The following is a 57,671-nucleotide window of genomic DNA, read 5'->3' as shown; positions in this document are numbered from 1 at the left end:
ATTAAGGAATCTTTATTGAGCGTTCCTGAAAAACTTTGAGAACCGTTACGAAAGAATCTTATGTTTTCTAATTTAGCGTTTTTTATCAAAAAAACTGGTTCTTGATTCCCATACCCAAAAGGTTCTAACTTGTTTATATCTTCAAACATCGTTTCCCATATTCCTTCTATTTCCATATCCACATCAATTTGAGATGTTAATTTTTTATCTCCATATAACTCCTTGTAAACCTCGTTAATCTCCTTTCTCAAAGCTTCTATATTTTTAGAAAGAATGGAAAAACCTGCAGCAAACTTATGACCGCCGAACTCTTCAAAAATCCCTCTTTCATTGACTTTGAGAAGGAGCTCCATTAAATCTATGCCCTGAGGACTTCTTCCTGAACCTTTACCCATTTCTTGATTTTTTGATATCATCAAAACGGGTTTATTGAATTGATTTGATAGTTTGGAAGCCACTATCCCAAGAACTCCCATATGCCAGTCTTCGCCGCTTAATACCAATACCGGATCCTTTTTGTATTCAGGGTACAAATCTAACAAACTTAAAGAGTACAGATAGATTTCCTTTTCAGTACTTTGTCTTTTTGAATTTAGTCGGAGTAATTCTGAAACCGCCTTTTTTAATTTTTCTTCATCTTTCTCAATCAACAAATTAAACGCAGACCGTGCGTCTGACATTCTTCCAGCAGCGTTTATCTTCGGAGCAACTTTAAAAGTGATGGTGCGCGAATTTATCTCAGAATCAACTATTTTCAATTCATCGAGCAAATATTTTAAGCCTTTGGTTGGATTAGTCTTTAACTTGTTCAATCCTATCTTAACCAAGTATCGATTTTCCGAAGTTATCGATACTATGTCAGCGATAGTACCCACTGCCACCAGATCTATATATTCAAAGGGGTCTAAAGAATTATCGTAACTTTTGTATAAGGCTTGTAGCAATTTAAAAGTTACGCCTACTCCTGCCAGGTCTTTGAAAGGATATTTATCGTCTTCCCTCTTTGGATTCAATATTGCATCAGCTTTTGGGAGATTTTCTTGGGGTAAATGATGATCGGTAACTATAACTTTCATTCCAAGACTTTTCGCATACTCAATTTCTTGTATGGATGTTGTACCACAATCAACAGTAATAATATTATTATAATTTTTACTTTTTAACTCTTCTATAGCTTTAACGTTTAGGCTGTAACCTTCTTCTATTCTAGATGGAATGTAAGAAGTTACATCGTAACCTATTTTTTTTAAGCCAAGATACAAAACTGAAGTTGCAGTTACCCCATCAACGTCGTAATCACCGAAGATCGCCACTTTTTCCTTTTTTTCTTTAATTTGTTTGAGAATTTCTACGGCTTTTGACATATCCTTCATCAAATAAGGGTCAAAGCTTTCCAATTCTAAATGGTTCAAAAACTTATCTCCTTCTTCGGGTGTTTCAATATTTCTAGATACTAATAATTTTGCCAAAAAGTCGGAAATTCCCAAAGCACTAGATAAGGTTTTTGCAACTTTATCTTTTTGTTGATAATAAGAAGCCTTTGGGTCCCAAAAAACCTTCCATTTACTCTCCATATTAAATTTCTCCCTTCTCTTATTTTTTTCTTTATAAATATTATACATTATTAGTACTAAAATATTAAAGAAAGATTTGTAAAGATTCAAAAAAGCTAAATTGTTGTATAATATTGAAGACTGGATGAATCCAATTAGAAGAGGTGCAAGTTAAGTGAAAAATATATTATTGATAATTCTTCTTTCTACTCTATCTATTTTTTCATGGGCTTTAACTCTCGATGAAATAGAAAATCTTTCAAAAAACCCCGCAACTCTGGAATTGTCATGGGAATATTTTTTAGAGTACATTATAGAAAATCCCAGTGATGCTAGAATTACAGATACAGGTTCATTGATATCAGCTAAAATCTCTTTGTTTAACAAATATAGAAATTATAATTTTGCCAACTTTATTATTTCTGAAGATCTAAAAAATTTTTGCATTAACTTGGGAGTAATAGGCACCAATTTTTCCATTCCAGAAGATGATACCAATAAAATTTTATTCATCTTTCCTGAAATTGTCCCTATTTTGAATAACATATTTAACACAGGGAATTTTGAAGAATCTTATTATAAATATTTGTATAAATTAGAAGGATTGAAAGAACATTTACAAGTAAATTCCTATGAAACCTTCATCAAAACAACTATAAGTAATTCTCTTTCTTCTCCAATTTATTTCGATGAAGACGTTGAAAAGTTTATTGAAGTTTTTGTACCAGCTAATAATTATATCTTGTTTGAAAAGTTTATTTCTGAATCCAAATATCTAGTCGATGAAGATAAGTACCTAGGAGCATATAAACTACTGACATTTTTAAACAAGCACAACTCAATAAATGAATCTATATTTACATATTCTCAACTTAAAAATTATTTTTCTTTGAAACAGAAATTAACTTCATTAAACGACCAGGTTTTCTTTGTCGAAAAACAAGAACTGTCTTCTTTTATATCTGAAGTGTACAAAGTTGGAGAGGATTTAAAGGCACTTACTATAGAAAAAAATTTACTTTACAACATATTTTTGCCGTTATTAAAAGCTTTGAATTCTAAATTAGAAAATATACAAGAAAAAGTACCTGTCGTTGATGAAAACTTTGAAAACTTGTCATTCTCTTTCAATGAACAAATAAATGCCGAGATTTTGAAACTGCAAATGCATATTACGAGAATAGAAAACTTGCCCATTGTGGTAGAAAGTGACAAAGCAACTTTGGTAGAACAACCAACAGACTCACAAGAAGCATCAGCAAGAAGAATCTTTGTTTATTTTTTGCTTTCCATTTTAGGTACCTTTATTGTAATTTTCTTGTATTTTGAATTGTACCCCTCTTATTCAAAAATCAACTTTTTATGTACATTGAAATTAGGGAGATATGCTGCTCATTTGGCGGAAAAACTCATTTTAAAAAATCCGGAAGATTACAAGGCGTTTCTAATTTTGGCAAAATCATATGAAGTTGCAGGGAAGTATAACGCATCAATCAACGCATACAAAACTGCCTTAAAATTAAAAGACAAAACAAAAGAAGGTGAATAAGTTGAATTTTTTAGTAATTTCAACTACTCTAAAAAATATACTCGTTGTATTAAAAGATGAAAAGAATAATATTTATTCAAGGACTTTGACTGAGAATAAATCCGGTAATTACCTTGCTAACGCGATCAAGGAAGTAGCAGAAGAATCAAAAACAAATATAAAAAATATAGATGAATTTGGTATAGATATAGGTCCCGGATCTTTCACCGGGATCAGAGTAGCTATTTCTACTTTACAAGGGCTTTTAATAGATAACCCAGAAAAAGAAGTTTATACCTTTTTCTCTTCTGATGTTTTGTACCGTTCCGCTGTGAATAACAATCCCAATCTTAAGGAAAAAAAGTTGGCTGTCTTGAAAAGAGCCCGAGAAAATGCCGCATATGCATCTATATACAAAAACGGGAAAAGAATCTTTGGCCCACAAATGGTCTTTGGAGAGTTTTTAAGAGATTCTTTGAACAATTGTATTTTGATAAATGAAGAAGCAGAATATTTTAAAAACAAATACAAACTGGAAAATGAAGTACTTTATTCAAACATTGATGAAAAGTCTCTAATTGAAGAAGTTATCAAAGGAAAGAGAGTAAAAATAAAAAACTTGGAACCTCTTTATCTTCAAAAACCTTTAGCGGTTGAAAATTTAGAAAAGCAAAAAAACAAAATAGGTCAATGATGAATATCTGTTTGCCTATTTTGTTTTAAAATCCTTATCTAAAATAATATGCAATGAGAAACCTACAAAATAACTCAAACTGTAAAGTATGTTTATAGGGGTTCTATATTTTAAATTAAGTAAGTAAATAAGGAAAGAGAGTATACCACCCGTTAAAAATGAATGCCACAATCCTCTATGTTTCGATAGTTTGTTAAAAATTATTCCCAAAAGTAATCCAACTAAAGTGCCTAAAACTATTATAATAAAATTCGAAAGGTTATAAGGAAAAGGTAGATATTCTTTATACAAGAAATCATATTCAAAGAGATAGTATACACTTCCAAAGATTAAAAACAACCTTAATAATCTGTTTATAAAAGAGCTTTGGTGGTCAATATCTGGGAAATCACTCCCAACAACAAAGAGAAAATAAGAAATCACGATCTCAGTGGAAACATAATAAACCTCGTAAAACAAATGACTATAAACAATATTGAACAATAAAAAAAATACAGGAAATCCAAAAATACCGCTTAATATGTGAGTTTTAAAATTAGGCATTTTTTATATCTCTTATCTGCTCCTTTTCATCAAATGCTAGCACTTCTATAGGAAGCCTTTTTGTCCAAACTTCTATAATCCCGCCATTTTTAATATCTTTATAAAAAAGGACTTTTGGATCAAAAAAACTAATCGTTTTAGAAAGTGTTTTAAAAATGGGCCTGTTGTATTTTTTCAGTTGATTTAATGTTTTGGTGGTGAACTTATCTACAATTAAAGAATTGGCTCCTCCTTCAAACAAAAAATCAAAATAATCTGATATTTCTGTGATATTGATGTTTTTTATCTCACCGTGAGCTAAATTAAAAGTTCCGCAAGTAACAAATTCACCAACAAATTTATACAAAGGCGCTCCTTCCAATTGATAGTACTTTTCAAACCTTTTTAAAGCCTCAGGAGTAACAAATATAATTTTCCCTGTATACAGAATATTGTCACCATTTTTTAATTTTTTTAGCGTATCTAAAGAAACAGGATAATTTATGTTAAGCAAAACACATTAGCCTGCCACTGAAAACATAGACAAACATGCCTATATCCAGAAGTTTCCTGCTTCAACGTGTCCCGCCTCGATATATATCTACTACGGTTTGTTTGACACTCCACAGGCGTGAATTCCCGACTGGCCATCGGTACACATATGCAAAGCAATTTCAACAAGCTATCGCATATTCTTTGGCATTCTTCAGATTAATTGCTGCGTTCAAATCTCTATCTATTTTCGATCCACATTCTTCGCAAATGTAAACTCTGTCTGATAATCTTAGGTCTTTCTTGATATTACCACAATGAGAACATATTTTACTTGATGGATAAAATCTTGAAACTATCCTCAATTGAATTCCTAAATGTTTACATTTGTTTTCGAGTCTAATCTTGAAATAGTGGAAATTCTGTTTTGCAATTGCTTTTGATAAATGCCTATTCTTCATCATTCCTTTAACATTCAAATCTTCGATAGTGAAATATTCTGGTTTGGTTTTCACCAGTTCACAAACTACTTTATTCACATAGTCATGACGTTTGTTTTTAAGTTTTTGATGAAGTTTCTGGACCTTTAATACTTGTTTGTCTATATTTTTTGCAGAATTTGTGGCAGTACCTCCTTTCTTTTTATTTTCGTATTTTTTTGATAACCGTCTCTGCTCACGCTTAAGTTTTTTTTCGAGTTTTTTAATTTCTTTGCTTTTATTTATATTTTTCTTCTTAATACCGTTACTAGCTACTACAAATTCTCTTATACCTACATCGATACCAATCCCTTCGGAGAATGATATATTGTCTTGCTTTATTTCTTTTTCAACTGCCGTGAGGCTGTCTTCTTCTACAAGAACGCTAACATAATATCTACCTGCTTCAAAAGAAACTGAACCACTTCCAACTTTAGCATTTGTAGGGATGTAGCCTTTTTCTTTTATTCTGACAAATCCCAATGTTGGTATTTTTACTCTATGTCTTTCAATCGTCCAATCAGTTTTATTGTTTCTAGGGAAGTAGGCTTTAACGTCATTATTCTTTCTCTTTTTGAATCTAGGAAATTTCGATTTACCTTTAAAAAACTTTTTAAAAGCTCTTTCGCCATTCATAATTGATTGTTTAACAGCTTTACTCGATACATCTTTTATCCAATTGAATTCTTGATTGTTCGGTATAAACTCGTTATTTAACCATACTGAAAACTCCATACCCGAAACAAATCGTTTTTCTTTTTCATAAATCTCCTTGTTATGTGCAATGTAGAAATTGTATATAAACCTACAAGTACCTATCGTTTTGTTAATCTGTTGTTTTTGTTCAGGTGTAGGATTTATCTCTGTTTTGTAACTCTTTAGCAACTTCATCATCACCCTTTATTTGTTTTTCATATTTTCTCAGTCCATAGATTTTACACGAAAAAACATGAATAATTGATACTAAGTCATCTACTAATTCTTCCTGTGGTGATAGTTTCTCATTGTTTACTACAATAATTTCTACACCATTAGATTTTAAAAATCTTTCAAACCAATCATAACCAAAACGAATAAATCTATCTTTGTGTGCAATTAATATTGTTTTTACTAAACCTAACATACAATCTTTTATCAATTTATTCCACTTTTTACGATTCTAATTTAGTCCAGAGCCAATATCCTCAAGTATTTCATCAACAATAATTCCTTTTGCGTTAGCATATTGTTTTAAAAATTCCACTTGATTTTTTAAATCATCTTTCTAGTAATTTGTTGAAACTCTTGCATAAATTATCGTTTTCCCATGTTTAGAATTACTTTCACCTATATAATCTATGTATTGCTTGTGAGTATAATAACGTCTATTTGTTGGACTACGAAATGCCTTAAGTATCCCTTCTCTGTCCCATCTTTGCAATGTTTTTACCGATACACCAATCATTTCTGCAAATTCATGCGGTTTATATGTGTTCAGATACCATCACCTCTTATAGGTATATTTTACCACATATAAACACATTCGTCAGTATATTTTTTAACTATTTTCGCCCTCCTTATTGTTTTCCTACTACTTAATTGTACTCAGTTGAGAACACTTAGGCTTTCAAATATCGGATTTTAGTCGTATTTACTGACTATTTCATACGTTAATGTTTTAAGAGAAATAACAAAATCCACATTCTCAATAACAACACGATCGTCGGAGTTCAAAGTTACCGGAGCAAAATTCAATATTCCTTTCACACCGGCTTCTATCAATATATTTGCAACCTCTTGAGCCACATTTGACGGAACAGTTAATATCGCTATTTCAAAATCAAGATCATTGTTTTTATTTTTTAACTCTTTAATATGTTTTATGAGAATACCGGGTAACAAAACAGAATTGATTTTTCTTTTATCTACATCGTACGCCGCAACTATTTTAAACTTGTATTTTTCTAATTCAGGATAATGAGAGATAGCCTTACCAAGATTTCCCACCCCTATAATTGCAACATTCCAAATTCTTTCCGTCCCTAAAATCTTTTGAATCTTTAAACACAGATTTTCAACATCGTATCCTACTCCCCTCTTCCCAAACTCTCCAAAATAAGATAGATCTTTTCTAACTTGAGAGGCTTTTATGTTTAGAGCTTCAGCGATCTCATGAGAAGAGGTCTTTGGTATTCCATCCTCCCGTAACTCTCTTAAAAATCTATTGTACATGGCTAGTCTTTTTATTGTAGGTTTAGGCACTTTTGGTGATTTCATATTCATGAGAAAGTTCTCACCAACGTGTTAATGATATTTCATTTACAACCTGGTGAAAAACTTTTTTTCACCTCCTATTTGTTATTTCTTATTTGACCACTATGTTTATAATCTTTTTAGGAACGTAAATAATCTTTTCAATCTTTTTACCAGAGATATATTTTTGAACTTTATCATCTTCTATAGCATAACTTTTTACTTCCTCTTCGTTCAAATTGGCACCAACCGTTATCTGAGTTCTCAACTTCCCGTTTATTTGTACAGCTATAGTAATTTCTTCTGCTTTTAAAGCATCTTTATCGATCTTTGGCCAACTTGCTTTAAATATAAAATCATCTTTTCCAAAATTCTTCCATAATTCTTCGCTTATGTGGGGCGCAATAGGAGATAACATCAATACAAAATCTTCAGAAAATTCTTTTAGTAAGTTGAGGTTCCAATCTTTATCGTCCGTGTTATTTAGATATGAGTTTAATTCATTCAAAAGTTCCATAAGTGAACTTACAGCAGTGTTAAATTGAAAATTGCCTTCTATATCGCTCGTTATTTTCTCAATAGTTTGATGCAACTTTCTTCTTAAATCCTTTTCAGATTTATTTTTCAAAGGATAATTTGGCTTATTTTCAAGATGAATTATCTTGTCCTGTATTTTCATGTACGTATTCCAAACCTTATTCAAGAATCTATATGTCCCTTCTATGCCTGAATCATTCCATTCAGCATCCCTTTCGGGAGGAGCCATAAAAAGAATGTAAGTTCTCAAGGCATCAGTGCCATATTTTTCTATCATTTCTTCAGGAGACACAACGTTACCTTTTGATTTAGACATCTTAGCCCCGTTCCTGTATATCATACCCTGAGTGAAAAGATTTTTGAAGGGCTCATCAAAGCTAATATAGTCAAGATCTTTCAATACTTTGGTTATGAATCTTGAATAAAGTAAGTGTAATATTGCATGTTCGACTCCACCTATATACTGATCTACAGGTAACCAATTATCTACATCCTCTTTATTGAAAGGTTTATCTTCCAGTTTTGGATTCACATATCTTATATAGTACCATGAGCTATCCACAAAGGTATCCATAGTATCAACTTCTCTTTTAGCTTTCCCACCACATTTTGGACATGTTGTTTCTTTAAAATCGGGATGATCGATCAAAGGACTTTTGCCGGTTGGCTCAAATTCAACATCCCTAGGAAGTTTTACGGGCAAATCATTTTCAGGCACAGGAACTACCCCACATTTTTCACAATATACAATGGGAATAGGAGCTCCCCAATACCTTTGTCTTGATATGAGCCAATCTCTCAATTTGTACTGGGTGACAACTTTTCCGACCTTTTTGTCTTCTAACCATTGAGAGATTTTCTTAATAGCTGTTTGGTTATTTAATCCCGTAAATTCTTCAGAATTGACCAAAACACCTTCACCAACGTAGGCTTTTTCTAGAATTTCTTCAGTCAACTCATCATCTTCAGGCATAATAACAATTCTTATGGGAAGATCATATTTTTTCGCAAATTCAAAGTCCCTTTGATCATGTGCAGGAACAGCCATAATTGCTCCAGTACCGTATTCATACAAGATATAATTCGCAACGTAAACAGGAATCTTTTCTCCATTCACAGGATTTATTGCGTAACTTCCGGTGAAAACACCCTCCTTTTCAGCTCCCTCAGCGGTTCTTTTAAACCTATCTTGCAAACTTACTTTTTGCAAAAATTGATTTACTTTCTCACTATATTCTGGAGTTGTTAATTCCTCTACAAGAGGGGATTCGGGAGCCAATGCCATAAAGGTAACTCCCCACAAGGTGTCAGGTCTGGTAGTAAAAACTCTCAAGCTTCCTTTACCATTATCCAGCTTAAATTCTACTTCTGCTCCCACACTTTTACCTATCCAATTTTTCTGCATTGTTTTGACATTCTCAGGCCAGCCATTCAATTTTTCCAAATCATTTAGCAGCTTCTCAGCGTAGTCAGTTATTTTGAAATACCATTGTTCTAACTGTTTAATTTCCACAACCGTTCCGCATCTTTCACATCTTCCGTTCACAACTTGTTCATTAGCGAGAACCGTTTTACAGTTTGGACACCAATTAACAGGTGCTTTTTTCTTGTAGGCCAATCCATTTTTATACAATTGTAAAAAAATCCATTGTGTCCATTTGTAGTAATCTTCTTTACATGTTATAACTTCTCTTTCCCAATTATAGCTGATGCCTAACTTTTTAATTTGATTTCTGATGATATTGATGTTTTGCATAGTCCAATCTTCTGGATGAATGTTCCCCTTTTCTATAGCAGCATTTTCAGCGGGTAGCCCAAACGCATCAAATCCAAAGGGATGCATGACACTGTACCCTCTCATCCTTTTGTATCGAGCTATAACGTCACCAATAACATAGTTTTTTACATGGCCAACATGGAGGGTCCCGGAAGGGTAAGGAAACATTACCAAATCATAATATTTTTTTTGGTACTCATCATTCGACACTTTAAAAGCATCTTTTTCTTGCCAGTTTTTTTGCCATTTTCTTTCTATCTCTTGTGGGTTGTAAGTTTTTTCCATCTATAGTCATTCCTCCAATGCTATCTATGATTTCTCTTTTGTTAATTATACCACAATTGACTATTTTCCTGTAACCGTTGGAATATAGAGATTTAAATCTTCCATTATGTTTGAAATATCTTTGTCGGGATGTTTGATAAGTCTGTATTGACCAGGTTCTTTTATTAGAAAAAAGGTATTTTCAGGTACTCCGCTCCTAAATGAAGCGTTAAAAGGAAGTGTGTAGGTATATTGAGTTTCGATGGAAGGCTCTTTAAAAAAGTAAAATTTGTAGGGATTCAATCCTGGCTTTAAATTTCCTTGAAAGATGTATCTACCTTCTGGGTTTCTAAACGCCACCCACACATCGGAAGAACCTATAATATATATCTGAATGTAACCGGCATCTGATGGTTCATCTAAATTAGTGATAATTTTATCCAGATCGTTTAGATTTTTTTCTAAAAAGTTGTTTGAAACTATAAATTTTTCAACTACACCATCTGGTTCGAAATATCTATTGAGATCATTGATCTCTTTTTCCTGAGCCTCCAATTTTTCATTGACTGTTGAATTCAATCTATTGAATTGACTTTGCAGATCCTTTCTAAGTTCTATTACCCTAATCTCTGTGACAATGGATAAAACTATCGCTACTAAACTTACCACAAAGATAGTTATCTTAAATTTCATATTTACCTCCGAAAATCTCCGCTATATTATTGTATTCTTCTATATTTCTTGCGAAAATTTTTTTTATCTTCTGGATGGTGTTATCGACTTTTTTTGTATTTATTTCCATTTTATCCCCGATTTCTTGATATGAGTATCCATCTATCCATAATTCAACAATTTCCCTTTCGTTGCATTCGAGTTGTTCAAGACTCTTTGATAAAAAATATTCCTTGAGAAAATCCTTCTTTTCAGTATCAACGCTTTCTATATAATAATCGGCGTTTTCTGTAAATTCGTCGTCTGTGTTTTCCATACTTACAGCTTCTGTCAAAACTTTATGTTTATTTCTGTTCAAGTAGGTGACAAAAGACTTGATCTCCGAAGAGATATTCATATAGGCAAAGCTTGAAAATTTAGCGTTTGCATCTTTTCTGAAATTATATACTGCTTGAATTAAACCCACCAAACCTATTTGTAAAAAGTCTTCGAATTCCAGCCATGTTCCATAATATTTTCCAACAATCGATTTCACCATAGGTTCAAACTTTTCAAGAATTATGCCTAGGGCTTGGTTGTCTCCTATTTGTGCAAGTTCTATAAGTTTATCCAAATTCATTCCCCTTAGCCTATAGATATGCCTACTCATATTGCTCCTCACAGCTACTAGATATTTAATACCTTTAACAACCTGAAAGATTTATATTTATAGTCCTTTTGCTTAATTCATTACAAAATTCAACTTTATTGATTCTTTTCTATTATACTACATTCAGCAAAATACTTTCAAAAAAAAGGGCGCCAAGCGCCCTTTTTTATGATTGTCTAAACCTTTGTTTTTAAAACCCTATGGCAAAACTTGATTTGAATGTAAACCCGTTCAAATCAAAAATTTTTTCAAGATCCTTTGCAGTAAGGGATAACTCCGTTCTACTTTCAATAATTCTGCTATCTATTCCAAAACCTAAGAATGTACTCCAATAATCATGATAATTTTCAATACCAACTGTCAACGGGATAAAATTGAAAAGAGAAGTTTTAGCTTGTACACCCCAGTCGATCTCTTGAGTATCCACATAGAACTCACCATATGGAATGACATCAAGTAAAACTACCGGTATCCTAAAAAATCCAGTAACACTCATTGGATAAGCATATGTTTCATTTACAGATTCAACCTCAATAGGTGATGAACTACTGGAATCTTCACCAAAAAGACTAATCGTTTCTTGATAAGAGATCTTGTAAGAAACCTTTGCCGGTATAACCGTTATGTTTTTTACAGCGATCCCCACAACAGGATTTTTAATCTCTCCAAAGGTTACACCTGCATCTATGGAATGTCCTGCATCGGTTAAAAATTTATCTGTTATGGTGTTAAACGTTATACTGTCAAGCTCATCACTGTTAAAAGGAGAGAACAAATCAACGTTCATGTTCAACTGGGCCGTTATTGTTCCTTCCTCTGTATCTGTAGAAAACTCGTATCCAATATCTGATTCCTCGGTATAGACTATGGGCAAAAATAAGTTGTAAACCAACCCAACCGACATACCATCGAAATTATAAGAAGCGTACGCCCCTGCTTTAAAAGATGTATCCAAATTTAACAACATCGTACCTTCGTCAGGTGTATTTATTTCATTACCATTGGCGATAAGATCTATCAAATCGTTTGGTACCGTCAAATCGCTTTTTAAATCACCATTGAGTACAACCCCAACACCCAAATCAAAGATATTTACTACTAAGTGTCCTTCAACATTATCATTGGTTATAAAGAATAAATCATCCGCTCCTAAGGAGGCATATATATCGTCGAAATCAACGGTAAACTTTGTAGCGGTCAATATGGGTAAAAGGTCTGCTACTTTGTAAGCGTTTTGATAGACCATTATATCTGGAGAGAGCTCAATTTCAAAATAATTTCTTTTACCTATTGATTCTAACAAAAGCGGATTCAAACTACTATCAAAAGATCTCAATCCTTCTGAAAAAATGATCAAAGAAATCGAAGAAACTATTAGCAATATTATAAACAATTTTTTCATAGTCATCCCCTCCTTTATTGTGCCCTTATAGGAATCGGTATTGTTATGTCTGTACCAAGATCCAACCAGAGGCTAAGATCTAACCTACCATCCATATTCAAAGTTCCTGTCTCTGATTGTGGTAATATTACTGTGAACACCAAATTGAAAGGAACCGTATCTTTCATATCTTCGATAAGGCCTGTTAAATTAAATTCAACAGTTTTATCTTCACCGACCGTTATTACCTTCGTTTCAGGTTCTGAGGCAGTAGCTTGATTATTTTCAACATCCCACCCTTGAACTTCCATCTTTAAGGGCAAACCAGTCGTGTTGTCGTAATCCATGTGAAGTATTAATGATTCCATATCATCGAGTATATCGCTCAAAACATCAGAATCTTCACCAGATCTGCCAAAGATATCCTCTTGGGGTACTTCATCTTCATTTGTATACAGCTCTACATCGTCGGTTATTGTGAATTCAAAAGGAAAATCCACCAAGAGTGCTATTGTTGTCGTTGCATACGCTGTAGATTCACTAGCAAAAGTTATTGACATAGATTCCAAAATCAAATCATTTTCAACATTAAAAAGATCTGCCAAATCAGTTTTAACTCCTGATGTTAATTTTTTAGGGCTACCTCCTGAAGTCAATGTGGCGTCAACCGTTACCCCTGTTGCATTTGTTACTACAAGAGTGGCTGGAAGAGAGTCTAATTTAATATCCTCCAAGATCCCCAAATCAATTCCTGAAAAAGAGGCTAACGGTTCAGGAGAAGTTAGAAGAGTATATTCGTCCGCAGGAACCGAACTAAAATCAAACGGTGCTATTTTAACCAAAATTTCTTGTCCGTCGAATATTTTCAAATCTACCCCATAAGTCAAGGGATTATCAGACTTTTGTGTGACGGTGGCATCGGAACCAAAACTTTCACTTAAACTACTTACAATATCTTCAGTATCCACTAAATCGGACATTGTAATACTTTCTGTTGCAATAGGTGCTTGAATAGTTGGATCCATTTTTAACTCAATCTCTTCAAGTGCACAGGACGTAAACAAAAATATACTTACAACTAACAACAAAAATACATAATAAAACCTTTTCATTTTTCTCACCCCCAAATTTATTTTTTTTCGCTACCTTTAGAAACTTTAAAACCTGTTTTAGCAGTCTTTCATCTTACAACTAACCAGAAAGTACCTGTGTTTTTTTGAAAACCTAAAAATCTCTAATTTATTTAAAACATCAGATTATACCATATTTATCTAAAATTAGATTATTTTTTTTAACTTCCTAAATTAATTTGATAATACTTTCTTTCCAAATAAAAAGAAAATGCAAAATAATTTAATTTTTTCGAATACGAGCCTTAATAATAATTAGCTATAATAAAAATACCCATCCCCCCGAAACATCATGATTGATATTTCGGCCCATCCAATGAGGACGCGTTTGCGTCCTCATTGTTTTATTCCCCCCACTTATTTGCCTATGAAAAGTTCGATAAAAGTCTATTTCTTACCTCTTCCACATCTCCTAAGGATTTTATATCTCCAGGCTTAGGGACTTCTTCTATACTCCATGGTCCAAATTTGATTCTTTTCAATTCTATAACTTGATAACCTAAAGCCTTTATCATGAGTTTTATCTGCCTTTTTTTACCTTCGTTTAAACTGATTTGCAAAAGGGATAGATCTTTTTCTTTTTTCAAAATTTTCACCTTGGATTTCATGGTTTTATATCCGGTTTCAAGTGTGATACCTTCTTCCAACGTCTGCAATTCTTTTTTTGAAGGCGTACCTTTTACCAATACTTCATAAACTTTTGTGACTTTATTTTCAGGTCTTAACAGATAATTGGCTAACTCACCATCGTTTGTCAGAAGCAAAATGCCGCTTGAATCATAGTCAAGCCTACCTACGTAAAAAACTCTTTCTTCAATCTTTCCTTTCAGCAAATCATTTATTGTCTTTCTGCCGTATTGGTCTTTGAAAGTACACAAGACTCCTTTGGGTTTGTTCAAAAGGTAATAAACTTTGCTTTCAGCTTTCTTTTGTAGCTCGGAAAGATAATATTTTTTATTGTTAAATTCTATGAAATCATTTTCTTGTAATTCATACCACGGTTCTTTAACCAATTTACCGTTGACTTTCACGCCTTTAGTTAATATGTACTCTGAGGAATGTCTTCTACTCAGAGATATTATTTGAAGAGCCTTTTGTAGCTTCATTCTTTTTCATTTCCTCCAACTTTTTCAACGTTTTATCTGGTAAGAATTCGTAAAATTTTTCGGTAAGATGGTAGTATGTATGGTTTTTCTTTTTACTTTTTTTAACTAGATCGTATTCCATTAATTTCTTTAGTTGATAGTAACTATTTTTACCTCTGATTTTTTCCATTTCAACAACCCTGCTATCTCCATTCATAAATAGTATCGCTAATACTTCGAATTGAGTTTGTGTTAACTCAAATTTTCGAGGATTTGGAAAGATCATAGATTTTATTTCTGGCTTTATTTCAAATCGGTATTTGTTGCCATTTCTTATCAATTCGACACCATGTTGGTCACCAATATAATGCAGTTCTATTTCTTCTAAGTAATGCTTCAATTCTTCTTCTTTTATCTTTAAACGTTTGGAGATCTCTTTGAAAGATATACCGCTGGGCTTTGAGAATATTAATGCTTCTATCATTCGAATTTCTACATCTATTTTCTCTTTAGCCATTCAAATCACTTCCGAGATTTTGCGAGCTGAGTTTAATGAAGAGACCTTTTTCATATTTGAAAAAACCACGATTTACCAAAATTAGGGAAGCTAAAAACATTACCAAAAAATTCATCTTTTTATGTTGGGCATATTCGAAAAGATCTAGAATATTAAACTCGTCTTTTTTTTCGAGCATTCCTATTGCATCTTCTATACGATAACTTTCCCTGATAATCTCGAGCTTTTTTTGCTTTGTGATGTAATCATCGAAGAACTTTATCAGCTGATTTTCAACGATCTCTTTTTCTATTGATACCTTATTCTTAACTCCAACAGGTTTTTTCTTATCTTCACCAAAATCTTTTTTAATAACCTCTTGAGCTTTTTTGATAACATCGTAATTTTCAATGGTTTCGTATATGACCTCTCTATGTTTTCTAAATTCTTTGTCGTTATTAGAATTGGGAAGTAATTCTTTGGACTTCAAAAATGTCAAATAAGACGCTAATTCTAAAAATTCTCCTATGGAGTTTAAATCATTGAAGTTATCGTTGACGTAATCAACGAATATATCTGAGATGTAACTCACAGAGATTTTCCTAACAGGAATCTTTTTTTCTTTAATTAATTCAACGAGTTTAAAAAAAGGTCCAGAAAATATGTCTAATTTTATATCAACATAGTTAAAGTTAATTATGAGTTCCTCCTTACCACCTTAAATGTAAAGCCTCTCTAACCTCTTGCATAGTTTGTTTGGCAACCTTTCTTGCCTTTTCGTTCCCATCTTGGGCTATTTCTATTGCATCTTCTTCAGAAGTAGAAGATAATTTATCCCAAACTGGTTCAAGTCTTTCTTTCATGTTTTTGATCAACAACTTTTTACAGTCAACACACCCGATCCCGGCTGTGGTGCAACCATTCCATACCCAATCTTTTTCTTCTTGGGATTTGGTGAATGCCTTATGGTAATCCCATACTGGGCATTTTTCAGGATTTCCAGGATCTGTTCTTCTTATCCTAGCCGGATCGGTCATCATGGGTAGAATTTTCTCTTTCAATTCTTTCTCATTAGTTTCTATGTTTATAACGTTACCATAGCTTTTAGACATTTTCCTTCCATCTGTGCCTGGTAGTTTTGGCACTTTGGAAATGATCGGTTGTGGTTCAGGAAATATTTCTTTGTACTTCATATTAAACTTTCTTGCGATTTCTCGAGTGAATTCCAAATGGTATATTTGATCTTCCCCAACCGGCACACTATCTCCTTTATATATTAAAATATCAGCAGCTTGTAAAACAGGGTATCCTAAAAAGCCTAAGTTAGTTAAATCTCTAGTTGATATGTTGCTTATTTGTTCTTTATAGGTTGGTATTCTTTCTAATCGTGAAACAGATGCTATCATACTAAAAATTAAATAAAGTTCCGCGTGTTCTTTTATGGCGGATTGAACAAATAAAACACTTTTTTTAGGATCCAACCCTACCGCCACATAATGCCTTATTATGTCAAAAGTAGAAGGTTGTATTATCTCGGGTGTATCATAATGAGAGGTCAAGGCATGCCAATCAGCGACGAAGAAAAAATTTTTGTCTGATTTATTTTGAATCTCTACCCAATTTTCTAAGGTAACAAAGTTTCCTATGTGTAATTTACCAGTAGCTCTCATTCCACTTAGAACGGTCATCTTTTACCTCCGTTTATTATATGTTTTTTTCTGTTCTTAATTATTATAGCATAGATTTGCTGTTAAGGGGCTTTAAAATTATATAAAGAAGTTATTCTTTTCATAATTTTTATGGTATTTCCTTTAGGATACACAAACTTCCATAAAGAATTAATAAAATGAATCAATAGTATGACTGGGTTAATCGTTAAAGTTTTCTTAAGATAAGTCGATAATGAATAGGTGAGAAATAATACAAAGGAAGTGAAGACCATGGATAGTAACCCTTATGTTGGTACTTTTCAATTAACTGGTGCCGTTTCAGGAATGGATACACAAGCAATGGTCCAAAAATTAATGGAAGTAGAACAACAACCTTTAAATAGAGCTCAAGAAAAATTTAATACCCTTACCTACAAACAAAATCTTTGGATGCAAGTTGACAACAAGCTGGAGGATTTTTATGATTATCTGATCACTTTCAAATTGAAGAGTACTTTGATTCCAAAAAGCGCCATATCTTCTGACGAGAGCGTATTAACCGCTACTGCTCCTGCAGATGCTGATAATTCAACTTTTTATCTGAAAGTTAATTCATTGGCTTCACCTACCGTTCTTTTAGGGGAAAACATAGACTCAACGATTAAAAAAAGTTCAACTGTAGGAGAGGTTATAGGTACAACAGGGGATTCAACTTTTACCATAACAAAAGGAAGTGATTCTGATACTATAACCGTTTCAGACAGTGAAACTATTCAAAACCTTATAGACAAAATAAACGCTTCAACCTTGGGAGTAGAAGCAAAATTTGATGATGCAAACGGTAAATTTTTTATTCTCAACAAAGAAAATGGAAATGTTGATATTAACTTATCTGCCACTTCGGGCTCTAACGGTGAAACCTTAATTACAAAACTTAATTTAAATGGAACACCTGCAGCAGACAGCGATAATACTGTTAGGACCTTAGGGAGTTTGGGACAGGTTGAATTGTCTTTTGATGGGAGCATGACTATCACCACTTATGACGGCCTAACAGAAAACACTTTGAACGTTTTCGGTACAACGATCGATTTAAAATCAACCTCTAGTAGTTATGTGAAAATTTCTATTGAACAAGATATAGACAAGAGTGTTGAAAAGATAAAGGAATTTGTCGATAAGTACAACGAAACGATTAATTATGTTTATGATTTATTACATGAAGACCGAGTTACCGATAAGCCTACTGAAGAGATGACAGAAGAAGATTATATGAAAGGGATGCTAAAAGGGGATAATAACTTAGAGAAAATATTTTATAATTTAAGAAATATGGTTTACTCACCTGTAGATATAGAACAATCTGGTTCTCAATATAATGCGCTTTTTGATATTGGCATAACCTCAGGAGATTTAGGGGCTGGTTATGAGAATACAATGAAAGGACTATTGAGCGTTGATGAAGATAAACTTAGAGAGGCTTTGAATACTAATGCTGAAGATGTTTGGAAGTTGTTTGCAACAAACGATACAACTAATAAAGAATATGGTTACGCTCAATCTGTTCAGAATTATTTGTATGAGGTAACTAAGTTCAATGGCTATATAGATCAAATTGCCGGAACGAACGGCACCATAGGTAACGAGATGAGACGACTAGCAAATGAAATGACCAACCTATTAGACAGGCTTCACAGAAAAGAAGCACAATATTATGCACAGTTCTCAGCTATGGAACAAGCCATTCAACAATTGAACGCACAAGGATTGTACATACAAAACGCTTTTTCTAACCAATAGATAAATCAATAACCGGTACTGTTTTAAAACAGTACCGGTTATTTTATTTTGACTATTTTTATTTTTTTACCCAACAGATTTTTCTTGTGCAGCTTCAGCTTCTTTTTCAGGTTGAACAACTTCGTAATTTTGATCCGCGTACAACTTCAAACCTGTTCCTGCTGGGATAGGTTGTCCTACTATCACGTTTTCTTTTAATCCTTTCAACCTATCTACTTTACCTTCTATAGCTGCCTCTGTTAGTATTTGTACAGTTTGCTGGAATGATGCAGCTGAAAGCCATCCTTCCCTTTCTAAAGAAGCCTTTGTGATTCTTAACAACCTACGTTCATATTTTATCGTATCTTTTGGATTTATAAGATATTTTTTGGATGTGCCTACTAGATGAGTTTTACCATCTTCAGTTGTAATCTCTTTATATTCTTCATATACTTCAATCTCTTTAATGTTTGTTTCGATAATTTGGTTTAAAATTTCTTCAGTTATCTCTGTTCCTAGTTCAAAGATCTTATCTTCTTCCTCTTCTTCATCCTCGGCAGGAATTATAACCCTCTTTGCCAACTTTTTACCAACAACTAATTCTCTGTTTTCTGTTATATAGGAGTTTTCTTCCAATATTTCCTCGTTGATTTTCTGCACCTTACCATAACTTACTAAATCTCCCGGCATGAAGTCGGTATCTCCACCGTCTATAATCTCCACTTTGTTGATCATCTGTCTAATTATTATTTCAAAGTGTTTATCATGTATGTCAACACCTTGTTCAGCATATATTTTCTTTATTTCACTTAGCAAATAATTTGCCAAAGGTCCTACTCCCAATTCTTTGAGTATATTTCTGGGTTTTATATTCCCGGTTGTTAACCTTTGACCCGCTAGTACTTTATCTCCTTCTTCTACAACTGCTTTCGTCCTATAGTCAGCTTCATAACTTTCCAATTCTCCATCTGAATTTTCGATTATTATCTTTAATCTTCTTCCTCTCTTGTTTTCAGTATCTCTTTCAATAGCTCTTACTATGCCTTTTGTCTTCGAAAATTCACCTTCAGGTCCTTTTGTCTTTTTTCTTGCTTCAAACAATTCTTCAGCTCTCGGTAACCCTTGGGTTATATCCGAAGTAGTGGCTATACCACCAGTATGGAATGTTCTCATAGTTAACTGCGTACCTGGTTCACCTATGGATTGTGCAGCAATTATTCCTACAGCTTCTCCTCTATTGACTAATTTGTAATTCGAAAGATCCATTCCATAACACTTTGCACAAAGACCATTTTCAGACTCGCATGTAAGAGGCGATCTTATGAAAATAGATGGCCTAACAGTAACCGTTTTTATGCCATGTTTTTCGAGAACTTTAGAAACCTTTAAGTCTATTCTTTCTTGGTATTTAAGCAAAGTAACTGTTTTTCCATCAATTTCAACTTTAAGATCTTCTCCAGAGTAAACGTAGTCTACTGCAGTATATTCTTTAACATCCAATTTTTGTATACCGTGCAAGAATGCTTCTTCTATGGCTTCTTCTGTGATTTCTTCACCTTTTTTGATTAATACCTTACCTTCTACTTGTACGTCTTCTAATGATTCTAAGTAGGAATCTTTTGGCATATCTTCAATTTTTATAGTTTTTTCCTTCGATACAGAAATTTCTTTTACATAATTTGCCAAGAATTGGGCGTCTTTCTCTTTTAAGATTATTCCTTTTTCATATTTTTTATCTGCTTGGGGGTTATAAATTACTTCCTTTGTTTCAGGATCCAAAACATCTTTAGCTAAAACTCTACCAAATAAGAAGTCTGAAAGATTTTCAATTTTTGAATCGTCAGCCCAAAGCTCTCTTGCTTCAATACCTTTATCTGTTCCACAATCTTCTTCTGTGATAGTTATGCTTTGAGCAACATCTACGAGTCTTCTAGTTAAGTAACCCGCTGTCGATGTTCTTAAAGCTGTATCAGCTGATCCCTTTCTTGAACCGTGTGTTGAGGTAAAAAATTCTAATTCTGATAACCCATTTTTAAAGTTTGAAGTGATAGGAACTTCAATTATTTTTCCAGATGGATCAGCCATCAATCCTCTCATACCTGCTAATTGTTTCAATTGATCTATGTTACCCCTTGCACCAGATTCGATCATCATCCAAATTGGATTGAAAGTGTATTTTCTATACGTTTTCGCTGTTTCTTCTGTAACTTTGGCAGTGGCGCTTTCCCAAATCTTAATTATTTCTTTGTATCTTTCATTATCCGTCAAATAACCTTCTTCATAAAGCGATTCGATTCTGAGAACTTCTCCTTTAGATTCTTCTATTAATTCCTCCCTTTTTGGAGAAACTAATACATCACGTATAGAAATAGTTAATCCGGATAATGTTGCATAATGGAAACCAAAATCTTTAATACTATCTAAAAGATCCGCGGTTCTATCTATTCCATGTTTTTCAAAAGTGTTAAATATCAGCTCTTTTAGATTCTTTTTATCCATTTTTTGTGTATAGTCTCTTAAATCCTCAGGTACTTCTTCGTTAAAAATTATTTTTCCGATAGTCGTTTTAAGAATACTACCATCTTTATATCTAAACGCAACTGGTTCATGAAGGGGTAAATCAGATTTTTTCCATATCAATTTTCCATCTTGAAGATATATATCTGAATCCACTATTTTTAGGTATTCATAAGCATATGTAGCTTCCAAATCTTCGGAGAATATGTGTTTTACATACCCATTCTTTCCCAATTCAGAAACTTTGGTAGGCACCTTTAGATTTTTGAACTTCTCATCTTCATGCATGGTTAAATAATACGCACCAGCAATTATATCTTTTCCTGGCATCGACAATGGTTTGCCGTTCGCAGGCGAGATAATATTATATCTTGATAACATTAAAAATTTTGACTCTGCTTGGGCTATATTGGAAAGGGGAATATGTATAGCCATTTGATCACCGTCAAAATCAGCATTAAACGGTGGACAAACCAAAGGATGTAACCTTATGGCGTTTCCTTCTATTAGTTTTGGAATAAAAGCTTGAATAGATACCCTATGTAGGGTAGGTGCCCTGTTTAGGAGAACAGGATGCCCTTTTATAACCTCTTCCAAAACTTCCCAAGCCTCAGGCATTTCCTTTTCTATTATAGTTTTTTTGAATTTTCTGGCACTTTTACTTGCCACGTTTGAATCTCTTAACAGCTCTGCAAGAACGAAAGGTTTAAATAGTTCTAAAGCCATCTTTTTTGGTAATCCACATTCATGAATCTTAAGATCAGGTCCAACAGCGATTACAGCTCTACCGGAGTAATCAACCCTTTTACCTAAAAGGTTCCTTCTAAATCTACCTTTTTTACCTTTCAACAAATCTGTGAGTGATCTTAATGGCCTTCTATTTCTGTCAGTCATTGGTTTACCAACACGTCCATTGTAGAAAAGTGAATCCACAGCTTGTTGAAGTATTCTTTTTTCGTTTCTTACGATAATTTCCGGTGCTTCCATTTCTAATAACTTTCTTAAACGGTTGTTTCTATTTATTACTTTTCTATATAAGTCGTTTAAATCAGTAGCAGCAAACCTTCCTCCATCAATTTGTATTAAAGGTCTCAAATCGGGTGGTATAACGGGTATAATATTTGTAATTAGCCATTCAGGTTGATTGCCAGATTTGATAAAATCCTTAACTAGTTTCAGTCTTCTTAATATTTTTACACTCTTCTGACTTTTTCTATCCAATTTTTCTAATTCGGATTCTAATCGAGCTTTTAATACTTCAAGATCGATCTTCGTTAATAATTTTTGAATAGCTTCAGCACCGTAACCATACTCAAATTTTTCATATCTATTTATTTGAAATATCTTTTCAGTTCCATCTTCTTCCTTTGCAACTAAATCTTTTACACCAAATTCTTGAAGTTCATTTAACACTTCTTGAGTGATCTTTGTTCCCTTTTCAAATTTCTTTTCGGGAAATTCGATTTCCGATACTAATTCTTTGTCAATTACGTTTTCTCTTTCTTCCTTAATCTTTGAGTTTAGTACCTTCATTACTTCTTCATAGGCTCTTGCTTCATCTTCTAGTAAAATATCTCCTATTTTTTTATCTATTCTCTTTGCAAATCTCTTATCTATGTCTGTGATAACTACAATCGGTGTATCCCGCTCAATATCTCTTTCAACTTCTATGGAACCTGGATAGTATTCTAAGAATAAGGAGTACTCCTTCTGGGTTAGATAATCTTCTTCAAACAAAAATCTATCTGCTAAAGGTGTTCCTTTTTCAACCTCTTGTCCATTCTCTACCATTATTGATGAACCTTCAAAAACGGGATACTTTCTTTCAACGCCGGTATCATCTCTTATTATTATCCAATTCAATTCTCTTTCCGTATGTGTTAGTTCTGATTTTATTTCTACCTTTCCATCTATATCGGCTACGGGCATACCCTTAACTGAAACTATTTTTACAGCAGGTTCTACCCTTAAATCTAAATATTCATCGTATATTTCATACTCTCTTTGATACAATATTTCTCCAGGTAAATATCCCAAATTTTCATTTTCAGGACCAGGAAGCGTTAAATAAGCTCTTTCAATAACTCTTTTTGAACCGTAGTAAATGATATTTTCTAAATCTTTCACACCAATGTTTAGAATGATGGAAAGAATAGATGGAGAAGACTTTAAATACCAAATATGAGAAATAGGTGTTGCCAATTCTATATGACCTATCTTTCTTCTCCTAGCTTCTTTGGATTCAACCTTTACACCACATCTTTCACATACTGTTCCTTCATACTTTTTCCCTTTATACTTGCCACAAGCACATTCGTAATCTTTTACGGGACCAAATATCTTTTCGCAGAATAAACCATCTTTTTCAGGTTTACCTGTTCTGTGATTTAAAGTTTCTGGTTTTTTAACTTCACCATTTGATGCTTCCAATATACTTTGAGGAGAAGCTATACCTATTTTTATCTTAGCAATCTTTCTTTGAAAGGAAGAAACATTTGCCAATTGAAATCCCTCCTTGAGGGTACATTTTTATTTTACTCTCCGTCAACGTTGAAACTTAGATTCAAGTTATCAATTAGAGTCTGTCAACATCTAGCTCATTCCCATCTTCATCGTAAAGTTTTATATCCAACATTAGTCCTTGTAATTCTTTTGTTAAAACTTTAAAACTTTCAGGAATCCCCGGTTCGGGAAGATTTTCTCCTTTTAATATTGCTTTGTAAACTTCATTCCTACCTTTAATATCATCAGATTTATAAGTTAACATTTCGTTTAGGGTATGAGCAGCTCCATGCGCTTCTAGAGCCCATACCTCCATTTCCCCAAATCTCTGTCCACCAAAATGGGCTTTACCACCTAATGGTTGTTGGTGAATTAATGAATACGGACCCGTCGATCTTGCATGAATTTTATCTTTTGCTATATGGGACAATTTCAACATATACATGGATCCTACCGCCACTGGAAAATCGAATGGTTCACCTGTTCGACCATCTCTAAGAACAATTTTACCGTTGGGCTGATCAGGATCATCGCCTAAATATAACTCGTGTTCTTCTCTTACTTTAGATAATTCATCCATGATTTCAGATTCAGTCGCACCATCAAAAATAGGTGTGGCGTAGTAGTCGTTTGTTAACATAGAAAGCCACCCTAAATGAAGTTCCAAAACTTGTCCTATATTCATCCTTGACGGAACTCCTAGAGGTGAAAGCAACATTTGCAAAGGTGTTCCATCTGGTAGGAATGGCATATCTTCTTTGTTCAAAATGGTTGAAATAACACCTTTGTTTCCATGCCTACCCGCTAATTTATCTCCAACTTGTAGTGTCTTTTTTGTTGCTATGAAAACTTTAACGTATTTATTTACACCGATTTCCAAAGAAGGAATATCTTTCCTGTCAAAGATCTGAACGTCTATAACCCTTCCCTCAATTCCATGAGGAACCGTTAGAGATGAATCTTTAATGTCTCTACCTTTATCACCAAATACGGATTTAATAAGCTTTTCTTCGGGAGTAGTATCTGATTCTCCTCTTGGGGTAACTTTTCCTACCAGGATATCCCCAGAAGATACGTAAGAACCAATTTTAACTATACCTTCTTCATCTAAATTCCTTAAAAGTTCTTTTTTGACATTTGGAATATCTGCAGTTATTTCTTCGGGACCCAATTGAGTATCCATAGCTTTCGTTTCAAAAACTTCTATGTGTATCGATGTAAAGGCATCGTTTTCTAATAATTCTTGACTAACTACTATTGCGTCTTCAAAGTTGTATCCTTCCCACGGAAGAAAACCAATGAAAATATTTCTCCCAAGAGCTAGCTCTCCCATATCCATGGAAGGGCCATCCGCTATGGCTTGCCCTTTTGTCACTACATCTCCAACGTTAACAATAGGAACTTGGTTTATACACATGTCTTGGTTCGATCTAACATATTTTAATAAAGTGTATTCATCTTTTAAGGGTTCGTCATTGGAATCTTTTAGAATGTTATTCTCTTCGTCCAATCTAGTGATTACAATTTTTCTTCCATCCACATAATCAACAATACCTTTATGTTTTGCCATTATCAAATAGCCTGAGTCTCTCGCTGCTAACCATTCTACTCCTGTACCAACAAAAGGAGCTTGAGGTCTAAGAAGAGGAACGGCCTGCCTTTGCATGTTTGACCCCATTAAAGCTCTGTTTGCATCATCGTGCTCTAAAAATGGAATAAGAGCAGCTGATACAGAGGCAATCTGTTTTGGGGTGACTGATATATATTCAATCTCATCTTTATGGAATAAACTGACTTTTCCTAAATATCTAGCTTCGATGTACTCTTCTACTAAAGAACCATCTTCCCCAATTTCGGCGGAAGCAGGGGCAATTCTATAAAGTTCTTCCTCGTCAGCACTCAAATATACTATATTGTTTAAATCAACTTTTGCATGCTTTACCCTGTAATAAGGAGTTTTCAAAAATCCATATTCATCGACTTTAGCTAAAATTGCCATAGAAGTGATTAATCCAATATTCGCACCTTCAGGGGTCTCGATAGGACACATCCTTCCATAATGAGAATGGTGGACATCCCTTACTTCAAATTTAGCATGTTCTCTTTTCAAACCTCCAGGACCTATTGCCGATAGCCTTCTCTTATGAGTTAGCTCAGCTAAAGGATTCACCTGATCTAAGAATTGCGATAATTGACTAGATGCAAAGAATTGGTGAAAGGCAGTCATTATTGATCTGGAATTTATAAGGGATTGAGGACTTATTTTATTAATTGATTGAACACCTGCAAGTTTTTCAGGAGCATGCTGAATCATTTTAGAAAAAGCTCGTTCAAATTCGATTTGCATGAGTTCTCCAACCGATCTCACTCTTTTATTACCCAAATGATCTCTTGTGTCAAGTCCTTCAATATTTTCTTTAACATGCAGCAAGTATCTGGCGGACAAGATGATGTCTAACTTGTCAACAGCAAAAGTTTTAATAGGATATTTTATTTTGTCTTCCATATCTTCAGAAATATCCTTTTTTTCAACCTCTCGTAAATAATCAATATAAGCTTTTCTCAATTTTACCTGAATTTTCTGTCTTCCAATCTGCGAAAAATCGAATTTATCAGGATTGAAGTACATATCTTCTATTTCTTCTTTGGCCTTCTGCGCCCTTGGAATTTCAGTAGGTTTTAATTTCGAAAAAATTTCTTTGTAAGCTTCTAGAGAAGTCAATCTTTCTTCTTTTTCATATCTTTTTTTCATCTTTTCTAACGTTATTTCTGCGACCAGATGAGCTACTGTTACACTCTTAATTTCATATTTTTTCAGCAGTTCCAAGACTTCGTATAATTTCATACCGTAAGTTGATTTTCTTGGGGGATCCATATCATCTAATTCCTGGAACGATAAGTCCGACAACACAGTACAATTGTTATAATTTGACAGTTCGACTTCATCATCTAAATCAATTTCCTTGGGGAATAATCGTAATATATCCAAATCATTCTCGTATCCCAATGCCCTTAAAAAAAGGAAAAAATTGAATTTTCTTTTTCTGTCTATTCTGACCTGAAGAACCTCTTTACCCGGATTAGGATTGTAAAGTATCTCCAACCAAGCCCCTTTAATGGGTAAAAAGTGAGCTATAAACATTTCTTTAGAAGTATCTGTCTCTTCTTCTTTTATAAAATACACCCCAGGGGATCTGACGAGTTGGTTAACTATTACCCTTTCTGCTCCATTGACAATAAATATACCTCTTTCAGTCATATAAGGGATGTTACACAAGAATATATCGTCTTTTTCTATCATTTCACCTGTTGCTGAATCAGTTATCCTAACTTTTAAATAAGCTTTACCAGCATAAGTTAATCCCTTGTCCCTACATTCATTCTCACTAAAAGACGAGTCTTCAAACTTTACATCCACAAAATCAATCAAAAATTCTTTGTTTTTCTTCCCACTCGCTTTAACGGGTATCTTTATTGGCATATATCTTTTAATGCTTTCCATAATCTTTTTATCTAAAAAATCCCTAAAAGAATCTTTTTGAATTTTCACTAAATCCTCGTATATTTCAGTTTTCTCTGGAACTTTCCCAAAAAACTTTCTTTCTCTCCTACCTACTTCTCTTACGACCGTATTCAAAGGAACCACCTCGGTATTTAGTCAAAATAGAATTGATGAAAAATAAGTGAAAAATCGCATTAGACAAAATGTCCAATGCGAACTAAATTATAACTTTTTTTCATGAAGAAGAGGTTAAAAAAAGACTTCAACTTAATTTCGAATTCGACTTATTTTAATTCTACTTCGGCTCCCGCTTCTTCAAGTTTTTTCTTAATTTCTTCGGCTTCTTCCTTTGGAACACCTTCTTTTATAACTGCGTCTGGGGTTCCAGCTTTTTCAACAAGATCTTTAGCTTCTTTTAAACCTAAATTTGTAATTTCTCTTACAACCTTTATTACACCGATTTTTTTGTCTCCAAAACCTTTCAAAACCACTTTAAAATCTGTTTTTTCTTCTTCTTGTTGTGCCGGAGAAACACCTGCTACACCTGGTACAGCTGCCATTACGGGAGCTGCTGCAGAAACTCCAAATTCATCCTCGAGCGCTTTCACTAGTTCAGCCAATTCTCCTACGGTCATATTTTTAATTTCGTTGATAAGTTCCTCTTTTGTCATATTCCTACACCTCCAAACTTATTTTTTTTCTTTAATTGCGTTTATTACGTACACCACTTTTCTTAAATTACCTGATAAAGCATTTACCAATCCTGAAATAGGACTATTAAGAGACCTTACAACAGTAGCGTAAAGTTCTTGTTTTGAAGGCAGTTTAGCATACTCTTCTGCTTTGGCTGCATCAAAAATCTTTCCTTCCAAAACCCCACCTTTTATAAAAGGTTTGTTATTATGAGATTCAGAAAATTTTTTTACAGCTTTTAAAACATCAACTGGATCTGACTCCTCAGCATATATAACTCCAGTACTACCTTCAAAAAATTTTTCAAAGTCTTCCAACTCTTTATTAGCTAATTTAACAGCTGTTTTTAACAAAGAAGTACGATAGACAGTGAAAACAACATCCTTTCCAAAATTCTTATATAGTTCTAACCTGAAGTCGTTAGACTCTAATACTGACATTCCAGAAAAATCAACGAACAAAATAACAGGCGAAGACTCCAAAGCATAAATAAAACTGTCTATTAAAGACTTTTTGCGTTCTTTTGTTAACAAAAAATAACACCTCCTTAAATAAAAAAGCCGCAATGGGTAGCGGCTAAAAGAAACAAAAATTATTCCTTTATCCGCGTACCTCGGTAGGCGAGATTTCGCCTCTTTAACCCATTAAAGACCTACTTTCATTGGCACGCAATCTGTTATTACTTTTAAATACTTTCTTTTAAGCAACTGATGATAAAGATAAGGAGCTTAAATCGATATTAATACCGGGTCCCATTGTGGAAGCTATAACAGCTTTTCTAATAAATTTTCCCTTTGAATTTTCTGGCTTCATCTTCGTTAACTGGTCAAAAGCGGAAATTAAGTTTTCTTTTAAATCATCTTTATCGAAAGAAACCTTACCTATAGGAATGTGTATGTTTCCTGTTCTGTCATTTCTAACTTCAACCTTACCGGCTTTAAATTCTTTAACCGCTTGCGCTACGTCGTCGGTTACCGTTCCTGCTTTTGGAGATGGCATAAGACCTCGTGGACCTAGCACTTTTCCAAGTCTTCCTATTTTCCTCATGATATCGGGAGTAGCAATTGCCACATCAAAATCGGTCCAGCCTTCGTTGTTTATTTTTTCAATTAAATCATCGGAGCCAACAAAATCAGCGCCTGCTTGCTTAGCCTGAGCAGCTTTTTCTCCCTCTGCAAAAACTAAAACTCTCACATTTTTACCTGTTCCTTTAGGCAGAGAAACCGTACCTCTAACGTTTTGATCTCCTTTTTTTGGATCTATTCCTAAAAGCACATGGAGTTCCACAGTACCATCAAATTTTGTGTAAGAAGTCTTTTTTACTAAATCTAACGCTTCATCGATATCATAATTTTTTTGTTTATCTACAAGTTTTAAAACTTCCTTATACTTTTTTCCATGTTTTGGCATAATCCTCTCCTCCCTTCTTAGTCTTCAATTTCTATACCCATACTTCTTGCGGTGCCGGCAATAATTTTCATCGCAGCATCCAAATCCTTAGCGTTAAGATCTTGCATCTTGGTTTCAGCAATCTCTCGGAGCTGCTTCCTTTTAATCTTGCCGACAACCTCCTTGCTTGGCTCCTTAGCGCCAGATTTAAGACCAGCGGCTTTTTTTACCAAAAAAGAAGCGGGAGGAGTTTTTACTATAAAAGTGAAAGATCGGTCTTCAAAAACAGATATTTCTACTGGTAACAATGTACCTGCTTGATCTGCAGTAGCAGCGTTGAACTTCTTACAAAATTCCATCAAATTTACACCATATTGCCCCAGTGCTGGTCCTACAGGTGGAGCTGGTGTAGCTTTTCCGGCTTCCAATTGCAATTTTACAACCCTCAAAAGCTTTTTTGCCATAAATTCTTAACCTCCTTGTGGTAAAATGGGAAAATCCCTCCCACATTTTGTTTAATCGATGATCTTTTCAATTTCTCCTAAAGATAACGTTACTGTAGTTTCACGTCCAAACATAGTGACTACAACTTGTACTTCTTGTTTCTCCAAATCGAAATCTTTAATTTTACCTGTAAAATATTCAAAAGGACCATTTATAATCTTGACATGTTCTCCCAATTCGAAATCGGTTCTAACTTCTTTGACTTGCCTTTTTTGATAAGCTTCTTCACCCATCACTCTAAGAACAAATCTTACCTCGTTTTTATTCAATTTTACAGCTTTTCCGCCTATATTTAAGATAGTAGATACATAAGGCAAATTGCTAACTAATTCCTCAGTTTCTTTAATGTACATCATTTCGACAAAAACATAACCGGGAAATAAATTTTTCTTTTTTGTTTTTATAATCTTTATCTCTTTGTGAAAAGGGGTCTCTCTGATATCAATGCTTCCTGAAAACTTTGCCTTATACTCTTTAGGCTCACACAATTTATCGCCTATTTGAACCTTACTTCCAATTTTAAATTTCTCATGGATAAAGGTTTCTCTGGGCAATAAGTAGATACTATTTTCTTTCGACTCGTTTTCAACGACTACTCTTTTAACTTTTTCAACGGCTACAATTTCTCCGTCCACATCACTCTTATATTCGAGATTTTTACTGAACGGAGTCTCCGAACGAACTTTTTTCCCAGCTTTTAATCCCGCTAATAAACCTGCACTCTCAGGTATCAGAAAAGTCTTTGAATACTTTTTCCCTTCTGTCTCAACTAAAATCTTACGAAAATTTTTTATGTCTACTATCTTTCCTGAAGTTTTTGCGTATATTTCTGGCTCTCTTGCTAAAATATCTCCTTTTTTTACATCCTTACCCTTTTTAACAAAGATCTGAGCTTCTTTTTCAATGTAGATTTTTTGCACTCTTTTATTACTATAATTCAATTCATCAACTTCGGGTATTATTATTTTTCCAAAATACTTTTCATACCCTAAATTCTTTATTCTCTCTTCGAGAGTTTCTTTAACTTTATTTTCCATTCCTGAATAAACTTGTAGTACATACCATTCTTTTCGCATCTTATATTATTCTCACCACATCTCATTCAACAAATTTATGCGTCTCGAATCAAATGATTATTGAGTAGGTACTCCGCTTCCTCTTAAGAAAACCGGATAAACTAACCATGAAAACAGTTGTAAAAGTCCAAAATCAACAGCAAAAAGATAAACTGCAAAGATTGCTATAACAATCAACACAACCAAAGTAGAATTTAACAACTCTTTTCTGGTGGGCCAATTAATTTTCTTTGCCTCTTGCCAAACGGAAGTTAAAAAAATCCAAAATTTAGACATTTATAAACACTCCCCTATTGTTATGAAAAATACACAACTAAATTTTCGATTCCACATGAAGAGTATGTTTTCTACAATGAGGACAGTACTTTTTTAATTCGATTTTTTCTTTGTAATTTCTATTTTTCTTTTTATAATAGTTTCTATTATTACACTCTGTACATTTCAAAGAAAATTCTATAATTTGGGATTTAGCCGCCACTGTTATCACCTCTTTCTGTGATGAATTAAAATACAAATGGTGGTGAGGGAAGGATTCGAACCTTCGAAGGCAGTCTGCCAGCGGATTTACAGTCCGCCCCCTTTGGCCGCTCGGGCACCTCACCATGAAATTCAAAAAAACGTTGGAGCCGATGAAGGGACTTGAACCCCCAACCTGCTGATTACAAGTCAGCCGCTCTGCCAGTTGAGCTACATCGGCAACCAGTTATTTACCAACTGAAGTTGATTATATCAAACCAAAAAAACGTTGTCAATGGATTTTAAGTTAAAAATATATTAAATTGTACTTTAAGTTGGTTGACATCTGTTATCAAAAAATCCAATAACAAAGAATTTATCTTTACATATTTTGTTTTTAACAATATTCATGGTAAAATAATATTGAAGTGAAAGTATAAAAAATGGCTAATAATAATATTTCTATATAAAGCGACGCGAACTAATCGGTAGTTTCTGTTGCTTAGATGTACGGTAAAGGAGGAGAGTAGACATGTTTGATAATTTTACTGAAAGAGCTGCGAAAGTTTTTATTGAGGCTCAAAATGAAGCAAAACAGATGGGACATCCCTATGTGGGGACAGAACACATTTTATTAGGATTGTTGAAAGTTGGAGGAGGCCATTTAGATACCGTATTTGAAGAATTTAATTTGTACTATAATTCTATAAAGATGGAAATAACAAATGTTGTTGGTACGAATTCAACACAGGGAATAATAGGTTCTCCACAACCAACTCCTAGAGCAAAAAGAATATTAGAGTTGGCATATGATGAATCTGAGCTTATGGGTTTCAATAAGATAGATGCGGAACATCTTCTTTTAGGCATTTGTAGGGAAGCCGAAGGGATAGCCTCTCATATATTGAAACGTTCAGGAATAAATCTAACTTTGATGAGAAAAGAATTAACGGATATGATGATTAAGGGTAGATCAACCGGGAGGATGGAGATTGCTAAAACTGAAGAGTTAGAAGAAAGAAAGCGTCAAAAACAGAATGCGCTAAAACAGCTCGAAGAATACGGAACTGATTTAACTGCTCAAGCTGAGAACCGCAAACTGGATCCTATAATTGGAAGAGAAATAGAAATTAATCGCATAATGGAAATATTGGCGAGACGAAAAAAGAACAATCCTGTTTTGATTGGTGAGGCAGGTGTAGGTAAAAGTGCAGTGGTCGAGGGTCTGGCACAAAGAATTGTTGAAGGCCGAGTACCTGAAATATTAAAAAATAAAACTATTTTTTCCTTAGATATTACCTCAATAGTAGCGGGAACAAAATATCGTGGAGAATTTGAGAAACGAATGAAAAAATTGATGCAGATATTACAAAAGACTGAAGATATTATTCTTTTTATCGACGAATTGCATATGATTGTAGAGGCTGGTGCGGCTGAAGGTTCTTCCATGGACGCAGCCAATGTATTAAAACCGGCTTTAGCAAACGGAGAAATAACCGTAATAGGGTCCACCACAGCAAATGAGTACAGGAAATTCATCGAAAAAGATCCAGCCCTCGAAAGACGTTTCCAAAAGATATATGTAACTGAACCAACTATCGAAGAAACTATAAATATATTATCTGGAATCAAATTCAAATACGAGGAACATCACAAAGTCAAATATAACCATGGTGCAATTCAATCAGCTGTTCAACTCTCGGTAAGGTATATTACAGATAGACACCTACCAGATAAAGCGATAGATGTTATCGATGAAGCCGGAGCTAAAGCCCGTTTAAGTGCTCTAACGCTCCCTGATAAATTAAAAATTCAATATGAAAAGATTGCAGATATCGAAAGTAAAAGAAACGATCCCAATTCTAAAGAAAACGTTGAAGAAAAACTAAAAAAGATGAAAGAAAAGTATGAAGAAGAATATTCAAAATGGAGATCTGAAGCAGAAAATAAAATAATTCAAATAACCGAAGAGGATATAGCTGAAATAATATCTAATTGGACTGGTGTTCCGCTCAGACAGTTGCGTGCAGAAGAGATGGAAAAATTATTGAATTTAGAGGCTGTCTTACACGAACGAGTGGTAGGGCAGGATGAAGCAATAAAATCAGTTGCAAAAGCTATAAGAAGAGCGCGAAGTGGATTAAAAGACCCTAGAAGACCAACAGGTGTATTTATGTTTTTAGGCCCGACCGGTGTTGGGAAAACTGAACTAGCTAAGACTCTAGCAACTTATCTTTTTGGAAACGAAACGCATTTAGTAAGAATAGATATGAGTGAATACATGGAAAAATTCAGTGTCTCCAGACTTGTGGGTGCTCCCCCGGGGTATGTCGGCTACGATGAAGGTGGGCAATTAACAGAAATAGTAAGAAGAAGACCTTATTCCGTAATTTTGCTGGACGAAATAGAAAAAGCTCATACAGACGTATACAATATTTTGTTGCAAATAATGGATGAAGGAAGATTGACTGATTCTCAAGGGAGAACGGTTGACTTTAGAAACACAATAATTATTATGACCTCTAACCTCGGTTCTGAACAGATTAGCAAAACTAAAAGAAGCTTAGGTTTTGTAGAAGAAGGTACAATAGAAAGCGAATACAAAGATATCAAAGAACAGGTGATGTCTGCGGTAAAGGCGGCATTCAAACCTGAATTCATAAACAGATTAGATGATGTCATTGTATTTCACCCGCTCACTAAAAATCAACTTAAAAATATTATATCTATTCAACTTAGCGACCTAAAAAGCCGATTGGAAGAAAGGAATCTTACATTATCCGTGAAAGAAAGTGCCATTGATTTCTTACTGGAAAAGGGTTATGATTCTGTCTTTGGAGCTAGGCCATTGAAAAGAGCTATACAAAGATATATTGAAGATCCTTTGTCCGAAGAATTATTAAAAGGAAAATACGAAGAAGGAGATAAGATATTAGTTACTCACCAAAAATCTAAAGAAAGTCTTTCTTTTAGAAGAGTTCCTAAGGATAAGAAGCAAATGGAAAAGAAAGTGGTCAATAGTTGAGAAAATCTGAGAAACACTATGTCTGCAGTAATTGTGGCTATGAATCCGATAAATGGTTCGCAAAATGTCCTATGTGTAATGAATTAGAATCCGCGGTAGAATATAATACCGCGGATGTTACTATTGATACTGGAAATATTAAAGTTCCAGACATAGTCTTTCTTGATCAAGAACTTCCTCCGGCGAAAAAAATACCTACTAATTTTCAAGAAATTGATAATGTGTTAAACGGTGGGTTAGTGGAGGGTGCGGTCTATTTGTTGAGTGGCGATCCTGGTATTGGAAAAAGCACATTATTGGCTCAAATCGCAAAGTCTATTCAGACAGCTGAAGGATACATATTCTATGTTTCTGGTGAAGAATCTACAGAACAAGTAGTTCAAAGATTCAATCGACTAGAAATAAAAAATAAAAATATAGGATTGATATTTGAAAACAATGTGGATGTTATACTTAATGCTTTAGAAAAGTCTAATATGAAATCTTCTGTTATTTTCATAGATTCTGTTCAAACCTTAAAGATAGACAGTATTGATTCCTCACCTGGTAGTATTCTACAAGTAAGGGAAAGTACTAGAAAGATGGTAGAATACGCTAAAAAAAAGAATATCCCTGTAGTACTGGTAGGTCATGTAAACAAAGAAGGAGCTATTGCCGGTCCAAAAGTGTTGGAACACATGGTAGATTGTGTTCTTCAAATGGAATTGGAAGGTGGATCTGGACTAAGGCTTTTAAAAGTAACCAAAAACCGATACGGTCCTACAGATGAAGTTGTTTTATTTGAAATAACCCAAAAAGGCTTAAAACCAATAGATAATATAAATTCTTTTTTCTTATCTGATTATTCAAATGAATCGGGTAACACTTTAACTATAGTAAAAGTTGGTCAAAAATTGCTTCCAATAGAGATACAAGCTTTAGTCAGTAACCCGGTATACGGGTCCCCTAGAAGGGTTACTTCTGGTATACCGTTAGATAGACTTTTAATGATAATTGCAGTACTTTCCAAGAAGTTGAAGCTCCCATTGGAAAGTAAAGATATATTTGTCAGCAGTGCAGGAGGTCTAAGGATCAATGACAGTTCTATGGATGTTGCTATCGCTTTATCTTTAATCTCCTCTATATTCGATACCCCACTTTCTTCTTCAACGATAGCCTTTGGAGAAATAGGTTTAGATGGGAGAATAAGAGGTATTCCTCTTTTAGAAAAAAGATTGGAGCTTTCACAGAAAATTGGTTTTAATAATATAGTTATTCCAAAAAATCTTTCCCCTAGAAAAAACTCTATTATAGTTGCAGAAAGTGTAAAAGATTTGATAAAATTATTCAAAAAAGGGGGATAAAATTTTGAATGAGAAATTAGAAAGAATTTTTGAATTGTTGGCTCCGGGAAAGCCTATTAGAAAAGGTATAGACAGGATAATGGAAGCAAATTTGGGGGCTTTGTTGTTTTTTTGCTCACAACCTGAAAAGCATCTTAAAGAAGGTCTAATACAGTTAGGCTTTAGAGTTGATTCGGATTTTTTACCTGAAAAAATTTATGAACTTTCAAAAATGGATGGGGCTATTGTTTTAAACAGTGATGGAACTCAAATTCTTGCAGCGAATGCACAACTTAATCCCGATAAGAGCATACCCAGTTCAGAAACCGGCATGAGACACAAAACTGCTGAAAAAGTGTCTATTCAAACGGGAGATTTAACAGTCGCAGTTTCTAAAAGAAGAAATATTGTTTCAGTGTATTATAATAAAATGAAATACGAACTTCTACCTGAAAATGTTTTATTTGCTAGATTAAATCAAGAAATTACCATTGCACAAAGATATAGACAAAGCTTTATGAACCTTTTAGACTATCTGAACATCGAAGAGACAAGGGGAAATGTAAGTCTCTCTGACGTTGTTGAGATACTTTCCAAAGGTTTACTAACGATAAAAATTGTACAAAGAGCTGAAAAATATTTATTAGAATTAGGAGAAATCGCTGGAAGTGCAAAATTAGAATACGAAGAAATCTTAAGGACAGTCCCTAAGTATGTGGGTGCTGTTATAATGGATTACAGCTCAGAAAACTTAAAGTATCAAAGACCCGAAGATGCGACAAGCATATTCAAAGAATTAGACTTTAACGATTTGGTCGATCCCTTCAAAATAGCAAAAACTTTAGGTTATATTGATGTTTCATCTGAAGACGATCTGGAAGAAACAGCTTTAACATCAAGAGGCTACAGAATCCTTTATTCTACTAAGTTACCAACTTCTGCGGTAAAAAAAGTTGTGGAAAGTTTTAAAAACCTTCAAGAATTAATGAACGCCACTTTTGAAGAATTAACAGATATAAGCGGAATCGGCAAAAGAAGGGCGGAAATAATCTTGGGAACATTGAATAAAAAGAAAAGAGAAAAAGAGGAAATAGAAGAGGAAACTGCACAAATAATAAGCAAAGAAAAGAAGTAATAACACTATTAATAGTTTTTCAATTTAATATTGTAAAAACATCACAATTTTAGAGGTGAAGAAATATAACAACTTTAGCAAGAAACAAAAAAGCTACTCACGATTATGAAATAATAGAAACCTTTGAAGCAGGGATTTCTTTATTGGGCACAGAAGTAAAATCCAGCAAAGCTGGAAAAATCAATTTCAAGGATAGTTTCTGTAAAATAGAAAAAGGCGAATTGATTTTATATAATGTTCACATCAGCCCTTATTCAGGGGCATCTATATTTAATCACGATCCAGAAAGACCTAGAAAACTTTTACTTCATAAAAAAGAAATAAGGCGTTTGCAATCTAAAGTTCAACAGGAAGGCTTGACGATGATTCCGCTCGAAATCTATACTAACAATAAAGGGCTGATAAAAGTTAAAATCGCTTTGGCTAAAGGATTGAAAAAATACGATAAGCGTGAAAAGATTGCAGAAAAAGAGTATGAAAGGAGAATTAGAAAACAACAAAAATATGAAAATATCTGAAAAAATCTCACCAGCAATATCAATTAAGGGATTAACAAAAAGATTCGGGAAAACGGTTGCGGTTGATAACGTTGATCTAGAAATTAACGAAGGAGAGATTTTTGGACTTATAGGTCCCAATGGTGCAGGCAAATCCACCATTATGAAGACTATTTCCACGCTTTTAAACCCTTCACAAGGAAAAGTGGAAATACTCGGAAAAGATCTTTCGAAAAACAAACCAAACCTTAGAAAAGTGATCTCTTTAGTCTCTGATTACTCTGTATTGGAAAATGATTTAACCCCCTATGAAAATTTAAAATTGTTTTCTTTAGCCTCAAATATCGAAGATAGTGATAAAAAAATTAACGAATTTTTTCATAGTTTTGGATTGGAAAAATATAAAAACAAATTAACTAAAAACCTTTCTTCTGGCAACAAGCAGAAGCTGAATATAGCTAGGGCATTATTAAAATCTCCAAAAATACTTTTGTTGGATGAACCAACAAATGCCATAGATGTAGAATCCTCAAGATTTATAAGACGTTATATACTGAACGAAAACATCAAAAATGGAACCACAATAGTGATAACCTCCCATTATTTATGGGAAGTTGAACAATTAGCTACAAGTGTGGGGATAATCATAGATGGAAAAATTGTTATTAAAGACAACATAGAAAACATTTACAAAAGGTTCGATTCTATAATTAATATTTATGAACTCACTTTTGAAGAAAAAGACCATGAAAAAATATTAACCTATTTAAAAGATCTCTCTGATGTTTTGGCAATAAAACCCGTATCCAAAGAAAAATTAATAATCGATTCAAAAGATAGTACCTTTACAATGAATAATTTCAAAGTGTCGATAAGAAAATTACGTCCAACTTTGGAAGACATATATTCTTATATAATATCCACCCCAAATCAATGATAGAAATAAAATACTTAAGGTGATAAATTTGCTTTTAAGACTTGAAAATGTGTCTCATAATTTTGGTGAATTTTACCTCTTTTACGATGTCGACTTGGTTATAAATCAAAACGATAGGATCGCTTTAATAGGTAAAAATGGTGCAGGAAAAACTACTTTATTGAATATTATTTCAGGAAATATTGAGCCTATCGAAGGACGGGTGCTCAAGAGAAATGATTTAAATATATCTCTTTTAAAGCAATATAGATTAGATTTAAATAAAACAGATCCCACCTTGTATGACTTTATAAAAGAAAGTGTCTCAAAAAATACACCTGAACACATAGTCGATAAGACTGTCAGAAGTTTGCTAGTGGGTCTTGGTTTCGAAGAAAGCCAATGGAACAGAAATGTTTCTGGTTTAAGTGGCGGTGAACTAACTAGATTGTCCCTCGGAAAAACCCTTTCTGAAAAAAGCGATTTATTACTTCTTGATGAACCTACTAATCACTTGGATCTCTTCTCTATCGATTGGTTAATCAACTATCTCAAAAATTACAAAGGTGCGATGGTTATAGTATCCCACGACAGGACATTTTTAAAACAGTTGTGTAACAAATATTGGGAAATAAACAATTCTAAGATTTGGGAATTCAAAGGGACTTACAAAGAATACATTCAATCACGTGAAATTTATATAAATTCAGTAAATTCAAGAAAACAGAACTTGCAAAAAGAAATCGAAAGACTCGAAAAAATGATAGAGCGTTACCGAAGTTGGGCTACAGAAAAAATGGTTAGACAAGCCGTAATCCGCGAGAGAAAATTGGAAGAGTTGAAAAATGAACTCGAAGAGATTCAAAATATTGAAGAAGAAAAAGGTATAGACGTAAAGATCCCCCAACCCACAAAAACTGGTTACAAGGTAGTAGAGGTTAAAGACCTATCTTTTTCATACAACAAAGAACAAAAATTACTAGAAAACATCTCTTTTGAACTCTACGAAGGAGAGAAATTAGCCATCTTAGGAAAAAATGGGTGCGGAAAGAGCACTTTACTAAAATTATTGATAGGCGAATTAGAAAATCATGAAGGGAGCATTGAGTGGGGATACAATATCAAAATCGGATATTTAGATCAAGTTATATCTAATCTTTCTCAAGAATATGACGTGTTGAATGAAACGTGGGAATTGGTAAAGGATTGGAAAGATTTCGAAGTAAGAAAGTATCTTGGGAGATTTGGATTCTATTCTAGCGAAGTGTTCAAAAAAGTAAGCGAACTCTCTGGTGGAGAACTCACCAGATTGGCATTAGCTAAAATTTTACTTGAGAAACCAAACGTTTTGATATTGGATGAACCCACCAACCATTTGGATATCCTAACGATTGAAAGTTTGGAGCAAGCACTTAAGGAGTACACGGGAGCCATAATCTTTGTCTCACATGACCAATCTTTTATCGAGAATATCTCAAACAAATTCCTTTTGATAGATAACGGTGAATCCAAAATATCTGAAAATATTGAACCTCTTTTAGAAGAAATAAAAAATAACTCTTTTAAAATAAAAAAAGAAAAAAAAGTAAACGAAGAATACGAACAAAATAAAAAAATAAAAAACAGAATAAAAACTTTGAACAAAGAAATTTCAAGAATCAGAGTTGAATCGGAATTGCTATTTGAAAAGTTAGATTCAGTTGAAGCTAAACTTTTTGAGTATGGAGACGATTATAATAAGGTGTTAGAATTAATTGAAGAAAAAAACAAATTAGAAAAGGAACTTACAAAACTACAAAAACTGGAAAGTAAATATGTAGAAGAATTAAATCAACATACTCAAATCTCAAACAATAATTACGGAGGATAATTATGAAAGGCATATATTCTGATCAAACTAGCTGTTATCTTTATCCCGAGGAGCCAAGCATAGATGACAAGGTAACGATTAAACTGAGAATTCCAAAATACTTAGGTAAAAGTATCGGAAGTGTTATTTTTACTCCTCAAAAAAACTTAAAAAATTATCAACATAAACCAATGCAACTCTCAAAAGAAACTACTTATTTTTATTTTTTTGAAAGTACTTTCAAAATGCCAGACAGAATTGTTAGGTACCATTTCGAAATAGATTTAATAGAAAAGGGCAAAAAAATGTTCTATGACGCTATGGGGATTGTAGAAAATCGCACTATTCATGACTTTGTACTCGTTGCAGATTTTAAAACTCCAAAATGGTCCCATGGTTCAATATATTATCAAATATTTGTTGATCGATTTAAAAACGGAGATGAAACAAACGATCCAGTATCTCACGAGTATCAATACGATGGTCAAGAAGTTTTGAAAAAAGATTGGAACTCACTGCCAGATCCTAAAAATGGTCATAGAGAGTTTTATGGCGGAGATTTACAAGGAGTTTTAGAAAAGATTGATTACTTAAAAGATTTAGGAGTGGAAACGATTTACCTAAACCCTATCTTTGTTTCTCCAAGTCCGCACAAATATGATACTCAAGATTACGAACATGTAGACCCTCATTTTGGGGTTATAGAGGAAGATTCTGAAGATCTTAACGAAAAATACAAAGTCAGAACTACCTCTATAAAGAACCTCGAAAAAAGCGATGAAATTCTAAAAAGTCTTATTCAAAAAGCCCATGAAAAAGATATAAAAGTTATTTTAGATGGTGTTTTCAACCATTGTGGCTCTTTTCATAAGTGGGTAGACGAAATGGATTTGTATGGTGAAGGTAGTCTACATAGGGAGGATTCTCCCTACAAAAGTTATTTTTATTGGGACGGTGCCCAAAAGAGCTATGAGGGATGGTGGGGTTTTCACACCCTACCAAAATTGAATTATGGAAATATTAGTTTATGGAAATACATAGCTGATATTGGAAAAAAATGGGTAAGTGAACCTTTCAATGCAGATGGATGGAGACTCGATGTTGCGGATGATTTAGGTAAATCTTTTGAAATGAACACAGCTTTTTGGAGATTCTTCTACAAAGTTGTAAAAAAGTCAAATCCTGAATCGATAATATTTGCAGAAATTTATAAATCACCTCTTGCTTGGTTAGAAAGACAATGCTGGGACTCTATAATGAATTATATAACCTGTATGGATCCGGTTAGTTATTTTCTTACAGGCATGGAAAAACACAACGAGAATCACAAACCTGAGCTCTTAAAAAATGCTGAGTATTTCGTTAACTCAGTTAGATGGGCTTTATCTCAATTACCCATGAATAGTAAATTTATTGCTTTAAACCAACTAAGCAACCATGATCATTCTAGATGGATGACAAGAACCACACAAAAAGTTGGGAGATTGGGACCAAAAACTCACGAAGAAGCCTCCCTTGGAAAGGATTTAGATGTTTTCAAAATAGGATTAGTCACAATGTTTGCTCTACCAGGATCACCTGGATTATTCTACGGTGATGAAATAGGTTTAGAAGGTTGGACAGACCCAGATAATAGAAGACCTTACCCTTGGGGAAAAGAAAATGAAGAAAATAAAATGTTGTTTAATTTCACAAAAGAATTAATTAAAATGTACAAAGAACATCCTGCATTGAGAAAGGGATCTTTTGATTTTCTTGATTGGAACGGAGGATACGTATCTTATGCTTCATGGAATGAAAGTGAAAATATAATCACCATTATAAATAGAGAAGAAAAAGAGATCGATGTTGAACTGCCATTATGGCTACTCGATAAAAAAGAAGGGAAAATAGATCTTTTATTCGCTACAAAAGATTTCAATTTAGAAGATAATTCTTATAACGATGGCAAAAAATCTCTAAAAATCCCAGAGAAAATTGCCCTTGTATTTAAAATTAATTGATTCCCCTTGCTTGGATATATGGCTTTTTTTAATGTTCTGTAATCTCACCCTTTAAAATATTAATTCCGTGTGGGATAAGATCTTTAACAGCTTCAAAACATTCTTTAACCGCTTTAGTGCTACCTGGAAAATTGATAATTAAAGTGAATTTTCTAATTCCACAAACTCCTCTAGAAAGATATGCCATTGGGGTATTCTCCCCCGTGGCATATCTGATTTTTTCTGGAATTCCTGGAACCTCTTTTTCGATAATGTTTTTCGTAGCCTCCGGAGTAACGTCTCTTGGAGCTAAACCCGTTCCCCCTGTTGTGAGTATTAAGTCTGCAATATTATTGTCGGCTACTTCTTTTAATTTTTGTTCTATTTCTTCTTTTTCATCGGGAATTATTAGGTAAAAACTTTTAATCCAACCTTCTTCTTCAATCATCTTAATTAGTAATTCACCACTTTTGTCTTGTCTTAAACCCTTTGATCCTTTATCACTTATTGTTATTATTGCAACTTTAATCATTACTGTACCCCCTACTCTGATACTATCGTTAATTTATCACCTGGAACCACGATACCACCTTCTAAAACTTTGGCGAAAATCCCCTCTGTCAGCATTATATTGTCAGGATTGAATTCTCCAGCTTTTCCTATTTCAGTAATTTCGAGTAATACACTCTCACCTACTCTAAATTTGGTTCCCACAGGATATTTATATAACTCTATCCCTTCTATGGTTATATTCTGTGCGAAGTTGCAATATCCATCTTTTAAATTTAAATTCTTTTCTTTTACTATTTTTTCAAGGCTTTCTATGCCCAACAAACTGACTTGTCTATGACTTTTTCCTGCATGATAGTCACCCTCTACACCAAAGTTAGTTATAATGTTTATTTTATCTTGTTCTTTTTTGAGCATTCCTCTTTTTTCACATTTACAAACTTTGACTACTTTACCTTCTCTAATCATCGTTTTCTCTAACATAAGTCCCACTTTTACCTCCCGTCTTTTTCATTAATTTTATATTTTTAATAACCATATCTTTATCTACAGCCTTACACATATCGTATACCGTCAAAGCTGCTATTGAAACACCTGTAAATGCTTCCATTTCAACCCCGGTTTTACCTGTTGTCCTCACCGTCGCGTAGATACCTAAAGTTGTAGCATTTTCAAATTCAAATTTTATATCTATGCCGGTTATCAGCAAAGGGTGACACATTGGGATTAACTCAGATGTTTTCTTAACACCCATAATTCCAGCCACTCTTGCAGTTTCTAAAACAGCTCCTTTTTCTATCTGATCGTTCTTTATCTTTTCAAGGGTTGATTCTTTTAGCTTTATTTGCCCATAGGCTATAGCTTCTCTTTTGGTTTCATCTTTATCTGTAACGTCAACCATCTTTGCTCTACCTTTTTCGTCTATATGAGTAAATTCTTTCATACCTATCCTCCAATTTGAGACATATTTTTCTTCGGGAAAAAATCATTTTTGTAAAAGTTGTGACTAATGGGTTTAAGAAGAAGAGCTTTTTCAAACTTTTCTCTCACACCTTCTGAAGAGATCTTTCCATCTTCATCGCGCATATTTACTTCAACATCGCTGGCAAGACAAGGCCTCAAAAATCCATCAGCAGTTAATCTCATTCGATTACATGTTGAGCAAAAGTTATGACTAATAGCGGTAATAAATCCTACAGTTCCCCTTGCCCCAGGGACTTTGAAATCCTTTGAAGGGCCATTATTTTGTATATCTACAGGGACCATACCCATCTTATCGATAATTATTTCCTTGAATTCGTTTAGAGAAACATAATAATTACCAGAAAGAAGGCTTGTTTCACCCATAGGCATATACTCAATAAATCTCACATGTAGGTCCTTATCTATTGTGAGATTAACGAAATTTTCCAATTCATTATCGTTGATACCCTTCATCACAACGGTATTAATCTTTACTGGATTTAAGCCAACTTCAAGTGCTGCTTTAATCCCTTCAATTGCTTGAGAAAATTCGCCCCTTCGAGTAATCGTTTTATAGGTATCGGGATTTAAAGAATCAAGACTAATGTTAACCCTAGACAAACCTGCCCTTTTTAAAGCAAATGCATATTTTGGTAGAAGAACGCCATTAGTTGTCATAGTAATATCTTCAAGTGCAGGAATTTTCCTCAATTCTTTGATTAAATTTACTACGCCTTGTCGAACAAGAGGTTCACCACCAGTGATACGAACTTTCTTTATACCAAGTTCAGTACCTACTTCAACGATTTTGATTATTTCTTCATACCGTAGAATACTGCTATGGGTCTTGAAAGTCACACCTTGAGGTGGCATACAATAAATACAACGTAGATTACATCTATCTGTTATCGATACTCTAAGATAATCGATACTTCTTCCGTATTTATCAATCATTATAATTGAACTCTCCTTTTATGACATTATTTCACCTGTATTATCTGTTCTATAACCCCCCAATGCAATTACTTGGCTCTTAAACTTTTCAGAATTAATAACCTCAAGAATTTTTCCCATCCTGGTATCTTGTAGAAAGTCAGTTGGAATTATAAAATCATATCTTTCTTCTAAAAGAGGTATAAAATCCAAATCCATCGCATCGGCAGCTGCCTTTATCCCTAATCCTACATCTGCAGATTTATTTGCAACGGCTGCTGCAACAGCAGTGTGGGTGAATTCTTCTCTCTCGTATCCCCTAATTGATTTTGAAGGTATCCCCTTTTTGTTCAACCAATAGTCTAGTAATACACGGGTACCTGAACCTTTCTGTCTATTGATAAAGTTAATATCTGGACGGATTAAATCCTCTATCTTTCCTAATCCTAAAGGGTTGTCTTTTGGTACAATTAAACCCTGTTGTCTCCAAATTAAATTAACCATAGTTACTTTTTTATCACCTAAAATCTCTTTAACGTAAGTTTTATTGTACGTTCCACTTTGTGGATCCAAAAGGTGGGCTCCAGCCAAATGACACTCGCCTCTTTTAAGCGACATCAATCCTCCCATACTCCCCACAGATTGAATGTTAAAGTCAAATCCAAGTTTTTGAGATTTTATTTCATTAACCAATATGTCTAATGAATAATCATGACTCCCAATGAATAACACGTTTTTTGAAATGGAGGAGATGGGGTTCAAAATATATATTTTCACCTTTTCGTTGATACCTATTCCTTCGGATTTTTCTGGGACAGGCATAATACCATCTGCATTCACCAGTGACTCCATGGCAGCCGAACCCCTTTTTCTTGGAACCGCTACGTATTCTCCATCAATAAAAGCTAAATTAACCCTTAAAAATTCTTCCAAGCCAACTTGTGAAGGAACTTTTCTACGAACAACCGCATTTATATATGGTGTTTCTGGAACGTCCAAACTTAACATCTGATACACAAGGGTTCGTACAAAAATATAATAATTCAGCAAAGCAGATAGAGGATAACCAGGTATACCAATTACCGGCTTTTCTTTTATAACACCAAGAATGACTGGTTTACCAGGCATTATGTTAATTCCATGTACAACAACTCTTCCTACTTCATTTAAAATTTTCTCGGTATAATCTTCCCTACCTGCAGAAGAACCCGCTATAATGATCAAAATATCGTTTTTTTCGATCTCATCCAGCACTTTTTTCTTGAGATCTTCATATTTGTCGGGAAGGATCTCGGTAATTGAAACTTTTGCTCCCCATTGTTCGCCATAAATTTTCATCATAGTCGAATTGAAATCCACAAGTTGACCTTTTTCTGGATCCTGATCGGGAGGAATAATCTCATCACCCGTTGGAATGATTCCTATCAAAGGCTTTTTTTTAACGTTGATTTCTTTCACACCTGCTTCTAATAAAGATCCTACATCATAAGGCCTTATCATATGATTTACTGGGAACATTAATTGCCCTTTCATTACACTTTCTCCAATAGCTCTAATATTTTGCCATGGTGTAGCACTTTTTTCTATAATGTAAAAATCACCTTCATCATTTATTTCTTCTATCTTTATAACCGCATTAAATCCTTCTGGTATCGGATCTCCAGTATCAACTATAACCGCATCTAAACCTTTTTTCAACATCAATGGATTTGTTTTACTGGCTCCATATGTATTTGAAGCTTTAACCGCTATACCATCCATTGCGGATGCATAATAGTGTGGCCCAAACCTTTTTGCATAGATAGCTTCTGCTGTGACTCTACCGTTAGAATTCTCAACTTTAATATTCTCTGTTTCAACAAAATAATCTTTGAAAATCTTAAAATATTCTTCTTTAGCTTTTTCTAAAGAGACTTTTTCTAAATATATTTTACTCATTTATTCACCTTCTTGAATTCAATTTACCACCTTGAAAAGCTCTTATATAGCGCCCCTTCGCCCCGCTCCCCACCCAAAAGGATAAAGGAATTTTAACCCACTTGACCCGAAGCCCACTCATTTAATACAAGTAGACATCTACAGTTTCCTCTTTATTGAGTCCTTCTTTGTTAGCATCTATTTTTATATAACCGTCGGCATAAACAAATGTAGATATCATTGCTGATTCACCGACTAATGGATCCGCAATGTAATTTTTTTCAGCATTTTCAATCAATCGAACTGGAATGTACTCTTCTCTTCCTTTATCTGAATCCAAATTTCTACTTAACTTTGCTTTAATATTGCATTTTATGTTTTTTTCTTTTATGCCCATTATCTTCTCAACCAACGGTTTAACAATCACTTGGGTAATGATAAAGGATGATGAAGGGTGGCCAGGTAAGCCTAAAATAGGTTTACCTTCAACTACCGCAAAAATCGTAGGTTTACCTGGCTTTATCGTGATTCCTTGAGACAATACCCCAGGTTTCCCCAAAGAATTCAAAACTTCCACCGTCATGTCTTTAACTCCTACAGAACTACCTCCAGAGATCAGGATCAAGTCACAATCTAAATTGTTTTTTATACTCTCTCTCAAAAAATCAAATTTATCTGGAATTATCCCAACGTATCTAATTTCTGCACCTACTTCTTCTAATGTTGTTCCTATTGTGTAACTGTTTATATCCCTTATTTCACTGACTCCAGGAACGCTTTCAGGGGAGACTAACTCGTCTCCTGTTGCAATTACAGCTACTTTTGGCTTTTTATAAACTTCAACATCAGTTATTCCAAGGCCTGCTAGAGCTCCCACATCCTGTGGCCTGATCTGATGGTATTTATTTAAAATTACCTTCCCTTTAGGAATATCTTCACCCTTATAAATTACGTTTTCACCAACTCCAACAGAACGATTGATTTCAATCATTTTTTCGCCAACGTAATCAACGTATTCTATCATAATGACTGCATTTGATCCTTCTGGCAACATTCCACCCGTCGGAATTTTTACAGCTTCACCAGCTTCTACCATTATCTTTGTTTCTTGCCCCATGAACACTTCACCTTTAACGTTCAAATAGATAGGCATACTTTCCGAGGCACCAAAAGTATCCTCCGCTTTCACAGCGAAACCATCAACAGTTGATCGGCTAAAAGGTGGAAGATCGATGGGAGAAAATAAATCCTGGGCTAAAATTCTCCCATTGGACTCTTTAAAGTTTATCGTTTCTGATGGCAATAAACCAATATTTATATTTTTATTCACAATTTCCCAAAACATTTCTGGGGTATTTAAATCCAAGAATTCAGACATACTTAGCCTCCGTCTTTATTTGAATAAACCAAGCTGGCAGTACCGAACTTTGATGTTTTGATCATCCAACAATTTCCCAAATTTAGGTAATTTGATATTCAATGCCTTACAGATAGCGTGTGCATTAAAACAACTCACTTGTTCAAAATTAATCTTGAATTTCATACTGTTTCCGTCTTTGATTAATTCTTCAAGGTTTTCTTTATCGATTATAATATCGGCTTTACTTTTGGCTTTGGTCGCTGATTCTTTTTCTTGTGTATCATCAGAATCAATGTAAAAAACCAAAGTTGGTCTAATAAAATCTAGGATACTGTTTCCTTCAATAATCAAATATTCTATGTCCTCATCTAAGAGCTTGCGTGCCCTTCTATAACCTTCCAACAATCCTTCATAATTTGTTTTTAGTAAGATTACATTTTGGGCTCCAGATTCTTTAAAAAACGCAGTATCTTTCCCTTTCTCACTAATAATTGAAGGATCAGCTGTAACTTCTATTTCCTCATTAGTTTTATGGATAGATGTTTTTATCACTCCAACGTGACAGTTTAAATTCTTTATCATTCGTGAAATTAAAGTAGATTTACCGACATTGCTCGATTTTCCACCAACAACGATGGTAACCAAAAAAAATCACTCCCATCTTAGTAAACATGCACTGCAGAAGCTTTGAATGTAACAAAAATCTTTTTATTTTCTACTAAATTCAACTCTTTCAACGATTGCCTAGTTATGTACACCACCAAAGGAATACCAATATCCACGGTAATATGAACTATAGATAATTGTTCATAAATCCGCTTTATCACTCCAGGGAAAACATTCCTAGCGCTTGAATCAAAAGGATTTATAGATAACAATATATCTTCAGGTCTGATAGAGATATTAACATTCCCTTTCTTTTCACTGGCCACACTTATTTTCAATCCATTCACTGAAACATAGGTACCAGAATCATCTTTTACTATTTCTCCTCTAAAAATATTTCTAACCCCAGTGAATTGAGCAACAAAATCAGAATTCGGTTTGTTGAACACCTCGTTTGAATTTCCATCTTGAATGATCTTCCCATCTTTCATTATAGCGATTTTATCCGCTAAAGAAAATGCTTCATTAAAATCATGTGTTACATGAATTGTAGTAGTCTTGAGCTGTTTATGTAAGTTCTTCAAATCTTCTATAAATTTTTCTTTTGTTTGAGGATCTAATGCACTTAAAGGTTCATCTAACAGCAAAATTTGTGGAGAAGTGATTAAAGCTCGTGCAAGAGCTACTCTTTGCTTCTCTCCTCCACTTAGATTCTTCGTTTTCCTTGTGAGTAAATGTTCTATGCGAAAAAGCTCTACTATGTTGTTTAACAGAGATCTTATTTCATCTTTTTTAATTCTCCTCGATTTTAATCCAAAAACAATATTCTCTTCCACATTTAGATGTGGAAAGAGCATATAATCCTGATAAACCATTCCAACATTTCTCTCTTCAGGAGGTAAATGTGTAATTCTTTTCTCTCCGATAAAAACATCACCAAAGTCAGGTTTTATTAAACCTGCTATAATCTCAAGAATCACTGTTTTACCTACACCTGTTGGCCCCAAAATTACAAAATACTCGTTATCTTCGATATTCAAATTGATATCTTCTAAAGAAAACTTTTTAAATCTCTTCGATATATTCACGATTTTAATCAAGCTCGTTTTCCTTCTCTCTACCTTCTATTGAATTCTTTCTGTTTATGAGTGTTAAAAAGATAAACACAATGAGACTTGTTATCACCATAATGGCTGCAACGGGGCTTGAATACTTCAATCCAAATGAAGTAAATCTCTCGTAGATAAGTACCGACGCCGTCATTGGATGATAAGCTAATATAATAACCGCACCAAATTCAGATAATCCTCTTGCCCACATCATAAGTGAACCAGAGATTAAATGGTTAAAATTCAAAGGTAGCGATACTCTGAAGAAAGTTCTCGCAGGGGATGAGCCCAAACTTCTAGCAACCTTTTCAAGTTTAACATCAATAGATCTGAACCCTTCTTTAACTTCATTCACCAAAAAAGGCATACTGACAAACATCATCGCAACAACTATTCCTGCAAATTCGCCAACGAACTCTATTCCAAATATCGAGAAAAATCTTCCCAGAAAAAATCTACTACCAAAAACCGTTAAAAGCGCTATTCCTGCTGCTGTATGTGGTATTATAACGGGGATATCTATCAAACTTTCTACAAAAGACTTACCAAAAAAATCTTTACGAGCAAGCAAGTAAGCCAAAGGTACCCCCAACAATATAGAAATTAAAGTTGCAACTAACGATGCACTGAAAGTAAGCAATATGGAACTGTATACTTCTTCTTCCTTTACAGTGTCAATAAGAACTTGCGGTTCAACTCCAAAGATAAGCTTGGCTACCGGGGCCGCTATGAAAAACAACAATAGTATCCCCAAAAAACTAAGTATTAATTCGAACCATGCTTTTTTAATCATTCGCTCCACCTTTTAAGAAATCTTGAAGCTCCTGGGGAGCTTTTTCTATGTTTACACCTTCTGGGGGATTAATTGACGGTTGCCCGTTTTCTTCCATGATGGCTCGTCCTTCTGGACCAATGACGAATTTGATGAAGGCAATTGCTCCCTGTAGATTTGGAGCGTTATTGGGAATGGTTAGAGCATATACCATAGGTTGCCCTATTTGGGTTATCATTTCACCAGGCTCTTTGCCCGTTACATCAAAAGAAGCAGTTGCATAAAAATCGGCATACTTCGTACTTTTCAAATTAATTTGTTCTGGTAATTCCACGTAGGGCATTCGATGTTGCAACGCCACAGATTTGTAGATGAAAATATAATCCAGTTCTCCTGCCTCTAATAGTGCGATTAAATCTGTTTCTTTTGGTCTAACGTTTTTTGGTGGACAGTTATCAGCGAGTTTTTTATATAGATTATCCACTTTATAATATTTTTCTGCCAATTTCCAAACAATCTGGCTTCTGTATCCACAAGGATCGGCATTTGGATCCGAATGACCGTACTCAACATCAGGACGCAAAAGAATCTCATACCAATTGTCAGAATTAATCTCATCTTTGTAGCGAGAATCTTCTGTGTACATTATCACCATCTCGTTGTTGGCAAAATTTATGTACCATTCTGTGTACTCTGGGATCATCAGATTTTCGATGACCGTATAATCCGCAGAACCTATAACGTCCGCTTCTCTTCCAAGATCGGTAACCTTTCTAACAGCTTCTCTACTTCCCGCTGCTTCCCTAATAACATCTGTTCCAGGATACTGACTTTCAAAGGCTTTTTCAATTTGTGCAAATGGAACGCTTAAAGATCCCGCATGGAAAACTACAATCTCTCCAGTTATATCTTCAGCCATCATCAACGTCCCAAATAAAAAAACAAATAACATAAATGTGTACTTATAAATGCTCTTCATTATTTCCTCTCCCCTTATCTAAATTTTTTTATCTAAGTTTATAAACTCTAAAACTTACTTTAGCAACCCTTTACTGTTACATCAACCTAGAAGATTGAGGAAAGGAGAGCAGCTTAAAAAAATTAATGACATTACAAAATAAAAAAACCGGCGTGTGAAGACACCGGTTCATAATGTGTCTCCTTTCCTAATGCGGGAGGCATAGAAGTTTCCTTCTATACCCTATCGTCTAAGTCACCATAGAATGAATTCCGTAGGTAACCTAGATCGAAGACATTATAAAATGTATATGAAAAAAATTGTTTTCAAAAGAACTTAAATTTTAAAGTTATATATTCACAACTTCTCTCGTAGGAGCCTTAAACATCGAATAACTTAACGCACCTTTTATTGCTTCATTCAATAGATGGCTTATATCCCATTGATTTTTCATCGCTGCCAAATAAACTCCAGGATTTAGGACTCCTCCAACAAAGATAAAACCAACAAGTTTGCCATCTCTTACCAGAATTTTGTGGTAACTTCTACCTTCTTTTTCCTTATAAACATCGTAAGCATCTTCTTTACTAATACCCCCAGTGAAAACAACTTCTCCAAATAAATTTACTATGTTTCTAGATACTTCTTTGGGATATTTCCAAGAATACCCCGCCATATTGGTGGCAGCTATCCTTGCTTGTTCCATCGCAACAGGCCACAAGGCATGCATTTCATACTCATCTGAAATTAAGTCTATGGATTCCGTCACATCCCCTGCCGCATAAACATCCTTAACAGATGTTTCCATATATTCGTTTACCAAGATGCCAGTGTCACATTTGATAGGCGTTTTTTCGAGAAAATCTATACTCGGCTTAACTCCTTTTCCCACAACAACACAACTGCCTTGAATTACTTTGCCTGATGCAAGAAAGATGTTTGCGTGATCTCCTTCTTCTTGAACCTTCGTTATGCTTTCACCTGTGATTAACTCCATTCCATTTTCTATTGCCCTTTCAGCAATAATTTCTGAACCCTCTTCATCAACAATCTGAGATAACATTCTACGCGATCTTATAACAAAAGTAGCAGGTATATTAAGTTCTGCTAAGGCATCAGCGATCTCAGAATTAACTAATCCAGCACCAGAAAGTATAACTCTTTTAACGTCACTTTTGTTCAACTTATCTTTCAATTTATCCATATCTGAAAGATTTCTCACCGTTAACACTAGTGGAGATCCTTCTACTTCCATATCTGGAACATAAGGTTCCGCTCCAGTTGCTATCAACAATTTATCGAAGGAAAATGTTTTGTTTTGTATAGTTTCTATCTTTTTTCTTTCAACATCAATGTTGACAACCCTTTGCCCCAATAGAAGATTAGCTCTCGACGGAGAGGGTAGAAACATATAATCTCTCTTTTTCAATTTATTTGACAATAAGTAAGGTAGAGACATTTTACTGTAGGGGAATACTTCTTCGGCGGATAATATAGTTATTTCCCCTTGAGGATCCAGAGATTCTAATGTTCGAGCAGCATTTAAGCCAGCTGCACTAGCTCCAACAATAACGTATCTCATTTTGAAATCTGGACCTCCAATTCTTTAAGTTTTTCTTCTGTGGGAACACTGTCTTTATCCCATCCTCTTAACTGATAGTATTCATCCAGCATCTTTTCAAGATCTTCTACCTGTCCTTTCGAAGGACCCGTTTTGATTGGTTCATTTAATATTCTTGGAGGTAAGGTATCATCCTGTCTTGTAAAACCAGCTTTAAGATTGAAAAGCTTTTCAATATTCCAAATTCTTTCTCCAATTTTCATGAACTCTTGGGCATCTATTGAAAAACCTGTTGCAGTTGACACCATCTCGGCTAACTCATTAGCACTGAGACCAAAAGTCGTGAACAAACATATTCCAGAAGAATCAAGTGCACCGGTTAAATCTTGTAAGGTTTTAATTATAGCCGCTTTGCCTTCATAAGCGTACTGATCAGCATCTCCCAATACCTCTACGGCTGTTCCATATCCTCTGACGTGGCAAGCACCACGATTGCTAGTTGCATATTCTAAACCCATACCTTTGATAGCCCTTGGATCGTAAGCTGGGAACTCCTGTTTCTTTGCCGACATAGAAAGTTCCGGATGACCATAATGCTCTGCTAAGCGATAGGAACCTTGAGCTAATAATTTCCCAAAATTTCCTTCTTGCTTGCACGCCAATTCCACGGCTTTTAACATAGCTTCTGCTGAACCAAATCTAAGTTCAAAAGGGGCATCTTCCTTGGGCATATATCCTTTTTCGTACAATTCCATGGCACAGGCGACCGTTGAACCCATAGCGATAGTATCGATTCCATATTTATCACAAAGATGATTTGCACTTATCACTGCATCAAGGTCTGAAACACCACACATTGCACCAAACGACCAAACTGATTCGTATTCTGGACCTCCTCCAATAGTTCCTTTATACGGTCCACTTTTTACTACCGTTACCCTACCACAAGCTATTGGACACTCAGCACATCCTTCATTTCTAATTAAATTTTTCTCCCTTAGAGTTTCTCCACTAATTTTATTTGCCTCTGGGAAATAAGCATCTTGGGCATTACGAGTGGGGAACCCACCAACACCATTGATAACATTCACCAACATTGCGGTACCTAACATAGCAGCCCCTTGACCTGCAAAGGCATCTTTGCTTAAAATATCTCTAGCCTTATAAACTGCTTTCATAAAAGCTTCAGGATCAGCCACTGGAGTATCTTCATTCCCTCTAACGGCTATCCCTTTTAGGTTCTTGCTTCCAACTGCGGCGCCAACACCGGTTCTTCCAGAAGCCCTATGACCATTGAACATTACGCTAGAGATAGGAGATAATTTCTCGCCAGCCGGTCCAATCGTCATGGTTTCAGCCAAGGGATGTGTTTGCTCTCTTATCAATTCGTCACTTTCGTCAGCCAATTTCCCCCATATTTCCTTTGCGGATCTGAATTCTACTTTACCTTTGTTAATCCATATATATACGGGTTCGGCTGATTTTCCTTCAACAACGATCATATCGTATCCTGTGTGTTTCAAAGCGGGGCCAAAATGTCCACCTGCATTAGAGCACGCAATAGCTCCATTCAAAGGACCTTTTGTGATTACCATAGTTCTTCCAGAAGAAGGAGCTAATGTTCCATCTAAAGGACCAGTGGCAAAAATAACCTTATTTTCTTCGGAGAGAGGATCTACCTTTGGATCTATTTCTTCAAGCAACAAGCGAGTACCGTACCCTCTGCCTCCTAAGTATTTCTGAGCCCATTCTTCATTCAATGCTTCACTTTTCACTTCTTTGGTTGTTAGGTTTACTCTCAATAATTTACCTTTGAATCCACCTTTTATCATTTTAAGCTCCCCCCTTTACTAAATCTTTTGCGATTTCTTTAAGGCGGGTGGCAGTTTCCCTTACTTTCACATTTGTGATATCTTCTACTTCTTCGTAAGACAAAGCTCCTGGATAGCACACTTTAATACACGCTGGATCCCCACCACAGTTATCGCATTTTATAACCTCTTTCCCTGTGTGATCCAATTTTATGGAACCCCACGGGCATGCTACGATGCACTGTTTACATCCGATACATTTTTCCTTGTTAAGTTCTACCACCCCTGTTTCAGGGTTCTTAGTCAGAGCGGAAGTAGGGCATACTTCTTCACAATATGCTCTCTCACACTGCAGACAAACACTTGGGACGAAGGTTAAATCTTCCCAAAACTCGTTCACTTTGATTCGAGAGTCAAGGGGGTTAAACTTTCCCGTATGCTCAAAAGAACAAGCATACTCACATGCCCTACATCCCGTGCATTTTGCCTGATCCAACATCAATACTTTCATGCACACTCCTCCTTTCAATATTTTAAAATGTTAACTGAACTACAGTTAACTAAAAAAAAAGAAAACTTTGTTACATTCAAACTCCTATTTTTGAAAAATTTATATTGTTGTTATTTTAACTCTTATGTAAAAAAAAGTCAATTTGATTTATTGGCAATTAGAAGCGTTTAGGGACGATTATTTTCAATTAGAAGGCAAATTCTTGCAAATAAGCGCTTTTCTTAATCTTATCTTGAAAAACAAGGATTAATAGAGGAATGAAAGTTCTTATTTTTCATTGAAGGTTAATTATTTCAAGGGAATAATCTTTTAAATCTATGAGTAGTAACTTGTTGTCGAGGGTATCTTTTCTTCCAATTATTACTTTAATTGTTTCTATTACTTGAAGGGATGCCATAATCGATACTACAGGTGAGATAACAGAGACCTTTTCTTGTGTTGTATCAATTTCTCCGAATATATCTTTTAAAGACGAAGTTTTACCTGGGATTATGGTTGTCAATTGACCATACCATTGATTAACGCCTGCATGAATATAAGGTACGTTGGATTCCCAAGCAAGTTGTTCAAGAATATATCTCGTTTCGAAATTATCAAGAGCGTCTAATATGACGTTCACATCTTTTGGTATTTTACTCTTTTTTGAAATTTTTTCTACTTTTGTTTCTATTATCGTAGGCAAGTTAAAAGATTCAAGAATTTTTTTAGCTTGATCAACTTTGTATTCACCAATGCTATCCACGCTATATAAAACTTGACGGTTTAGGTTAGAAGGTTCAACCTTATCATAATCCACCAAATATATTTTTTTTACACCAACCCTTTGTAACTCCAAAGCCTGATGAGTTCCAAGACCTCCAGCACCACCAATATAAACAACAGCTTGTTTTAGCTTTAAAGACTCCTCTTTTGAGAACAACCCTTTTTGTCTTTCCAAGTAATCCATATCATCCTCCTCCAGAAGGGGGAAAAATTGTTATTTCATCTTTATTTTCTACTAACGTATCCAATCCTTGTAAATGGCGAATATTTCTTCCATTTAATAATACTATTGTACCGCTTTTAAGTTCCCCGTTTTCTAGTAATTTTCTACTAAAGTAATTATCAAACTCTTGATCCAATAATTTTATTATTTCTTTAATGGATTCCGATTCTGATAATTGGTAATCGACTTCATCCTTTTTCAAATCAAACTTTATAAGGGAAAAGAATTTAATTTTCAAATCTTTTCACTCCTTTCCATATGCATTTCTAATTTTTCTACATCTTTCTTATAATTTATATTGAAAAACAATTTTTCAGGCTCTCCAATTTCTCTTATAATGGTTTCTTTTATTATTCTAACCTTTACTTTGGGGAAAAAACTCTTCAACTTTAATTGATCCTTTTTTAGTGAGGCACTGATAAAAGGCAAACATTTTTTGCTATAAACAGCGGCAAGTGGCTCAAGGTAAGAGTTGTACTCGGGCACAAGAACGTCATAATCTTTCTTCTGTAACTTTACAAATTCAAAAAATTCATTTGTCAAAAAAGGCATATCACAGGCTGTCAAAAAGTTGTAGTCGCTATCAGAACAGGTTAAACCCGTAAGCAACCCGCCTAATGGGCCTTTATTTGGTATTATATCCTCACAAAAAAATACATCTTGCAAAAAAACATACTCTTTTACGTTGCCTATTATGTATACTTTTTCAAATGCATTTTTTAGACCTTTAACAATCTGTTCTATCAAAGGTCTTCCGTTGATTGTTTCCATTGCTTTATTAGTCCCAAATCTGCTACTCTTGCCTCCTGATAGAAGTAAAGCGTTCATCAATTAAAACCTCTCTTCTTGAAACTCTTTTTTCAACTTTTTCTAACTTAACTGGGGTTATTTTTAATTCGGGTATCTTTGCTTTTAAATCATAAACACGATTGGTAAGTTTATTGGCTGGACTTTCCGCATAGTGAAAAGGCATGAAAAGTTGGCCAGGTTGAACTCTTTGTCCAACCTTTGCATAGGTTTCAACCGTTCCTTGAGGCGAAGTTATCCTAACTCTATCTTTATCTTTGATCCCCAATTTTTTTGCATCTTCTATGTTTATTTCGACATAAGAGTCTGGTTCATGCTTGTCAATAGGATAGGATCGCCTGGTCATAGTACCTGTATGGAAATGGTATAACATCCTTCCTGTCATTAAGGTAAAATTGTACTTTTCATCGACTTCTTTTTCTGGAGGAGCAAACTCAACTGGAAAAAACTTGCCTTTCCCACGAGAAAAACCATCCTTATGCAAATATTTTGTACCTGGATGATTAACATCAGGGCAAGGCCATTGCAAACCACCTTTTTCCAATCTTTCATAACTTATTCCGCCGTATAATTTTGATACTTGT

Annotated in this window: 50 protein-coding genes, 2 tRNA genes, 1 pseudogene, 1 riboswitch and 1 other annotated feature (2 of these 55 only partly in view); of the genes and pseudogenes, 10 read left to right on the top strand and 43 right to left on the bottom strand. The window is 34.3% G+C overall.

Annotated features, from left to right (window positions below; genetic code table 11):
• A protein-coding gene (gene recJ / locus BZ25_RS05905; RefSeq protein ID WP_158584868.1) for a single-stranded-DNA-specific exonuclease RecJ crosses the window boundary here: on the bottom strand, nt 1-1,574 show its 5' portion. Its footprint begins 1,534 nt before the window's first position; 1,574 of the gene's 3,108 nt are visible here — the first part of the coding sequence; its start codon is at nt 1,572-1,574; its stop codon lies off the left edge, out of view.
• A 154-nt stretch (nt 1,575-1,728) separates the two neighbouring features.
• Between recJ and BZ25_RS05900 the strand changes: the two genes are divergently transcribed.
• Complete coding sequence (locus BZ25_RS05900; protein WP_121514520.1) at nt 1,729-3,102, top strand: tetratricopeptide repeat protein; 1,374 nt, start codon at nt 1,729-1,731, stop codon at nt 3,100-3,102.
• 1 nt (nt 3,103) lies between these two features.
• On the top strand, nt 3,104-3,775 hold the full coding sequence (tsaB, locus tag BZ25_RS05895) for a tRNA (adenosine(37)-N6)-threonylcarbamoyltransferase complex dimerization subunit type 1 TsaB (protein ID WP_158584867.1): 672 nt from the start codon (nt 3,104-3,106) through the stop codon (nt 3,773-3,775).
• Between the two features lie 15 nt (nt 3,776-3,790).
• Here the strand turns inward: tsaB and BZ25_RS05890 are convergent, their stop codons facing one another.
• From BZ25_RS05890 to trpS, 14 genes and pseudogenes are all read right to left on the bottom strand, one after another.
• Nucleotides 3,791-4,318, bottom strand: coding sequence for a metal-dependent hydrolase (locus BZ25_RS05890; RefSeq protein WP_121514522.1), 528 nt, complete (start codon nt 4,316-4,318; stop codon nt 3,791-3,793).
• Entirely contained in the window at nt 4,311-4,811 is a 501-nt protein-coding gene (locus BZ25_RS05885; RefSeq protein WP_121514523.1) for a hypothetical protein, read from the bottom strand. Before BZ25_RS05885 ends, BZ25_RS05890 begins: the two co-directional genes overlap by 8 nt.
• A gap of 160 nt (nt 4,812-4,971) precedes the next feature.
• On the bottom strand, nt 4,972-6,162 hold the full coding sequence (locus BZ25_RS05880; protein ID WP_121514524.1) for an RNA-guided endonuclease TnpB family protein: 1,191 nt from the start codon (nt 6,160-6,162) through the stop codon (nt 4,972-4,974).
• A pseudogene (locus BZ25_RS05875) lies at nt 6,113-6,745 on the bottom strand (IS607 family transposase). Before BZ25_RS05875 ends, BZ25_RS05880 begins: the two are co-directional and overlap by 50 nt.
• A gap of 143 nt (nt 6,746-6,888) precedes the next feature.
• The gene (locus BZ25_RS05870) at nt 6,889-7,530 is read right to left on the bottom strand and encodes a redox-sensing transcriptional repressor Rex (protein ID WP_233187720.1); all 642 of its coding nucleotides are present in this window, start codon (nt 7,528-7,530) and stop codon (nt 6,889-6,891) included.
• 82 nt (nt 7,531-7,612) lie between these two features.
• Complete coding sequence (gene leuS, locus BZ25_RS05865) at nt 7,613-10,099, bottom strand: leucine--tRNA ligase (RefSeq protein WP_121514525.1); 2,487 nt, start codon at nt 10,097-10,099, stop codon at nt 7,613-7,615.
• A gap of 60 nt (nt 10,100-10,159) precedes the next feature.
• Nucleotides 10,160-10,771: a hypothetical protein gene (locus BZ25_RS05860; protein WP_121514526.1), complete on the bottom strand. Its 612-nt coding sequence runs from the start codon at nt 10,769-10,771 to the stop codon at nt 10,160-10,162.
• Nucleotides 10,761-11,369, bottom strand: coding sequence for a sigma-70 family RNA polymerase sigma factor (locus BZ25_RS05855; protein WP_233186734.1), 609 nt, complete (start codon nt 11,367-11,369; stop codon nt 10,761-10,763). Before BZ25_RS05855 ends, BZ25_RS05860 begins: the two co-directional genes overlap by 11 nt.
• Nucleotides 11,370-11,589: 220 nt before the next feature.
• Nucleotides 11,590-12,801: a hypothetical protein gene (locus BZ25_RS05850; RefSeq protein WP_121514527.1), complete on the bottom strand. Its 1,212-nt coding sequence runs from the start codon at nt 12,799-12,801 to the stop codon at nt 11,590-11,592.
• A gap of 14 nt (nt 12,802-12,815) precedes the next feature.
• Nucleotides 12,816-13,892, bottom strand: coding sequence for a hypothetical protein (locus tag BZ25_RS05845; RefSeq protein ID WP_121514528.1), 1,077 nt, complete (start codon nt 13,890-13,892; stop codon nt 12,816-12,818).
• Nucleotides 13,893-14,275: 383 nt separating this feature from the next.
• Nucleotides 14,276-15,016 carry a pseudouridine synthase gene (locus BZ25_RS05840; RefSeq protein ID WP_199676863.1) on the bottom strand — a complete coding sequence of 247 codons (741 nt, stop codon included), beginning with the start codon at nt 15,014-15,016 and terminating at the stop codon, nt 14,276-14,278.
• On the bottom strand, nt 14,976-15,512 hold the full coding sequence (locus BZ25_RS05835; protein ID WP_103065994.1) for an SMC-Scp complex subunit ScpB: 537 nt from the start codon (nt 15,510-15,512) through the stop codon (nt 14,976-14,978). The genes BZ25_RS05840 and BZ25_RS05835 overlap by 41 nt, the downstream gene beginning before the upstream one ends.
• Nucleotides 15,505-16,119 (bottom strand): hypothetical protein, encoded by a 615-nt coding sequence (locus BZ25_RS05830; RefSeq protein ID WP_255415882.1) that lies wholly within the window; start codon nt 16,117-16,119, stop codon nt 15,505-15,507. The genes BZ25_RS05835 and BZ25_RS05830 overlap by 8 nt, the downstream gene beginning before the upstream one ends.
• 82 nt (nt 16,120-16,201) lie before the next feature.
• The gene (gene trpS, locus BZ25_RS05825) at nt 16,202-17,179 is read right to left on the bottom strand and encodes a tryptophan--tRNA ligase (RefSeq protein WP_103065996.1); all 978 of its coding nucleotides are present in this window, start codon (nt 17,177-17,179) and stop codon (nt 16,202-16,204) included.
• Between the two features lie 252 nt (nt 17,180-17,431).
• Between trpS and fliD the strand changes: the two genes are divergently transcribed.
• Nucleotides 17,432-18,940, top strand: a complete 1,509-nt coding sequence (fliD, locus tag BZ25_RS05820; protein ID WP_121514530.1) for a flagellar filament capping protein FliD — start codon at nt 17,432-17,434, stop codon at nt 18,938-18,940.
• A gap of 66 nt (nt 18,941-19,006) precedes the next feature.
• On the opposite strand, the gene BZ25_RS05815 is transcribed toward fliD, so the two are convergent.
• The 11 genes from BZ25_RS05815 to BZ25_RS05765 form a co-directional block, all read right to left on the bottom strand.
• On the bottom strand, nt 19,007-23,938 hold the full coding sequence (locus tag BZ25_RS05815; RefSeq protein ID WP_121514531.1) for a DNA-directed RNA polymerase subunit beta': 4,932 nt from the start codon (nt 23,936-23,938) through the stop codon (nt 19,007-19,009).
• A gap of 73 nt (nt 23,939-24,011) precedes the next feature.
• Nucleotides 24,012-27,575, bottom strand: coding sequence for a DNA-directed RNA polymerase subunit beta (locus BZ25_RS05810; RefSeq protein WP_121514532.1), 3,564 nt, complete (start codon nt 27,573-27,575; stop codon nt 24,012-24,014).
• Between the two features lie 149 nt (nt 27,576-27,724).
• Entirely contained in the window at nt 27,725-28,111 is a 387-nt protein-coding gene (rplL, locus tag BZ25_RS05805) for a 50S ribosomal protein L7/L12 (protein WP_012208205.1), read from the bottom strand.
• Between the two features lie 18 nt (nt 28,112-28,129).
• Entirely contained in the window at nt 28,130-28,666 is a 537-nt protein-coding gene (gene rplJ, locus BZ25_RS05800) for a 50S ribosomal protein L10 (protein ID WP_012208206.1), read from the bottom strand.
• A gap of 11 nt (nt 28,667-28,677) precedes the next feature.
• Nucleotides 28,678-28,816 (bottom strand) — a sequence feature (ribosomal protein L10 leader region).
• A gap of 16 nt (nt 28,817-28,832) precedes the next feature.
• On the bottom strand, nt 28,833-29,543 hold the full coding sequence (rplA, locus tag BZ25_RS05795) for a 50S ribosomal protein L1 (protein ID WP_012208207.1): 711 nt from the start codon (nt 29,541-29,543) through the stop codon (nt 28,833-28,835).
• Between the two features lie 17 nt (nt 29,544-29,560).
• The gene (gene rplK / locus BZ25_RS05790; RefSeq protein WP_012208208.1) at nt 29,561-29,986 is read right to left on the bottom strand and encodes a 50S ribosomal protein L11; all 426 of its coding nucleotides are present in this window, start codon (nt 29,984-29,986) and stop codon (nt 29,561-29,563) included.
• A gap of 51 nt (nt 29,987-30,037) precedes the next feature.
• On the bottom strand, nt 30,038-31,102 hold the full coding sequence (locus BZ25_RS05785) for a transcription termination/antitermination NusG family protein (protein WP_121514533.1): 1,065 nt from the start codon (nt 31,100-31,102) through the stop codon (nt 30,038-30,040).
• 57 nt (nt 31,103-31,159) lie between these two features.
• On the bottom strand, nt 31,160-31,378 hold the full coding sequence (secE, locus tag BZ25_RS05780; RefSeq protein ID WP_012208210.1) for a preprotein translocase subunit SecE: 219 nt from the start codon (nt 31,376-31,378) through the stop codon (nt 31,160-31,162).
• Between the two features lie 37 nt (nt 31,379-31,415).
• Entirely contained in the window at nt 31,416-31,580 is a 165-nt protein-coding gene (rpmG, locus tag BZ25_RS10670) for a 50S ribosomal protein L33 (protein WP_012208211.1), read from the bottom strand.
• 37 nt (nt 31,581-31,617) lie between these two features.
• Nucleotides 31,618-31,704, bottom strand: a tRNA-Tyr gene (locus BZ25_RS05770).
• Between the two features lie 19 nt (nt 31,705-31,723).
• Nucleotides 31,724-31,799: transfer RNA gene (locus BZ25_RS05765), tRNA-Thr, on the bottom strand.
• A 291-nt stretch (nt 31,800-32,090) separates the two neighbouring features.
• Between BZ25_RS05765 and BZ25_RS05760 the strand changes: the two genes are divergently transcribed.
• The 7 genes from BZ25_RS05760 (at nt 32,091) to BZ25_RS05730 (ending at nt 42,305) form a co-directional block, all read left to right on the top strand.
• On the top strand, nt 32,091-34,583 hold the full coding sequence (locus BZ25_RS05760) for an ATP-dependent Clp protease ATP-binding subunit (RefSeq protein ID WP_012208212.1): 2,493 nt from the start codon (nt 32,091-32,093) through the stop codon (nt 34,581-34,583).
• Nucleotides 34,580-35,926 carry a DNA repair protein RadA gene (gene radA / locus BZ25_RS05755; RefSeq protein WP_041534014.1) on the top strand — a complete coding sequence of 449 codons (1,347 nt, stop codon included), beginning with the start codon at nt 34,580-34,582 and terminating at the stop codon, nt 35,924-35,926. The genes BZ25_RS05760 and radA overlap by 4 nt, the downstream gene beginning before the upstream one ends.
• 4 nt (nt 35,927-35,930) lie before the next feature.
• A complete protein-coding gene (gene disA, locus BZ25_RS05750; RefSeq protein ID WP_012208214.1) occupies nt 35,931-37,040 on the top strand; it encodes a DNA integrity scanning diadenylate cyclase DisA in 1,110 nt (369 codons plus the stop codon).
• A 65-nt stretch (nt 37,041-37,105) separates the two neighbouring features.
• Complete coding sequence (gene smpB / locus BZ25_RS05745) at nt 37,106-37,558, top strand: SsrA-binding protein SmpB (protein WP_012208215.1); 453 nt, start codon at nt 37,106-37,108, stop codon at nt 37,556-37,558.
• Complete coding sequence (locus tag BZ25_RS05740; RefSeq protein ID WP_233546291.1) at nt 37,515-38,474, top strand: ABC transporter ATP-binding protein; 960 nt, start codon at nt 37,515-37,517, stop codon at nt 38,472-38,474. Before smpB ends, BZ25_RS05740 begins: the two co-directional genes overlap by 44 nt.
• Before the next feature lie 28 nt (nt 38,475-38,502).
• Nucleotides 38,503-40,323 (top strand): ribosomal protection-like ABC-F family protein, encoded by a 1,821-nt coding sequence (gene abc-f / locus BZ25_RS05735; RefSeq protein WP_121514534.1) that lies wholly within the window; start codon nt 38,503-38,505, stop codon nt 40,321-40,323.
• A 2-nt stretch (nt 40,324-40,325) separates the two neighbouring features.
• Nucleotides 40,326-42,305 (top strand): glycoside hydrolase family 13 protein, encoded by a 1,980-nt coding sequence (locus tag BZ25_RS05730; RefSeq protein WP_121514535.1) that lies wholly within the window; start codon nt 40,326-40,328, stop codon nt 42,303-42,305.
• Between the two features lie 28 nt (nt 42,306-42,333).
• On the opposite strand, the gene BZ25_RS05725 is transcribed toward BZ25_RS05730, so the two are convergent.
• The 17 genes from BZ25_RS05725 to fdhF form a co-directional block, all read right to left on the bottom strand.
• Nucleotides 42,334-42,816: a molybdenum cofactor biosynthesis protein B gene (locus BZ25_RS05725; protein WP_012208219.1), complete on the bottom strand. Its 483-nt coding sequence runs from the start codon at nt 42,814-42,816 to the stop codon at nt 42,334-42,336.
• Between the two features lie 11 nt (nt 42,817-42,827).
• Nucleotides 42,828-43,277: an MOSC domain-containing protein gene (locus BZ25_RS05720; protein WP_199676862.1), complete on the bottom strand. Its 450-nt coding sequence runs from the start codon at nt 43,275-43,277 to the stop codon at nt 42,828-42,830.
• Nucleotides 43,255-43,737, bottom strand: coding sequence for a cyclic pyranopterin monophosphate synthase MoaC (gene moaC / locus BZ25_RS05715; protein WP_121514536.1), 483 nt, complete (start codon nt 43,735-43,737; stop codon nt 43,255-43,257). Before moaC ends, BZ25_RS05720 begins: the two co-directional genes overlap by 23 nt.
• A 2-nt stretch (nt 43,738-43,739) precedes the next feature.
• On the bottom strand, nt 43,740-44,711 hold the full coding sequence (moaA, locus tag BZ25_RS05710) for a GTP 3',8-cyclase MoaA (RefSeq protein ID WP_121514537.1): 972 nt from the start codon (nt 44,709-44,711) through the stop codon (nt 43,740-43,742).
• A gap of 18 nt (nt 44,712-44,729) precedes the next feature.
• Nucleotides 44,730-46,628, bottom strand: coding sequence for a molybdopterin biosynthesis protein (locus BZ25_RS05705; protein ID WP_121514538.1), 1,899 nt, complete (start codon nt 46,626-46,628; stop codon nt 44,730-44,732).
• A 121-nt stretch (nt 46,629-46,749) separates the two neighbouring features.
• Complete coding sequence (glp, locus tag BZ25_RS05700; RefSeq protein ID WP_121514539.1) at nt 46,750-47,985, bottom strand: gephyrin-like molybdotransferase Glp; 1,236 nt, start codon at nt 47,983-47,985, stop codon at nt 46,750-46,752.
• 15 nt (nt 47,986-48,000) lie between these two features.
• Nucleotides 48,001-48,612, bottom strand: coding sequence for a hypothetical protein (locus BZ25_RS05695; protein ID WP_121514540.1), 612 nt, complete (start codon nt 48,610-48,612; stop codon nt 48,001-48,003).
• A 17-nt stretch (nt 48,613-48,629) separates the two neighbouring features.
• Nucleotides 48,630-49,673 carry a tungstate ABC transporter ATP-binding protein WtpC gene (wtpC, locus tag BZ25_RS05690; RefSeq protein WP_121514541.1) on the bottom strand — a complete coding sequence of 348 codons (1,044 nt, stop codon included), beginning with the start codon at nt 49,671-49,673 and terminating at the stop codon, nt 48,630-48,632.
• On the bottom strand, nt 49,666-50,475 hold the full coding sequence (locus tag BZ25_RS05685; protein ID WP_121514542.1) for an ABC transporter permease: 810 nt from the start codon (nt 50,473-50,475) through the stop codon (nt 49,666-49,668). The genes wtpC and BZ25_RS05685 overlap by 8 nt, the downstream gene beginning before the upstream one ends.
• Nucleotides 50,468-51,433 (bottom strand): tungstate ABC transporter substrate-binding protein WtpA, encoded by a 966-nt coding sequence (wtpA, locus tag BZ25_RS05680; RefSeq protein WP_121514543.1) that lies wholly within the window; start codon nt 51,431-51,433, stop codon nt 50,468-50,470. Before wtpA ends, BZ25_RS05685 begins: the two co-directional genes overlap by 8 nt.
• Before the next feature lie 163 nt (nt 51,434-51,596).
• Nucleotides 51,597-51,718: riboswitch (molybdenum cofactor riboswitch) on the bottom strand.
• A gap of 43 nt (nt 51,719-51,761) precedes the next feature.
• Entirely contained in the window at nt 51,762-52,994 is a 1,233-nt protein-coding gene (locus BZ25_RS05675) for an NAD(P)/FAD-dependent oxidoreductase (RefSeq protein WP_012208229.1), read from the bottom strand.
• Nucleotides 52,991-54,805, bottom strand: coding sequence for an aldehyde ferredoxin oxidoreductase family protein (locus BZ25_RS05670; protein WP_121514544.1), 1,815 nt, complete (start codon nt 54,803-54,805; stop codon nt 52,991-52,993). The genes BZ25_RS05675 and BZ25_RS05670 overlap by 4 nt, the downstream gene beginning before the upstream one ends.
• 1 nt (nt 54,806) lies before the next feature.
• Nucleotides 54,807-55,295 carry a 4Fe-4S dicluster domain-containing protein gene (locus BZ25_RS05665; protein ID WP_012208231.1) on the bottom strand — a complete coding sequence of 163 codons (489 nt, stop codon included), beginning with the start codon at nt 55,293-55,295 and terminating at the stop codon, nt 54,807-54,809.
• A 274-nt stretch (nt 55,296-55,569) separates the two neighbouring features.
• The gene (locus BZ25_RS05660) at nt 55,570-56,241 is read right to left on the bottom strand and encodes a HesA/MoeB/ThiF family protein (RefSeq protein ID WP_121514545.1); all 672 of its coding nucleotides are present in this window, start codon (nt 56,239-56,241) and stop codon (nt 55,570-55,572) included.
• Between the two features lies 1 nt (nt 56,242).
• On the bottom strand, nt 56,243-56,518 hold the full coding sequence (locus BZ25_RS05655) for a MoaD family protein (protein WP_121514546.1): 276 nt from the start codon (nt 56,516-56,518) through the stop codon (nt 56,243-56,245).
• Nucleotides 56,515-57,108, bottom strand: coding sequence for a molybdenum cofactor guanylyltransferase (locus tag BZ25_RS05650; RefSeq protein WP_121514547.1), 594 nt, complete (start codon nt 57,106-57,108; stop codon nt 56,515-56,517). The genes BZ25_RS05655 and BZ25_RS05650 overlap by 4 nt, the downstream gene beginning before the upstream one ends.
• A protein-coding gene (fdhF, locus tag BZ25_RS05645; RefSeq protein ID WP_121514548.1) for a formate dehydrogenase subunit alpha crosses the window boundary here: on the bottom strand, nt 57,074-57,671 show its 3' end. The gene runs 2,156 nt beyond the window's last position; 598 of the gene's 2,754 nt are visible here — the last part of the coding sequence; its start codon lies off the right edge, out of view; the stop codon is at nt 57,074-57,076. The genes BZ25_RS05650 and fdhF overlap by 35 nt, the downstream gene beginning before the upstream one ends.

This window comes from Petrotoga sp. Shatin.DS.tank11.9.2.9.3 (assembly GCF_003665005.1).
GTDB classification, from domain to species: domain Bacteria; phylum Thermotogota; class Thermotogae; order Petrotogales; family Petrotogaceae; genus Petrotoga; species Petrotoga mobilis.
This window is presented reverse-complemented; position numbering and strand designations above follow the sequence as displayed.

What these genes read in the sequence shown, in the direction of transcription:
- BZ25_RS05890 (WP_121514522.1), bottom strand. Translation starts at nt 4,318, where the DNA reads ATGCCTAATTTTAAAACTCACATATTAAGCGGTATTTTTGGATTTCCT.
- BZ25_RS05880 (WP_121514524.1), bottom strand. Translation starts at nt 6,162, where the DNA reads ATGATGAAGTTGCTAAAGAGTTACAAAACAGAGATAAATCCTACACCT.
- BZ25_RS05870 (WP_233187720.1), bottom strand. Translation starts at nt 7,530, where the DNA reads ATGAATATGAAATCACCAAAAGTGCCTAAACCTACAATAAAAAGACTA.
- leuS (WP_121514525.1), bottom strand. Translation starts at nt 10,099, where the DNA reads ATGGAAAAAACTTACAACCCACAAGAGATAGAAAGAAAATGGCAAAAA.
- BZ25_RS05860 (WP_121514526.1), bottom strand. Translation starts at nt 10,771, where the DNA reads ATGAAATTTAAGATAACTATCTTTGTGGTAAGTTTAGTAGCGATAGTT.
- BZ25_RS05855 (WP_233186734.1), bottom strand. Translation starts at nt 11,369, where the DNA reads ATGAATTTGGATAAACTTATAGAACTTGCACAAATAGGAGACAACCAA.
- BZ25_RS05850 (WP_121514527.1), bottom strand. Translation starts at nt 12,801, where the DNA reads ATGAAAAAATTGTTTATAATATTGCTAATAGTTTCTTCGATTTCTTTG.
- BZ25_RS05845 (WP_121514528.1), bottom strand. Translation starts at nt 13,892, where the DNA reads ATGAAAAGGTTTTATTATGTATTTTTGTTGTTAGTTGTAAGTATATTT.
- BZ25_RS05840 (WP_199676863.1), bottom strand. Translation starts at nt 15,016, where the DNA reads ATGAAGCTACAAAAGGCTCTTCAAATAATATCTCTGAGTAGAAGACAT.
- BZ25_RS05835 (WP_103065994.1), bottom strand. Translation starts at nt 15,512, where the DNA reads ATGGCTAAAGAGAAAATAGATGTAGAAATTCGAATGATAGAAGCATTA.
- trpS (WP_103065996.1), bottom strand. Translation starts at nt 17,179, where the DNA reads ATGACCGTTCTAAGTGGAATGAGAGCTACTGGTAAATTACACATAGGA.
- fliD (WP_121514530.1), top strand. Translation starts at nt 17,432, where the DNA reads ATGGATAGTAACCCTTATGTTGGTACTTTTCAATTAACTGGTGCCGTT.
- rplL (WP_012208205.1), bottom strand. Translation starts at nt 28,111, where the DNA reads ATGACAAAAGAGGAACTTATCAACGAAATTAAAAATATGACCGTAGGA.
- rplA (WP_012208207.1), bottom strand. Translation starts at nt 29,543, where the DNA reads ATGCCAAAACATGGAAAAAAGTATAAGGAAGTTTTAAAACTTGTAGAT.
- rplK (WP_012208208.1), bottom strand. Translation starts at nt 29,986, where the DNA reads ATGGCAAAAAAGCTTTTGAGGGTTGTAAAATTGCAATTGGAAGCCGGA.
- BZ25_RS05785 (WP_121514533.1), bottom strand. Translation starts at nt 31,102, where the DNA reads ATGCGAAAAGAATGGTATGTACTACAAGTTTATTCAGGAATGGAAAAT.
- secE (WP_012208210.1), bottom strand. Translation starts at nt 31,378, where the DNA reads ATGTCTAAATTTTGGATTTTTTTAACTTCCGTTTGGCAAGAGGCAAAG.
- BZ25_RS05760 (WP_012208212.1), top strand. Translation starts at nt 32,091, where the DNA reads ATGTTTGATAATTTTACTGAAAGAGCTGCGAAAGTTTTTATTGAGGCT.
- BZ25_RS05740 (WP_233546291.1), top strand. Translation starts at nt 37,515, where the DNA reads ATGAAAGGAGAATTAGAAAACAACAAAAATATGAAAATATCTGAAAAA.
- BZ25_RS05730 (WP_121514535.1), top strand. Translation starts at nt 40,326, where the DNA reads ATGAAAGGCATATATTCTGATCAAACTAGCTGTTATCTTTATCCCGAG.
- BZ25_RS05725 (WP_012208219.1), bottom strand. Translation starts at nt 42,816, where the DNA reads ATGATTAAAGTTGCAATAATAACAATAAGTGATAAAGGATCAAAGGGT.
- BZ25_RS05720 (WP_199676862.1), bottom strand. Translation starts at nt 43,277, where the DNA reads ATGTTAGAGAAAACGATGATTAGAGAAGGTAAAGTAGTCAAAGTTTGT.
- moaC (WP_121514536.1), bottom strand. Translation starts at nt 43,737, where the DNA reads ATGAAAGAATTTACTCATATAGACGAAAAAGGTAGAGCAAAGATGGTT.
- moaA (WP_121514537.1), bottom strand. Translation starts at nt 44,711, where the DNA reads ATGATTGATAAATACGGAAGAAGTATCGATTATCTTAGAGTATCGATA.
- BZ25_RS05705 (WP_121514538.1), bottom strand. Translation starts at nt 46,628, where the DNA reads ATGAGTAAAATATATTTAGAAAAAGTCTCTTTAGAAAAAGCTAAAGAA.
- glp (WP_121514539.1), bottom strand. Translation starts at nt 47,985, where the DNA reads ATGTCTGAATTCTTGGATTTAAATACCCCAGAAATGTTTTGGGAAATT.
- BZ25_RS05685 (WP_121514542.1), bottom strand. Translation starts at nt 50,475, where the DNA reads ATGATTAAAAAAGCATGGTTCGAATTAATACTTAGTTTTTTGGGGATA.
- wtpA (WP_121514543.1), bottom strand. Translation starts at nt 51,433, where the DNA reads ATGAAGAGCATTTATAAGTACACATTTATGTTATTTGTTTTTTTATTT.
- BZ25_RS05675 (WP_012208229.1), bottom strand. Translation starts at nt 52,994, where the DNA reads ATGAGATACGTTATTGTTGGAGCTAGTGCAGCTGGCTTAAATGCTGCT.
- BZ25_RS05670 (WP_121514544.1), bottom strand. Translation starts at nt 54,805, where the DNA reads ATGATAAAAGGTGGATTCAAAGGTAAATTATTGAGAGTAAACCTAACA.
- BZ25_RS05665 (WP_012208231.1), bottom strand. Translation starts at nt 55,295, where the DNA reads ATGAAAGTATTGATGTTGGATCAGGCAAAATGCACGGGATGTAGGGCA.
- BZ25_RS05660 (WP_121514545.1), bottom strand. Translation starts at nt 56,241, where the DNA reads ATGGATTACTTGGAAAGACAAAAAGGGTTGTTCTCAAAAGAGGAGTCT.
- BZ25_RS05650 (WP_121514547.1), bottom strand. Translation starts at nt 57,108, where the DNA reads ATGAACGCTTTACTTCTATCAGGAGGCAAGAGTAGCAGATTTGGGACT.